This window comes from Xenorhabdus japonica (genome assembly GCF_900115195.1).
Lineage (GTDB): Bacteria > Pseudomonadota > Gammaproteobacteria > Enterobacterales > Enterobacteriaceae > Xenorhabdus > Xenorhabdus japonica.
In genome coordinates, this window is sequence record NZ_FOVO01000025.1 from 1 (window position 1) to 57,648 (window position 57,648).

The 57,648-nt window shown below is 43.8% G+C and carries 56 protein-coding genes and 3 pseudogenes; 36 read left to right on the top strand and 23 right to left on the bottom strand.

Translation table 11 applies throughout. The features are described 5' to 3' along the window. Positions 1-77: 77 nt before the first annotated feature. From BM135_RS17005 to greB, 13 genes and pseudogenes are all read right to left on the bottom strand, one after another. On the bottom strand, positions 78-1,073 hold the full coding sequence (locus BM135_RS17005; RefSeq protein ID WP_092519709.1) for a hypothetical protein: 996 nt from the start codon (positions 1,071-1,073) through the stop codon (positions 78-80). Positions 1,074-1,163: 90 nt separating this feature from the next. Beyond that, positions 1,164-1,853, bottom strand: a complete 690-nt coding sequence (locus tag BM135_RS10655; RefSeq protein WP_092519710.1) for a hypothetical protein — start codon at positions 1,851-1,853, stop codon at positions 1,164-1,166. A 45-nt stretch (positions 1,854-1,898) separates the two neighbouring features. After that, complete coding sequence (ssp4, locus tag BM135_RS10660; RefSeq protein ID WP_092519711.1) at positions 1,899-2,924, bottom strand: Ssp4 family T6SS effector; 1,026 nt, start codon at positions 2,922-2,924, stop codon at positions 1,899-1,901. Positions 2,925-2,980: 56 nt separating this feature from the next. Beyond that, positions 2,981-3,460: an Hcp family type VI secretion system effector gene (locus tag BM135_RS10665; protein WP_092519712.1), complete on the bottom strand. Its 480-nt coding sequence runs from the start codon at positions 3,458-3,460 to the stop codon at positions 2,981-2,983. A gap of 273 nt (positions 3,461-3,733) precedes the next feature. Continuing rightward, positions 3,734-3,874: pseudogene (locus tag BM135_RS10670) on the bottom strand (transporter substrate-binding domain-containing protein); the annotation flags it as partial. A gap of 205 nt (positions 3,875-4,079) precedes the next feature. Continuing rightward, on the bottom strand, positions 4,080-4,796 hold the full coding sequence (gene phoU, locus BM135_RS10675) for a phosphate signaling complex protein PhoU (RefSeq protein WP_092519713.1): 717 nt from the start codon (positions 4,794-4,796) through the stop codon (positions 4,080-4,082). Positions 4,797-4,813: 17 nt separating this feature from the next. Further along, a complete protein-coding gene (pstB, locus tag BM135_RS10680; protein WP_245737381.1) occupies positions 4,814-5,650 on the bottom strand; it encodes a phosphate ABC transporter ATP-binding protein PstB in 837 nt (278 codons plus the stop codon). Between the two features lie 99 nt (positions 5,651-5,749). Next, positions 5,750-6,658: a phosphate ABC transporter permease PstA gene (pstA, locus tag BM135_RS10685; RefSeq protein ID WP_092519714.1), complete on the bottom strand. Its 909-nt coding sequence runs from the start codon at positions 6,656-6,658 to the stop codon at positions 5,750-5,752. A gap of 1 nt (position 6,659) precedes the next feature. Continuing rightward, complete coding sequence (gene pstC, locus BM135_RS10690; RefSeq protein ID WP_092519715.1) at positions 6,660-7,616, bottom strand: phosphate ABC transporter permease PstC; 957 nt, start codon at positions 7,614-7,616, stop codon at positions 6,660-6,662. 85 nt (positions 7,617-7,701) lie between these two features. Then, the gene (gene pstS / locus BM135_RS10695; protein ID WP_092519716.1) at positions 7,702-8,742 is read right to left on the bottom strand and encodes a phosphate ABC transporter substrate-binding protein PstS; all 1,041 of its coding nucleotides are present in this window, start codon (positions 8,740-8,742) and stop codon (positions 7,702-7,704) included. Positions 8,743-8,872: 130 nt separating this feature from the next. Next, the gene (locus tag BM135_RS10700) at positions 8,873-9,997 is read right to left on the bottom strand and encodes an ATP-binding protein (RefSeq protein WP_245737382.1); all 1,125 of its coding nucleotides are present in this window, start codon (positions 9,995-9,997) and stop codon (positions 8,873-8,875) included. Beyond that, a complete protein-coding gene (gene ompR / locus BM135_RS10705; protein WP_092519717.1) occupies positions 9,994-10,713 on the bottom strand; it encodes an osmolarity response regulator transcription factor OmpR in 720 nt (239 codons plus the stop codon). Before ompR ends, BM135_RS10700 begins: the two co-directional genes overlap by 4 nt. Before the next feature lie 168 nt (positions 10,714-10,881). Then, a complete protein-coding gene (gene greB / locus BM135_RS10710; protein ID WP_092519718.1) occupies positions 10,882-11,364 on the bottom strand; it encodes a transcription elongation factor GreB in 483 nt (160 codons plus the stop codon). A gap of 273 nt (positions 11,365-11,637) precedes the next feature. On the opposite strand from greB, the gene BM135_RS10720 reads away from it, so the two are divergent. The 5 genes from BM135_RS10720 (at position 11,638) to BM135_RS10740 (ending at position 18,153) form a co-directional block, all read left to right on the top strand. After that, positions 11,638-13,986 (top strand): Tex family protein, encoded by a 2,349-nt coding sequence (locus BM135_RS10720; protein ID WP_092519720.1) that lies wholly within the window; start codon positions 11,638-11,640, stop codon positions 13,984-13,986. Between the two features lie 411 nt (positions 13,987-14,397). Further along, entirely contained in the window at positions 14,398-14,925 is a 528-nt protein-coding gene (locus BM135_RS10725) for a pyridoxamine 5'-phosphate oxidase family protein (protein WP_092519721.1), read from the top strand. Between the two features lie 286 nt (positions 14,926-15,211). Further along, positions 15,212-15,460 (top strand): ferrous iron transporter A, encoded by a 249-nt coding sequence (gene feoA / locus BM135_RS10730; RefSeq protein ID WP_092519722.1) that lies wholly within the window; start codon positions 15,212-15,214, stop codon positions 15,458-15,460. Between the two features lie 116 nt (positions 15,461-15,576). Continuing rightward, positions 15,577-17,901, top strand: a complete 2,325-nt coding sequence (gene feoB, locus BM135_RS10735) for a Fe(2+) transporter permease subunit FeoB (protein WP_092519723.1) — start codon at positions 15,577-15,579, stop codon at positions 17,899-17,901. A gap of 12 nt (positions 17,902-17,913) precedes the next feature. After that, positions 17,914-18,153: a FeoC-like transcriptional regulator gene (locus BM135_RS10740; RefSeq protein ID WP_092519724.1), complete on the top strand. Its 240-nt coding sequence runs from the start codon at positions 17,914-17,916 to the stop codon at positions 18,151-18,153. Between the two features lie 60 nt (positions 18,154-18,213). Here the strand turns inward: BM135_RS10740 and BM135_RS10745 are convergent, their stop codons facing one another. From BM135_RS10745 to BM135_RS10770, 6 genes are read right to left on the bottom strand one after another with little or no spacing between them, the layout of a single operon-like run. Further along, positions 18,214-19,281, bottom strand: coding sequence for a flavin-containing monooxygenase (locus BM135_RS10745; protein ID WP_092519725.1), 1,068 nt, complete (start codon positions 19,279-19,281; stop codon positions 18,214-18,216). Beyond that, the gene (locus BM135_RS10750; protein ID WP_175486090.1) at positions 19,278-19,523 is read right to left on the bottom strand and encodes an acyl carrier protein; all 246 of its coding nucleotides are present in this window, start codon (positions 19,521-19,523) and stop codon (positions 19,278-19,280) included. Before BM135_RS10750 ends, BM135_RS10745 begins: the two co-directional genes overlap by 4 nt. A gap of 1 nt (position 19,524) precedes the next feature. After that, positions 19,525-21,219 carry a fatty acyl-AMP ligase gene (locus BM135_RS10755; protein WP_175486092.1) on the bottom strand — a complete coding sequence of 565 codons (1,695 nt, stop codon included), beginning with the start codon at positions 21,217-21,219 and terminating at the stop codon, positions 19,525-19,527. Further along, positions 21,216-22,397: a cysteine desulfurase family protein gene (locus tag BM135_RS10760; RefSeq protein WP_092519728.1), complete on the bottom strand. Its 1,182-nt coding sequence runs from the start codon at positions 22,395-22,397 to the stop codon at positions 21,216-21,218. The genes BM135_RS10755 and BM135_RS10760 overlap by 4 nt, the downstream gene beginning before the upstream one ends. Further along, positions 22,394-22,750: an iron-sulfur cluster assembly scaffold protein gene (locus tag BM135_RS10765; RefSeq protein ID WP_092519729.1), complete on the bottom strand. Its 357-nt coding sequence runs from the start codon at positions 22,748-22,750 to the stop codon at positions 22,394-22,396. The genes BM135_RS10760 and BM135_RS10765 overlap by 4 nt, the downstream gene beginning before the upstream one ends. Positions 22,751-22,759: 9 nt before the next feature. Then, positions 22,760-23,941, bottom strand: coding sequence for a LuxE/PaaK family acyltransferase (locus tag BM135_RS10770; RefSeq protein ID WP_092519730.1), 1,182 nt, complete (start codon positions 23,939-23,941; stop codon positions 22,760-22,762). 546 nt (positions 23,942-24,487) lie between these two features. Here BM135_RS10770 and emrA point away from each other — a divergent pair. Both emrA and BM135_RS10780 read left to right on the top strand, forming a co-directional pair. Further along, complete coding sequence (gene emrA / locus BM135_RS10775; RefSeq protein ID WP_175486094.1) at positions 24,488-25,675, top strand: multidrug efflux MFS transporter periplasmic adaptor subunit EmrA; 1,188 nt, start codon at positions 24,488-24,490, stop codon at positions 25,673-25,675. Further along, positions 25,665-27,197 carry a DHA2 family efflux MFS transporter permease subunit gene (locus BM135_RS10780; RefSeq protein ID WP_422646141.1) on the top strand — a complete coding sequence of 511 codons (1,533 nt, stop codon included), beginning with the start codon at positions 25,665-25,667 and terminating at the stop codon, positions 27,195-27,197. Before emrA ends, BM135_RS10780 begins: the two co-directional genes overlap by 11 nt. Here BM135_RS10780 and BM135_RS10785 read toward each other — a convergent pair. After that, a complete protein-coding gene (locus BM135_RS10785; protein WP_092519731.1) occupies positions 27,190-28,071 on the bottom strand; it encodes a helix-turn-helix transcriptional regulator in 882 nt (293 codons plus the stop codon). The two genes, BM135_RS10780 and BM135_RS10785, sit on opposite strands and share 8 nt — an antisense overlap. A 423-nt stretch (positions 28,072-28,494) precedes the next feature. Here BM135_RS10785 and BM135_RS10790 point away from each other — a divergent pair, with 423 nt between their 5' ends. Then, positions 28,495-28,938, top strand: coding sequence for an OsmC family protein (locus BM135_RS10790; RefSeq protein ID WP_092519732.1), 444 nt, complete (start codon positions 28,495-28,497; stop codon positions 28,936-28,938). Between the two features lie 68 nt (positions 28,939-29,006). Here the strand turns inward: BM135_RS10790 and bioH are convergent, their stop codons facing one another. Next, on the bottom strand, positions 29,007-29,783 hold the full coding sequence (gene bioH / locus BM135_RS10795) for a pimeloyl-ACP methyl ester esterase BioH (protein WP_092519733.1): 777 nt from the start codon (positions 29,781-29,783) through the stop codon (positions 29,007-29,009). A 38-nt stretch (positions 29,784-29,821) separates the two neighbouring features. Between bioH and gntX the strand changes: the two genes are divergently transcribed. The 6 genes from gntX to glpD all read left to right on the top strand — a co-directional run bounded on the left by gntX (position 29,822) and on the right by glpD (position 35,168). Then, the gene (gene gntX / locus BM135_RS10800; RefSeq protein ID WP_092519734.1) at positions 29,822-30,505 is read left to right on the top strand and encodes a DNA utilization protein GntX; all 684 of its coding nucleotides are present in this window, start codon (positions 29,822-29,824) and stop codon (positions 30,503-30,505) included. Between the two features lie 59 nt (positions 30,506-30,564). Beyond that, a complete protein-coding gene (nfuA, locus tag BM135_RS10805; RefSeq protein ID WP_092519735.1) occupies positions 30,565-31,140 on the top strand; it encodes a Fe-S biogenesis protein NfuA in 576 nt (191 codons plus the stop codon). 153 nt (positions 31,141-31,293) lie between these two features. Then, the gene (glpE, locus tag BM135_RS10810) at positions 31,294-31,617 is read left to right on the top strand and encodes a thiosulfate sulfurtransferase GlpE (RefSeq protein ID WP_092519736.1); all 324 of its coding nucleotides are present in this window, start codon (positions 31,294-31,296) and stop codon (positions 31,615-31,617) included. A gap of 72 nt (positions 31,618-31,689) precedes the next feature. After that, positions 31,690-32,538 (top strand): rhomboid family intramembrane serine protease GlpG, encoded by an 849-nt coding sequence (gene glpG, locus BM135_RS10815; protein ID WP_092519737.1) that lies wholly within the window; start codon positions 31,690-31,692, stop codon positions 32,536-32,538. Between the two features lie 101 nt (positions 32,539-32,639). Then, entirely contained in the window at positions 32,640-33,398 is a 759-nt protein-coding gene (locus BM135_RS10820) for a DeoR/GlpR family transcriptional regulator (protein ID WP_092519738.1), read from the top strand. Between the two features lie 276 nt (positions 33,399-33,674). Then, positions 33,675-35,168: a glycerol-3-phosphate dehydrogenase gene (glpD, locus tag BM135_RS10825; protein WP_092519739.1), complete on the top strand. Its 1,494-nt coding sequence runs from the start codon at positions 33,675-33,677 to the stop codon at positions 35,166-35,168. 205 nt (positions 35,169-35,373) lie between these two features. Here glpD and BM135_RS10830 read toward each other — a convergent pair whose 3' ends face one another. Beyond that, on the bottom strand, positions 35,374-36,078 hold the full coding sequence (locus BM135_RS10830) for a hypothetical protein (RefSeq protein WP_092519740.1): 705 nt from the start codon (positions 36,076-36,078) through the stop codon (positions 35,374-35,376). Positions 36,079-36,496: 418 nt separating this feature from the next. On the opposite strand from BM135_RS10830, the gene yhfZ reads away from it, so the two are divergent. The 7 genes and pseudogenes from yhfZ (at position 36,497) to BM135_RS10865 (ending at position 42,208) form a co-directional block, all read left to right on the top strand. Continuing rightward, on the top strand, positions 36,497-37,405 hold the full coding sequence (gene yhfZ, locus BM135_RS10835; RefSeq protein ID WP_092519741.1) for a GntR family transcriptional regulator YhfZ: 909 nt from the start codon (positions 36,497-36,499) through the stop codon (positions 37,403-37,405). 54 nt (positions 37,406-37,459) lie between these two features. Beyond that, the gene (locus BM135_RS10840) at positions 37,460-37,822 is read left to right on the top strand and encodes a PRD domain-containing protein (RefSeq protein WP_092519742.1); all 363 of its coding nucleotides are present in this window, start codon (positions 37,460-37,462) and stop codon (positions 37,820-37,822) included. A gap of 103 nt (positions 37,823-37,925) precedes the next feature. Further along, positions 37,926-39,101 (top strand): YhfX family PLP-dependent enzyme, encoded by a 1,176-nt coding sequence (locus tag BM135_RS10845; protein ID WP_092519743.1) that lies wholly within the window; start codon positions 37,926-37,928, stop codon positions 39,099-39,101. 89 nt (positions 39,102-39,190) lie between these two features. Continuing rightward, positions 39,191-39,466: a DUF2620 family protein gene (locus tag BM135_RS10850; protein ID WP_245737383.1), complete on the top strand. Its 276-nt coding sequence runs from the start codon at positions 39,191-39,193 to the stop codon at positions 39,464-39,466. Continuing rightward, a pseudogene (locus tag BM135_RS10855) lies at positions 39,378-40,411 on the top strand (aminotransferase). The gene BM135_RS10850 and the pseudogene BM135_RS10855 overlap by 89 nt, the downstream one beginning before the upstream one ends. Positions 40,412-40,758: 347 nt before the next feature. Beyond that, positions 40,759-41,295, top strand: coding sequence for a type IV toxin-antitoxin system AbiEi family antitoxin (abiEi, locus tag BM135_RS10860; RefSeq protein ID WP_092519744.1), 537 nt, complete (start codon positions 40,759-40,761; stop codon positions 41,293-41,295). Beyond that, on the top strand, positions 41,285-42,208 hold the full coding sequence (locus BM135_RS10865; protein ID WP_092519745.1) for a nucleotidyl transferase AbiEii/AbiGii toxin family protein: 924 nt from the start codon (positions 41,285-41,287) through the stop codon (positions 42,206-42,208). Before abiEi ends, BM135_RS10865 begins: the two co-directional genes overlap by 11 nt. Positions 42,209-42,320: 112 nt before the next feature. Here BM135_RS10865 and paaZ read toward each other — a convergent pair whose 3' ends face one another. Next, the gene (gene paaZ, locus BM135_RS10870) at positions 42,321-44,393 is read right to left on the bottom strand and encodes a phenylacetic acid degradation bifunctional protein PaaZ (RefSeq protein WP_092519746.1); all 2,073 of its coding nucleotides are present in this window, start codon (positions 44,391-44,393) and stop codon (positions 42,321-42,323) included. A gap of 327 nt (positions 44,394-44,720) precedes the next feature. Here paaZ and paaA point away from each other — a divergent pair, with 327 nt between their 5' ends. From paaA to BM135_RS10945, 15 genes and pseudogenes are all read left to right on the top strand, one after another. Beyond that, positions 44,721-45,677, top strand: a complete 957-nt coding sequence (paaA, locus tag BM135_RS10875) for a 1,2-phenylacetyl-CoA epoxidase subunit PaaA (protein ID WP_092519747.1) — start codon at positions 44,721-44,723, stop codon at positions 45,675-45,677. A 166-nt stretch (positions 45,678-45,843) separates the two neighbouring features. After that, positions 45,844-46,131, top strand: coding sequence for a 1,2-phenylacetyl-CoA epoxidase subunit PaaB (gene paaB / locus BM135_RS10885; protein ID WP_092519764.1), 288 nt, complete (start codon positions 45,844-45,846; stop codon positions 46,129-46,131). 11 nt (positions 46,132-46,142) lie between these two features. Next, complete coding sequence (paaC, locus tag BM135_RS10890; RefSeq protein ID WP_092519749.1) at positions 46,143-46,919, top strand: 1,2-phenylacetyl-CoA epoxidase subunit PaaC; 777 nt, start codon at positions 46,143-46,145, stop codon at positions 46,917-46,919. Between the two features lie 66 nt (positions 46,920-46,985). Then, the gene (gene paaD, locus BM135_RS10895) at positions 46,986-47,504 is read left to right on the top strand and encodes a 1,2-phenylacetyl-CoA epoxidase subunit PaaD (RefSeq protein WP_092519750.1); all 519 of its coding nucleotides are present in this window, start codon (positions 46,986-46,988) and stop codon (positions 47,502-47,504) included. 26 nt (positions 47,505-47,530) lie between these two features. Then, positions 47,531-48,613, top strand: coding sequence for a 1,2-phenylacetyl-CoA epoxidase subunit PaaE (gene paaE / locus BM135_RS10900; RefSeq protein ID WP_092519751.1), 1,083 nt, complete (start codon positions 47,531-47,533; stop codon positions 48,611-48,613). Positions 48,614-48,658: 45 nt separating this feature from the next. Continuing rightward, on the top strand, positions 48,659-49,432 hold the full coding sequence (paaF, locus tag BM135_RS10905; RefSeq protein WP_092519752.1) for a 2,3-dehydroadipyl-CoA hydratase PaaF: 774 nt from the start codon (positions 48,659-48,661) through the stop codon (positions 49,430-49,432). A gap of 3 nt (positions 49,433-49,435) precedes the next feature. Then, on the top strand, positions 49,436-50,233 hold the full coding sequence (gene paaG, locus BM135_RS10910) for a 2-(1,2-epoxy-1,2-dihydrophenyl)acetyl-CoA isomerase PaaG (RefSeq protein WP_092519753.1): 798 nt from the start codon (positions 49,436-49,438) through the stop codon (positions 50,231-50,233). A gap of 2 nt (positions 50,234-50,235) precedes the next feature. Then, a complete protein-coding gene (locus BM135_RS10915; protein ID WP_092519754.1) occupies positions 50,236-51,837 on the top strand; it encodes a 3-hydroxyacyl-CoA dehydrogenase in 1,602 nt (533 codons plus the stop codon). Beyond that, positions 51,827-52,258, top strand: coding sequence for a hydroxyphenylacetyl-CoA thioesterase PaaI (paaI, locus tag BM135_RS10920; protein ID WP_092519755.1), 432 nt, complete (start codon positions 51,827-51,829; stop codon positions 52,256-52,258). The genes BM135_RS10915 and paaI overlap by 11 nt, the downstream gene beginning before the upstream one ends. An 11-nt stretch (positions 52,259-52,269) precedes the next feature. Beyond that, positions 52,270-53,484: a 3-oxoadipyl-CoA thiolase gene (pcaF, locus tag BM135_RS10925; protein ID WP_092519756.1), complete on the top strand. Its 1,215-nt coding sequence runs from the start codon at positions 52,270-52,272 to the stop codon at positions 53,482-53,484. A 170-nt stretch (positions 53,485-53,654) separates the two neighbouring features. Beyond that, complete coding sequence (gene paaK, locus BM135_RS10930; RefSeq protein ID WP_092519757.1) at positions 53,655-54,986, top strand: phenylacetate--CoA ligase PaaK; 1,332 nt, start codon at positions 53,655-53,657, stop codon at positions 54,984-54,986. A gap of 93 nt (positions 54,987-55,079) precedes the next feature. Next, complete coding sequence (gene paaX / locus BM135_RS10935) at positions 55,080-56,021, top strand: phenylacetic acid degradation operon negative regulatory protein PaaX (RefSeq protein WP_092519758.1); 942 nt, start codon at positions 55,080-55,082, stop codon at positions 56,019-56,021. Between the two features lie 9 nt (positions 56,022-56,030). Continuing rightward, a complete protein-coding gene (locus tag BM135_RS17500; RefSeq protein ID WP_175486088.1) occupies positions 56,031-56,372 on the top strand; it encodes a hypothetical protein in 342 nt (113 codons plus the stop codon). A gap of 70 nt (positions 56,373-56,442) precedes the next feature. After that, a pseudogene (locus BM135_RS10940) lies at positions 56,443-57,006 on the top strand (IS1 family transposase). A 128-nt stretch (positions 57,007-57,134) separates the two neighbouring features. Then, a complete protein-coding gene (locus BM135_RS10945) occupies positions 57,135-57,527 on the top strand; it encodes a hypothetical protein (protein ID WP_092519759.1) in 393 nt (130 codons plus the stop codon). Positions 57,528-57,648: the final 121 nt, after the last annotated feature.

A 57,648-nucleotide genomic window follows, 5' to 3' on the forward strand; every position in this document is an offset into this window, starting at 1 on the left:
ACACGAGATTACAAAACACCGAATGAGTTATTTAAAGGAATACCCACTCATTTACTTCGTTCATTACGGTGTTGCGCTTAATATGTGAATCCAAGAAACATTAACACCAAAGCTACTAAAAAAAATAAAATAGGAAGGTCACTCTTGTTATCAAGATGAGATAATAATATAAATGTAGTCATTACATAATCCGTTACCAGTAAAACAGTAGACAATAATGTTATCAGTAATGCCTTTTTTTGCACTCCGAAATCTAATAAATTCCGATATTTATTTAATCTATCTTCTGCCAGCAAACTAATATCATTCTTTTTTACTCTTTGGTTAAGATCATAGCTTATTTTAAGCACATCATTCAGGTTTTCATTTAACACACAATATTGCCAAATTTTTTTAAAAAAATTTATTTTTATTTTTATTTTTATTTTTATTTTTATTTTTATTTTTATTTTTATTTTTATTTTTATTTCATGATTTTCAACAGCATCCTCTCCTGCTATTCCATTTATCTTCTTTCTCAAAATATGATTAGTTGTTCTAAACCATAAAATTTCCGTCATTGTTTGGGAAAAAACCTTACTATTAATAATAATTCGGTTAGATAGGAAATTAAAAAACACGACTGTTAATAAATACCATTCGTGATGCATATAATAGACAAAGTAATCAAGCAAAAGAATAGCGATCGCAAATATGATACTTACTGTATTCAGCACATTCAGAATTTTTAAAGCAAAAAGGCTTCCTCTGTAGGCATACAACGTTAATAAACAGGTTATAGAAATAATGAATATACCGGCGGAACGTTGGAAACCAGCAATATCAGAGGAAAAGTAAAAACCATAGAATACAATAACCAACATGATATAGGAAATAGATATCAATATAGTAAATAACATCAGCAGTAGACTTGCTTCTGAAGTTCGGTTAATGACCATTTGATTTTTTAGCCTGGAAATATCTGGTTCACCCAACAGTGAAGAGTCATTTGTTTTGATCCTACTATTTATATTTTCATACTGAATCAAAATATTTCTAAATTGATTGTTAGTTAATATATATCTTATATTCATGTTTATTTTTCCAAAAAATAACTATTTTTATATTTCTTTTTTACTTAAATAATCAACGAGTTTGATACGTGACCGGATTTTTCATTCATCCTATTTTTCCTCAGAATGTCTTGCTCTTTTTTTATCTCTGATTTTTTTACGCTTTTCCAATTTCAACGCTCTGGAATACTCTCTTAATTGTTTTTTATTAAAAACTTTTATTTTATCCAGTTCACTTTTAAAAACAACACGATTAATTCTGAGACACATCCTAGTCCATATAAAATCAGAGTAATACTGACTATTCAATATAAACTTAATCAACAAGCAACATAACGCTATAGAAAAAAAATATAGACCATCAGAATCAAACGCCTCTTTTAAAATAGCAACAAATAAACTAAAAATAAATACAATTGAATTTACAATCTTATGAATAACAGGGCCATAATAATATCCACTCAAAGTAAACCCAATATGAAAAATTGAAATAACACCACTAATTAACAATGACAATAAGAAAGAAAATGCTTTTATTTCGTTACTTGGATTATTTATTAACAAATCAGGTATAGCTACCGCTGCACCTGAAAAAAAAGCCATGAAAACTATCGTAATAAAAAATATAATAAGAGTTATCTTAAACCTACCAGGATAATCGAAGAATTTTTTATAACTCCGTTCATCCACAGTGATATGCTCTATAGTTGGATCAGCCGTCTTTATCTTTGATTCCAGATCTCTAGACTTATCCAATAATTTTTTGAATCCTGCATTTAAAACAAAACTTTTTATATTCATACAATAATTATCACAAACAATGCGCCCATAGAATCAATAAAGTTATTAAAAATGTTCAGATAAATAACTAGCGGGGTTTTCGTAAACAATAGAGTGAATCGTGCCAATAATATATTTACCCGAAGTAAATATATTTTCTGGACTCTTAATTGTTCCTGTCATTCCACTACCTACAAATCCACTACCTGCGACAAGCGAATCCTTCAAATGGTTGCGCAATGCCTTTTGTATCTCTTCATTAGGATAACGCTTAATATATCTTCCCTGCTCTATCGCTTTCTTAATTACTTGATTAGATATTCCAGGATTATTATGTCGCATAATTTCTTCAGTTAACCGTTTTCTCTCATGTCTTGGCATGTTTTTTAGCCATTCTGATGCTCTACGAGGAGAAGTTGCTTTCATTATTTTATAAGTTTTATATGCATCCTTTAGTGCAGCAGCTCCAGAGGTAAGGGATATTACATCTAATATAGTTGTGGTTGTAACATACCAATCTTGCGAATCTAACCAAGCAACATGTTCTACTCCTTCCCTCCCTGCACCTGTAAGTTGATAAACTCTATATCCTCCATTTACACATTGAAGACCAGATGCTGTTAAACCGCCATAAGATAAAATAGCTACGGGTGTACTCATTCCTCCTGTAAATGGTGCTGCTACTCCCGAGCCAAATAATCCGAATGCCGATACCAGTGCTCCACCACAAGAAAGCGCCGTAGAGCCAATCTCCAGCATCAAACTAGGCTCTGATACCGTTTTTTTCAGTTCTACTTTTGGAGTAACTCCTGCCTCAAGATTGAAAATAATAATATGTGTTAACTCAGAAGAGACATTATTCCCACGTCTTTTTGATGGTCTAACTAAATAGCGTTTATAGAAGCCATCGGAATAAATAATTCCAGCACCATAAAAATCACGGTGGCAATCTAATGCATCCGCAATAGCCTGAAAATCTATATTGGGAACGCCGTGATGTATGGAACCAAGCATTCTGGCATACTGTAAGCTCGGTAACTTACTTTCATCAAACTCGTTTCTTAGTTGTGATGTTAGACTTTCAAATTGCATATTATTTACCACCCGTGATTATTATTTTATGTATTGTTCTGGGATAATTTATATAATCAGTAAACCGTCTCTTCCCAAGCACAATACCCTGATGTGCCTGCCACATAATGCTGACAAACAATATCTTTATATCTTACTGCAACAACTTCCTCTGGTTGCCGATCATTATGGTTCACAGAATGTGGATATTGAACATTAACATTTATTAACTTGGCATTTCTTAAATGGACAGAGTAATAACGTTCTTGCCCACCAGCTTGCGAAGTTCGGTAAAAATCAAACATGAGATCAAGTTCTTCATTGTTTGAAATTGCCATCAATAGTAATGGTGATGATTTATCCAGAGGTTTGATAAACTTAACCGGTTGATGAGCAACGTTTTGTGAACGAGAAACTCCATGATTAAATTGTAATACAAAAACTTGATCTTCATGCCCAAACTGAAATTTATTACCAATAGAATCCAGCGTGGAACACCCTTGAGAGATCAACCCTTGAAGCTTCCCTTTTATTGTCACATAAATAGAATTAGCCATATTATCTTAATCCTTCATCATTATTTTTTGCTTTACCTCTTGTTGTTATAGCATAAAAAATCAATCAACAAATACCGATTAGATCCTAAAAAACAAGTTAATCACATAGATAAAAATATTTTGCTTTAATAAGAAAAATATCAAACGAGTAAATTAAATAACTTTAAAATTATCAGCCTAATATAAAAAATCCCCACCTCACGGTAGGGAATGAATACAACAAAAAATATCTGCCAGGTATCAGATATTAAATTTGAGAAAGTGTGTTCAATGTTTTTTTTCGCGTTCGTCAGTGACTGTGAAATTAGCGGCAATTAAGTCAATTTTCTTGGAAGAAAGCAGGGGAATTCGGTTTGCTGGATTCGTTGGACGCAATTCCAACTTTACTCCCAAATCATTGGCAATATCCACATCACAGCAAAGCCGCCACCGCTATGCGAGATTTATTGCTAATCTTCATTGTACACCCCTGTTGGTTATTAATTTTTATATGCCCAACAAAAGCTATCAATTTCGATATAGCACCTAAAATAATATAAAATTCTATATTTATAACCATATAGAATATAAAAAAGAAAACGCCGGAGAAAAAACACCAGCGTTTCAAGCGATTAAAAAATTATTCTTTTTGGGTAAGCAATTTTTCCAACTTATCACCGCCAACATGGCGGAAATCCTGTCCTTTGACGTAATAGAAAATAAATTCACAAATATTCTGGCAACGGTCACCAATGCGCTCAATAGAGCGGGCACAAAAAAGAGCCGTCATAATATTCGGAATCGTTCTGGGATCTTCCATCATGTAAGTCATTAGCTGACGGACAATGCTTTCATATTCCTGATCAACTTTTTTGTCTTCACGATAAATACGGATAGCCTCTTCCAGATCCATGCGGGCAAAGGCATCCAGCACATCGTGCAACATTTGGATAGTATGGCGCCCCAATGATTCCAAATTGACCAGCAAGAATTGATGTTGATGTGAAAACTTTTCAAGCGCAGTCTGACAGATCTTATTGGCAACATCGCCAATACGCTCCAGTTCAGCAATGGTTTTTGAAATAACCATAATCAAACGCAGGTCGCTGGCTGTCGGTTGGCGTTTTGCAATGATGCGAACACAAGCCTCATCAATCGCCACTTCCATCATATTGACCTTCTGGTCATCTTCAATCACTTGCCGTGCCAATACTTCATCTTGGTTGTGCATCGCCAGAATGGCTTTACTAAGCTGTTCTTCCACCAGCCCACCCATTGTCATCAATTCTGTACGAATATATTCCAGTTCAGCAGTGAACTGACCAGAGATGTGTTTGCTGAGATTCAGATTGTCCATCTTATGCTATCCCCATATCAACCGTAGCGGCCAGTAATGTAATCTTCGGTCTGTTTCATCTTCGGTGTGGTGAACAATCTATCGGTATCGCTGAATTCAATCAGTTCACCAAGGTACATAAATGCTGTGTAATCAGAACAACGAGCCGCCTGTTGCATATTGTGAGTAACTATCACTACGGTATATTCTGATTTCAACTCGCTGATCAACTCTTCAATACGCCCCGTAGAGATTGGGTCAAGTGCCGAACAGGGTTCATCCAGCAACAAAACCTCCGGGCGAATGGCAATACCACGGGCGATGCACAGACGTTGTTGCTGACCACCGGAAAGGCTATATCCGCTCTGGTGCAATTTATCTTTGGTTTCATTCCATAGTGCCGCTTTTGTCAACGCCCATTGGACACGTTCATCCATCTCTGCCCGGGGCAGTTTTTCAAATAGGCGCACCCCGAAAGCAATATTGTCATAAATTGACATCGGGAATGGTGTTGGCTTCTGGAAGACCATCCCAACTTTAGCACGCAGCAAAGCAATATCTTGTTTGTCCGTCAGGACATTAGTGCCATCCAGAATAATTTCGCCTTCAGCTCTCTGTTCACCGTACAATTCATACATTTTGTTGAAAGTACGCAGCAAGGTGGACTTACCACAACCCGATGGCCCGATGAATGCCGTTACCTTATTTTTTGCGATATCCAGCGTAATATTTTTCAGCGCGTGAAATTTGCCGTAATAGAAGTTCAGATCACGTACCTGAATTTTGCTTCCTGCTATTTTGTCTACTGCTGTTTTATCTACTGTTATTTTATTTACTGCAACTTTATTGACTGCAACGTCATTAGACTTGTTCATCAGTATTTATCTCTTTAATACCTTTCATGCTTTTATTCCATCGAATATTTCATTAAAGATCGAGGAATGGCATGTTAAAAATGCAGGTTTGAAAAAATATTAGTGCTTTTTCTTCGCAAACAGCGCACGCGCCACAATATTAATCAACAGTACGCACAGAGTGATCAGCAATACTCCCGCCCATGCCAGCTGTTGCCAGTCAGCAAATGGACTCATGGCAAACTTGAAAATCGTGACAGGCAAGTTTGCAATCGGCTGGCTGAGAGCGGTGCTCCAGAACTGGTTGGAAAGCGAGGTGAACAGCAGTGGAGCCGTTTCACCAGCGATACGGGCAATAGCCAGCAATACCCCAGTAATAATGCCTGATACCGACGCCCTCAACGTAATGGCTGAGATCATTTTCCATTTTGGTGTTCCCAGTGCATAAGCAGCTTCGCGCAGGTTATCCGGTACCAGTTTCAGCATGTTCTCCGTCGTGCGAATAACAATGGGAATCTGCAACAACGCCAGAGCAATGACCCCTGCCCAACCGGAAAAGTGTTGCACTTTCGCTACCACAACCGTGTAGACAAATAACCCGACAACAATCGAAGGTGCTGAAAGCAGGATGTCATTTATAAAGCGAATGATTTCTGCCAGCCATGAACGACGGCCATATTCCGCCAGATAAATCCCCGCCATAATCCCCAATGGCGTACCAAATACCGTCGCCCATAAGATCAGCAAGCCACTGCCAACAATAGCGTTTGCCAGCCCACCGCCCTCTGTATTAGGTGGTGGCGTCATCTCAGTAAACAACGCCAGTGACATACCATCAATGCCTTTAGTGACGGTGGAGATTAAAATCCAACTCAGCCAGAATAAACCGAATGCCATCGTCGCCATAGATAACATCAGAGCCAACCGATTTTTCTGACGACGCCATGACTGCATACGGCGGCGGCTTTTCATATCCACTTCGCTGATTACACCAGCTAGACGTGACGGTTGCTTATTGGTGGTTGTCATCTCAGCGCCCCTCATTTTTTGCCAGACGCAGAATCATCAATTTCGACAACGCCAACACAATAAAGGTGATTACAAACAAAATCAGTCCCAGCTCCATCAATGCGGCGGTATGCAAGCCAGATTCAGCCTCAGCAAATTCATTCGCTAATGCAGAGGTAATACTGTTCCCCGGCATATACAGAGACAAACTATCCAGTTGGTAGGTATTACCGATAATAAAGGTGACAGCCATTGTTTCTCCCAATGCCCGACCAAGCCCCAACATTACGCCACCAATCACACCATTCCTGGTATAAGGCAAGACGATATACCAAATCACCTCCCATGTTGTACAACCGATGCCATAGGCCGACTCTTTCATCATCACGGGGGTTTGTTCAAACACATCACGCATTACAGAAGCGATATAGGGAATAATCATGATGGCAAGAATGACACCTGCCGCCAGAATGCCAATGCCAAAGGCTGGGCCGGAGAACAACTCGCCAACGATAGGAAAGCTCAAGAGCACATCACCGACGGGTTGCTGGAAATACGTGGCAAATAATGGAGCAAAAACAAACAGCCCCCACATGCCATAAACGATACTGGGGATCGCTGCCAATAGCTCAATAGCCACGCCCAACGGACGTTTCAACCAATTCGGAGATAATTCCGTCAGAAACAGGGCAATGCCAAAACTCACCGGAACCGCAATAATCAAGGCAATTAATGAAGTCATCAATGTGCCATAAATCGGTACTAATGCGCCAAACACTCCCGCAGGCGCATCCCAATCTTTACGCCACAAGAAAGCAAAACCAAATGTTTGTATACTCGGCCAAGAAGCAATGATCAGCGAAATGATAATGCCTCCCAGCAAGAACAAAGTCAGCAATGCCGCCAATCTAACCAGAGCGCTGAAGATAATGTCGCCATTCTTACTCGGTGCTTTCAGTGCCGTTTTACGTTCGGCCATACGCTTAATTCTCATTTTGGGTTATTTCCCCCTTGATAAAGGGGGAGATTTTATAATCGCAGATTCACAGCGGTGATAGGAAAATTTAATATAGCGGTTTGCCACTGCTGTCTTTGATGTTGCTCTTCCATGCTGCACGTACCTGGCTGATCACTTCTTTCGGCAGAGCGGCATAATCCAGATCTTGTGCCTGTTTTTTGCCTTTGTCATAAGCCCAATCAAAGAATTTCAGAACTTCAGTACCATTTGCAAGATTTGCCTGTTGCTTGTGGATAAGAATGAATGTGGTGGAAGTAATTGGCCACGCATTATCGCCTTTCTGGTTTGTCAGATCCTGAGCAAAGCTGCTGCTCCAATCTGCGCCTTTAGCCGCTGCGCTGAAATTTTCTCCGGTAGGCGCTACTACTGCACCATCCGCTGAGACCAATTTGGTATAAGCAAGGTTATTCTGCTTCGCATAAGCATATTCAACATAACCTATCGAGCCGGGCAAACGCTGAACAAACGCAGCAATCCCATCATTGCCTTTGCCACCTAATCCGGTTGGCCATTTGACGGTCGAGCCTGCCCCGACTTTTTGTTTCCAATCGCTGTTCACTTTAGATAGATAACTCGTGAAAACGTAGGAAGTTCCTGATCCATCAGCACGACGAACCACAGCAATGTTTTGATCCGGCAGCTTGAGATTTGGGTTCAGCTTTGCAATCGCCGGGTCATTCCATTTCTTGATATTACCCAGATAGATGTCACCAAGGGTTTTACCATCCAGAATCAACTGACCAGATTTAATACCGGAAATGTTCACCGCCAGCACAATACCACCAATTACCGTCGGGAACTGGAATAGTCCATCAGCCGCCAATTTTTCATCAGCAAGAGGGGCATCAGATGCGCCAAAATCAACAGTATTGGCAATAATCTGTTTTACACCACCAGAAGAGCCAATGCCTTGATAATTGATTTTATTGCCAGTTGCTTTCTGATAAGAATCTGCCCACTTGGTATATATCGGTGCTGGAAATGTCGCACCTGCCCCCGTCAAGCTGGTGGCAGCAAATGAAGACAGGGATGTCATGGCAAATACAGCGGCCATGATGCTCGCCACGGTGGTACGCATTGATTTCATACTCCCTCCTACTGGGATACGCATCATTAATTAAAAACAAATGCCAAGCATGGCTGACAATTTGATTTTTAGGTTAAAAGATGAATCGTGAAGGAAAGTAAGTGAATTCAATGACAATACAATGTATGAATTATGACATTTTTATGACAGGACGTTTCGGCTGGATCTTATTTTGCGCTTTCAATTTTTGTATTTTCAATGAAGTACTCAATGCTGTGCTCAATGGAATATATACGCGAATGGATAGCCCCTCTTTTTCACTGATTCCCACCTGAATGCTCCCACCGTGGATACAAATGATCCGGTGGATGATCGCAAGCCCCAATCCCACACCACCATTATTCACTCCATCATTATTCACCCCATCATTACTACTGATGCCGCTAGCCCTAACGCCTTGCTTAAAGGGCTGGAACAAAATTGTGGCTTCTTCTTTCGTAATTCCAGTGCCGTTATCCTCAACCTGAAACCAGCCAAATTTTTCTGTTGAGCCGCTACTGATTCGAATCCATCCATTGCCATAACGCCGGGCATTAGTGAACATATTGACTAATACACGCTTGATGGAAAGGGGATGGGCTAAAATAAAAATCGGATCTTTAGATAAGCGATTCTCAATATCTATCATATTGTCTACATTTGACATACCACGTTGTTCTGCCTCGATCACTTCTTCAAGCAGCTCATTCAATTCACAACATGTAAATGGCATATCCTGCCCCGCCCGCTGATAATCAATGAACTGATCAATCATGGCATTGCACTCTTCAATATCCTGATGGATAGATTCTGTCAGAAAATCATCTTTTCCTTCCATCATTTCCATCGCCAGACGAATACGAGTAAGCGGAGTGCGCAAGTCATGACTCACTCCAGCCATCAATACCACCCGATCACTTTCTTGTGATTTCAGTGCTACCGACAATTGGTTAAGTGCTCTAATAACAGAACGGATGGCGGGTGTTCCCTTTTCAGGCAACGGTGATACTTTTCTTCCTTTTCCCATGTCAATGACTGCTTTTTGCATGGCTTTCAATGTACGTTTTGGAATAGCGAAATACCGCCGGAACACCGCGAATAGTGATAGTCCCACCACAAAGACACTTATAAAGAGATAAGGAAATATCGCGCTGAAAGCGAGTTTTTCGAACGTCACCAGCAATAAAGTGATCAGAGAGCTGAACAGCAGGCTGCCCAGCATCAGGTACAGAATATAGGAAAACCAGGCACGCAGAGAAGGACAAGGCTTTTTCATACCTTACTTCCATCAGGGACAAAAACGTATCCCAATCCCCAAACCGTCTGGATATAACGCGGATGGGCAGGATCTTCTTCAATCAGGCGACGCAGGCGGGAAACCTGTACATCAATAGAGCGCTCCATTGCGCCATATTCTCTCCCCCGAGCCAAGTTCATCAATTTGTCCCGTGATAACGGCTCACGAGGATGAGAAACCAACACTTTCAGCACGGAAAACTCCCCACTGGTCAAAGGCAACAATTCATCTTGGTGAAACATTTCACGTGTTCCGAGATCAAGTTTAAATTTCCCGAAATTAATCACCGCATCATCTGACGCCGGCGCTCCCGGCAATTCATGTGTCTGTCGCCGTAAGACAGCACGCATGCGTGCCAACAATTCACGTGGGTTAAAAGGTTTGGCAAGATAATCATCAGCGCCAATTTCAAGACCAACAATCCGATCAACCTCTTCTCCTTTCGCGGACACCATGATGATCGGAATCGAGTTATGCTGACTTCTCAACCTTCGACAGATAGACAACCCATCTTCGCCCGGCAACATTAAATCCAGGACAATCAATTGAATGGATTCTCTGGTCAATAAACGATCCATCTGTTCTGCATTTGCTGCGCTACGCACTTGAAATCCCTGTTCGGATAAATAGCGTTCCAACAACGCCCGCAAGCGCATATCATCATCAACAACAAGGATCTTATAACTCTCTTGCATGTTTCAGCTCCCAAGATGCTCCATGCCCGTAACATCCATTACAGAAAACCCATACTTTAATAGAGACTAACCGCATGTATTTTAAGGCCATTCACGACATTGGCAAACATTGCTTATGTTTCAGTTTTTGATTCTTGTTCTCCCTATTTTTGCTCCGCAATCTGTAACTTATGTCAAATGCTGATAACTAATTTCCAGTATCCAGTAAGTTACCATTCCATTAGGTGTCATCACTGTGACTTCATCATCAACCTGCTTACCAAGCAGCGCCCTTGCCACCGGAGAATCAATGGAAATCCACTTCTTGGCAGGAGCGAATTCATCCGGCCCTACCAAACGAAAAATGTGTTCTTCCTCATTATCATTTTCAACTTTTACCCATGCCCCAAAAAAGACTCTTCCTTCTTGTTGCGGATCAGGATCGACAATTTGCAATACATCCAGCCGCTTGGATAAAAAACGCACACGACGGTCAATTTCTCTTAATCTTTTTTTACCATAAATGTATTCTGCATTCTCTGAACGATCCCCTAACGCAGCAGCATCTGAAACAGCCTGAGTGACTTTAGGACGTTCAATTTTCCAAAGGTATTTCAGTTCCTGATCAAGCGAATGCCAACCTTCTCGGGTAATATAGTTACTCTTGGCCATAAAAAACTCACTTGAGAAAAGATGATTGATAGCGAAGTACTATATCTTAATCCAGCAGACATTCGATCTTAATCCAGAAGATATTCGATGAATTCTGCCGCAATATGACCGAAATATCGCGCTAAACTGGAAATTATCGCGCTCAGCACGTATAAATGGAGCCAGTTTGAACCATGCCGATATTGTTTCAGGTGAAATTTGATTTTATCCGGCTCTGTCTGATGATGTCTCAGGATATCCACAAGCACCAAGAAAATTGAAGAAAAACAGACCATGAATGAATCTTTAAGTCGAATCATTGCCGGTGAGCTACAGGCTCAACCACAGCAAGTCCTAGCCGCCATTGCTCTGCTCGATGAGGGAAATACGGTTCCTTTTATCGCCCGTTACCGTAAAGAAGCCACCGGTGGTCTGGATGACACGCAGCTCCGCCAGCTCGAAAACCGCCTCGGTTATCTGCGCGAACTGTCCAATCGCCGTCAGACTATTCTGAAATCGATTGAGGAGCAGGGAAAGTTAACTGTTGAGCTTGCAGAATCGATTAACGCTACGCAAAGCAAAACCGAATTGGAAGACCTGTACCTACCTTATAAACCTAAACGCCGTACCCGTGGACAAACAGCCATTGAAGCCGGATTGGAACCTCTGGCCGATCTGCTGTGGCAAGATCCGCAACAAGAGCCAGAACTGACGGCGGCTGCCTATGTTGATGCAGATAAAGGTGTTACTGATACCAAAGCAGCATTAGATGGCGCACGTTATATCCTGATGGAGCGTTTTGCCGAAGATGCAGCTTTGCTGGCAAAAGTGCGTGAATATCTATGGAAAAATGCCCATTTGGTCGCCAAAGTTGTCGAAGGCAAAGAGGAAGACGGTGCCAAGTTCAGCGATTATTTCGATCACCACGAAGCTATCGCGACTGTTCCCTCCCACCGTGCTCTTGCCATGTTCCGTGGACGCAATGAAGGTATCCTGCAACTGTCTTTGAATGCCGACCCTCAATTTGAGGAAGCCCCGAAAGAGAGCTACTGCGAGCAAATTATTACCGATCACCTTAACCTGCGCCTGAATAATGCACCTGCTGACAACTGGCGCAAGGCCGTGGTGAACTGGACATGGCGCATCAAAGTGCTGCTGCATCTGGAAACCGAACTGATGGGCACACTGCGCGAGAAAGCCGAAGATGAAGCCATCAATGTATTCGCCCGTAACCTGCATGATCTGCTGATGGCTGCGCCTGCGGGTATGCGCGCAACAATGGGACTGGACCCGGGCTTACGTACTGGGGTAAAAGTCGCCGTTGTTGATGCGACAGGCAAACTGATTGCCACCGATACCATTTATCCGCACACCGGACAAGAAAACAAAGCCGCTGCCACCGTCGCAGCTCTGTGCACCAAACATCAGGTGGAATTAGTCGCCATTGGTAATGGTACTGCATCCCGTGAAACAGAACGTTTCTTCGCTAATATCCAGAAACAATATCCTGATGTCACGGCACAGAAAGTCATCGTCAGCGAAGCAGGAGCTTCTGTTTACTCCGCTTCTGAGTTGGCTGCACAAGAATTCCCTGATCTGGATGTTTCCCTGCGTGGGGCTGTTTCCATCGCCCGCCGCCTGCAAGATCCGCTGGCTGAGCTGGTGAAAATTGAACCAAAATCTATCGGTGTTGGCCAATACCAGCATGATGTTAGCCAGATCCAACTGGCCAAAAAACTGGACAACGTGGTTGAAGACTGTGTAAACGGCGTCGGCGTTGACCTGAACACAGCTTCTGTCGCCTTGTTGACCCGCGTTGCAGGCCTGAGCCGTGCCGTTGCCCAAAATGTTGTTAACTGGCGTGATGAAAACGGCCGTTTCAATAATCGTGACGAACTGCTGAAAGTCCATCGTTTGGGGCCGAAAGCCTTCCTGCAATGTGCTGGCTTCCTGCGCATCAATCAAGGTGATAACCCGCTGGATGCTTCAACGGTTCACCCGGAAACCTATCCTGTGGTTGAGAAAATCCTGACAGCAATTGAACAGACCCTGCCTGACTTGATGGGCAATCCTGCCGCCCTGCGTAATTTGAATGCTCAGGATTTCACAACAGAAAAATTCGGTATCCTGACCGTCACCGATATTCTGAAAGAGCTGGAAAAGCCGGGTCGCGATCCTCGCCCTGAATTCAAGACAGCCACATTTGCCGATGGTGTTGAAACCATGAAAGACCTGCAAATTGGTATGATTTTGGAAGGCACCGTGACTAATGTGACTAATTTCGGTGCATTTGTGGATATCGGTGTCCATCAGGATGGTTTGGTTCATATCTCCTCACTATCCGATCGCTTTGTGGAAAATACCCACACTGTGGTCAAAACAGGCGACATCGTGAAAGTGAAAGTGATGGATGTTGACCTCAACCGCAAGCGTATTGCACTGACTATGCGTCTTGATGAGCAACCGGGTGAGACTCAGGCACGCCGGCCTCAAGGTGACAACCGTCAGGATCGCAATGATCAGAACCGCAATAATCACAACGGTAATGGCAGAAACCGACATAATTCGCGTTCAGGTTCTGCATCCTTAACCAACAGCGCCATGAGTGATGCACTGGCTGCTGCTTTTAATAAAAAACGTTAATTCGTAAAACCGTTTGTTTACGTAAATGATTTCCTGAGCTGGCGCAATTGCGCCAGCTCAGGATCTTTTCTATATTCTTTCAAAACACGTGAAGCTCTGACTGGTTAATATCACTAAATATATTTTTAATTTAAATAAATTGTTACATGAAGATAATAAAACTTCTTCAATATCCACTCTAAAAACCCCATTGTTTTCATAGTAATAATTCTATTTATTGCTGACGTGATAAATTTGAATAAGTGATGACACCTGCATCTTTACATAAATAATTCGTATACTTCGTTTCGCAATAAATCTCATAACAATGGGAACTTATTGAATAATATAAAAAACTTCCTGATGTTCTTATACCCAATGGGCTTCGGGTTTTAGGTATAAAGAACTCATTCACACTGTTGAGGAAAAAACATGAACAAACACGTCCAAAGCAGTTTTGATCTACTCAGCAATATCCGTTTTTTCAGTCTTTCCACTCATGATCCAGATGCAGATACAGTCTGGTCATCAACAATGTTTTATATTCCGAAATACAATCCACTGACACTGATCTGGTACTCCAAACAAGATACCCGACATTCGCAAGAATTGTGTATCAATCCCAGTGTAAGCGGTACAATCTACAGTAGTCGGGTTATGCCTGATTCATCGCTGGATCTGGCTGGTGCTCAATTTGTTGGTAGTGCCCGCCAAGTCCCCGATGATCAAATAGAAGAAACCTATGACTACTTTTTCTTAAAAACTTATCCTGATCCCGCTATCAGAAAGAAAAAATCCCGTCCTATCAGTGACTATCAAGGCCATGCCGTACGCCGTTTTTATGAGTTGGAAATTGAAAAATGGTGGGTGTACGACTCAAATGCCTGGAGCCAACATCAAGATGATGAGCGTGTACAAGTATCATTGAGTGAACTAAGTTACCCTCCTAAAGGTCAATGAAAACCAACGAGCCCTGTTTATTGACAGGGCTTATCAGTTCAAGAAAATTTCCCGAATATTAAACAATTCCAATAGCGATTTATTTCCAATAAAGCCACCATTAATTTGATTAATATCAATTTATTCCTGCGTTATTCAGTATAAATAATCTGTATCGCAGTTACGTATTATTATCATTAACAATTAGAGTTCAGATCAATTACCGAATTTTTTTCTTGTGAATTTCCCTTTATTGAGGATAATAATTCTCATAATCACTTATTTTTCAGTCAGAATGGAGAGTTATATGGTTCTTATTCCAGAACATAGATATAAAATTCTGGGATTTTCTCCAGAGATTAGTCCCGCTTATCGGCAAAAATTATTGTCACTCGGCATGTTACCCGGCTCAACATTTCAGGTTATTCGCTTTGCTCCGTTAGGCGATCCAATACAAATCGAAACACGCAGAGTTAACCTTACCCTTCGTAAGCAAGACCTGGCATTTCTCATGTTGCATGAAGATCTGAATCCACAAAGCACTGAGTCGATGTAGTTCAGAACAACCATTGTCTATACCGTTTTATAACCAGCTTAATAACCAGAGTACGAAGGTATAACCAAATTTATAACCAGAGTATGAAAGTCGCTTCCTGATTGGCAGAAAGTATAATGAAACAATTAACTATAGGCCTGATTGGTAACCCCAATGCCGGCAAAACGACGCTTTTTAACCAGCTTACTGGCTCCCGACAACGAGTAGGAAACTGGGCTGGCGTTACGGTAGAACGCAAAACAGGCCACTTTACCACCCATGACCATCAAGTCGAGCTTGTCGACCTCCCTGGTACTTATTCGCTCACCACTATTTCTGAGCAAACCTCCATTGATGAACAGATTGCCTGCCACTACATTCTGGGGGGTGAAGCCGATATGTTGATCAATGTTGTTGATGCATCGAATCTGGAGCGTAATCTTTATCTCTCACTGCAATTGATTGAACTGGGCATTCCCTGCATCATTGCACTGAATATGCTGGATATAGCCCAAAGCCAACGCATCAATATTGATATTCCAGCACTGGAGAAACGCCTCGGCTGTCCGGTCATCCCGCTGGTTTCAACCCGCGCCACAGGAATAGATGCACTAAAAAACATCATTGATAATTACCCACAAAATACCTCACAGAAGTTCCGCCCTGTTCAGGTTGATTATCCTGATGCGTTATTGCAGGAAATTTTCCACCTTTCCAGCCAGATTACAGAGAAATTCACGCCACAACAGTGTCGCTGGCTGACTTTGCAAGTGTTGGAAGGAGATATTTACAGCCGTGAGGTATCCGGCCTGACTCACGCGCAACTGGCAGAAAGCAACGGGCGCTTGCAAAAACAACAAATTGAAGAACCCGACCTCATCATTGCAGGTTCACGCTACCAGACAATCAGTGAAATTTGTCTGTCTGTCATTGATACCCGCGCGGCAACACCAAATAAACTAACCCAAGCGTTAGATACCGTTATTCTGAACCGCTGGTTAGGGGTACCTATTTTCCTGTTTGCCATGTACCTGATGTTTGTGCTGGCCATCAATATTGGGGGAGCTTTACAGCCAATCTTCGACGGCGCTTCCACCGCCATTTTTATTGATGGGATGCAATGGCTTGGTCATACTCTCCATTTCCAGAATTGGTTGACGGTGTTCCTTGCTCAGGGAATTGGTGGAGGCATCAACACGGTACTGCCGCTGGTTCCCCAAATTGGCATGATGTATCTGTTCCTCTCCTTTCTGGAGGACTCCGGCTATATGGCACGAGCGGCGTTTGTCATGGACAGGATGATGCAGGCAATGGGATTGCCGGGTAAATCTTTTGTGCCCTTGATTGTTGGCTTTGGTTGTAACGTGCCTGCCGTGATGGGAGCAAGAACACTGGACGCCCCTCGCGAACGTTTGATTACCATCATGATGGCACCATTTATGTCCTGCGGGGCAAGATTGGCGATCTTTGCCGTCTTTGCAGCGGCTTTCTTTGGAAAAAGTGGGGCAAGTATCGTTTTCTCCCTGTATATACTGGGGATTGTCGTCGCCATCCTGACAGGGCTGCTGCTCAAATACACGCTGATGCGTGGTGAAGCATCGCCATTTGTGATGGAGCTGCCGGTCTATCACGTTCCTCATGCCAAAACTCTGCTGCTCCAGACATGGCAGAGGCTGAAAGGTTTTGTGATACGCGCGGGTAAAGTGATTGTCGCGGCGAGTATGCTGATTGGTGCCCTGAACAGTTTCTCCTTCTCCGGTAAGACCGTGGATAATATCAATGAATCAGCATTAGCTTCCGTCAGTAAAGTGCTTACGCCTGTATTGCACCCCATTGGTGTGGATTCTGATAACTGGCAAGCCACTGTCGGGCTTATCACCGGAGCGATGGCAAAAGAAGTGGTTGTAGGAACCCTGAATACCCTATATACCGCAGAAAACATTACTCAAGAGCCATTCAATCCAGATGCATTTAATTTATTGGATGAACTAAAGGGCTCCGTAGCAAAAACGTGGGATAGCCTGAAAGAAACCTTCACGCTGAATGCACTTTCTAACCCGATTGAAGCCAGCAAAGGTGACGGCGATATGGATCGCGGTTCAATGGGAACCATGAGCGCCAAATTCGGCTCTGCTATTTCCGCTTACAGCTACCTGATTTTCGTGCTGCTGTATGTGCCTTGCGTTTCCGTCATGGGAGCCATTGCCCGCGAAACCAGCCGTGGCTGGATGACATTCTCCATTCTGTGGGGATTGAACGTCGCTTATTCTCTGTCAGCGCTGTTTTATCAAATCACAACGTTTTCGGCTCATCCACAAAGTAGCTTGATAACAATCTCGACCGTGATTCTGTTTAACATATTAGTCTTTATTGGCTTACGCCGCGCACGCAGCAGAGTTACCGTTATGTTCAATAACACGACTGACCGTAGTTGCGAATGTTCAAAGGGCAGTTGCCACTAGTCGGAGCCATAAATGATTAATCTGCTGAAAATCAGAGATGCTGTTGCCCTCAACGGGCGTACCGATGCAAGGTCATTGAGCCATCAGTTTTCAGCACCGCTGCCAATGGTAGAAGCCATGCTCAAGCAGCTTGTCATTATGGGTAAACTGGAGGAAGTGGACACTTCCTCCTGCCTCAGCGGGGGCTGCAAACAGTGCCCGGAAACGCAAAAATGTGACACTAAGGCGTATCAGATTGCCGTAAAAAAATAAGGAGTTGCCCCGTTGTCTAAATTAAACATCAACGACGAACCAGGTGAGAGCCACATATAGCTAAGCCCTCAGCTTTTGTTCTACCCATTGTGCGACTCGTTGTGCATCTCTGGCAGCACCCAGTAATAACTCAGAGCTGCGACTACTAAGCCATTTTCTGCCCACGATAAACAGCCCCGAATAGGCTGTTTTTCCTCCGTTTATATTACCACTTTCGCAGACAAAACCTTGTGAATCACTAATATCAGGTAAGGTCAACCAATCAGTTGCGTCCTTATATCCCACACACCAAATCAGTCCATCAATCTGGTATTTTTTTCCTTGTTGGTCATATAGTGTTTCATGTTCAGTTTTTACCAATTTTTGTGCTATCTGCACATTAAGCCCAGATAGATGTTGATTAGTAAGTTCACCACATGGAAGTGGATTACGTCGTTGCACTATTTTACCGAGCAGGCTTGAAGTATCTGCATACAGTATCTTTGATTTATGTAGCCACCAGAATAGATCCTTCCCCAGAACTCTATTTGACACGAGAGGACGAGGAGAGCCGCAAAATAGAGTAACCTGCATAGAGGAGGAAAGTTCTTTTGATATCTGTCGGCCACTAGCACCATCACCTATGACAGCAATCCGAGACCCAGCCTGAAATTGCTCTGGGTTCTGATAACGGTCAGCCGTCAGTTGTTGGACTGAAGGGGACAGATCGCTCGCCATCTCAGGAATAATTGGTACTTGATTAGCACCAGTGGCGTTAATTAAACAAGGAGCAGAAAACTGCTCCTTTTTTTCTGTAGTCAGCGTAAACAACCCATCTTGATGCTTAACACTGATCACCTGTGTTCCCGTTAATACATTTAGATTATGATGATGTGCATAACGTTCTAGGTAATCTGCTATCTCATCCTTGCCCGGATAGCCATCAGGAGCGCCCTGCAAAGGAAAATCAGGTAACTGGCTCATCATCCGGGAAGTAAATAATAACATATTGTCGGGACGCCTACGCCAAACATCGCCAATATGCTGGTCTCGCTCCAGAATCAAAGTATTAATTTTTTTTTTGTTAAGGGTAACTGCCAGCGTTAGCCCCGCTTGCCCAGCACCAACGATCAAGCAATCGATTTTCATGGCATTGGCTCCAATTGCAGTATGTGTTCAGCCAAAGCGTGAATAGTGGGGTATTCATAGCCAAGGATAGGATCCAATTTTCGCTGCAATACTTTTTCTAACTGACCAATCAGGGTAACCCTGCTTGCAGAATCCAGGCCAAGACTATCGAAAGAAACGTGTTCACCGATAGGAAGGTCATAGCGTTGGAAATAAGGTGTTAAATATTCAATCAGCCAGCCTTTTAACTCCAGCTCAGTCATATTATGCTCCTTGAGTTTCGGTGGTAGACAGTACATCGGCTAGTTGTAATTTGCCTTGCAAGTAGAGCGAACGGCAGAGTTTTCGTTGTACTTTTCCACTGCTGGTTGTAGGCAATTTATTAGTTTGAATAAACACTAAATCAGCGATATCGATATCGAACGCTGCATTAAGTGTCTGGATTACATTTCGTCTCAATTCTCTGAACTTGTTGTTTTCCCGTTTCACATTTTTTTGCAGCTCTATGGCGACAACAACCTGCTGTCCCAGTTCAAAAGCTATTGCTTTTCCTGAACGAAAGGCTATGGATTGCATAGTGGCCGTATATTCAATGTCCTGTGGATAGATATTCCTCCCCCGGATAATAATCAGATCTTTCAAACGGCCTGTAATCAACAAATGGTGTTGATACAAACAACCGAGATCACCGGTACGGAGAAAAGGCCCTTCGCCAGTGGTCGTATAGGCCATGAAGTTTTGCTGGGTTTGTTGTGGATTATTCCAATATCCTACGGCTATACTTGGTCCCTGAACCCAGATTTCACCGATTTCATCAGGCTCACACAATACTTTTGTATCCGGATTAACAATAACAACTCGGTGACCAGGTGCAACCTGACCACAGGCTTGCATTATAATCCCATCGGGTTTTAAGACCAGTTTCCCTTTTTCCAGACTGCTGCTGCAAAGTGTTAAACTCAATGGAGGATCTTCACTCGTGGATGAACTGATAACCAGAGTCGCTTCAGCCATGCCGTAACAAGGTATTTGGCTTTGATAAATAAACCCATATTCTTTAACTGCCTGATAAAAACGCATCAATGTTTCATTTCTAACGGGTTCGGCACCATTACCAGCCCAACGCCAGCGGGACAGATCCAAATTAAGCCCAGAGCAATCTTGGTCAGCACATAAGTCATAAGCAAAATTGGGGGCACAACAGAATTCTGCCTTATAATCATGCATCAACTGTAACCAACGTAATGGCTGCTGGATAAATGATAATGGTGACATGAAGTTATATTGTCCACCCAAGGCCATAGTCATTAAAATATGTCCCACCAATCCCATATCGTGAAACTGAGGTATCCAGCCTCCAATAACTAACCCTTCATGCAAGCCAAAAGTATTATTCATTGCCCGCAAGTTATGGATTAAATTATCGTGAGTGACCATCACTCCTTTAGGGGTATCAGTGGAACCAGAGGTATATTGCAAGAAAGCCAATTGCTCTGGACTGATTGAGGGAAGTTCGGTTATTTCATCTATTGGCTGATTTTCCGAGTAATATATGATCCCCAACTCAGGAAATTCATTTGATAAAACCCTGCCTAACCCTGAAGTGGTGAGAATCACTTTAGCTTCGGAGTCATTCAAGATTTGAGTTAACCTTTGTAGATGGCGACTTCCGCGAACTACATTGGATGGAACAGCAATAACCCCAGCCTTAAAACAGGCTAATAACCCGACAATAAACTCCAGACCTGCAGGGTACATCAAAATAACCGTTTTCCCTTGCTGCCCAGCAGTAACGAGTGCACAAGCCAGTTGATGAGAACGTTGTTCGAGTTCTTGCCAAGACAGGGTAACAGTATCTGAATCTCCTGAAGGTAAAAAACGATATACAATTTGATTTGGCCGCTGTGAAGCATAATGTTTAAAACAGCATAATAGTGTTTGTGCATGCTCCAACATCATATTCTTTGTTCTCCTGCAATAGCTAATAGATGCCATGTTTCCTGTTGTAAAGCATTAGCCAGAACACTAACTTCATGCTGCTCAGTAACATGTCCAAAGCTTATCCTTAATGCACTATCGATATAGTCATGGGGAGATTGCATCGCAAGTAAAACATGTGAACGTTGGGGTGACTGTGAGTTATTGCTACAAGCAGATCCCAATGAAACAGAAATACCGTGGCATAAATCCAATCGGCTTGCTAACGCTTCGGCTCTAATACCAGGGAAACTGATATTTAATGTCCATGGAGCCTGATACTCAGGATTTGTCTCACCGTTGACGTGATAATTCACACCGAACTCATCTAATTGAGTGAGCAGGTAAGTTCTCATTTCACGGCAGTAATTAATGCGTTGCATCAATTCTTCATGAGCTTCTTTTGCAGCAGCAGCTAATCCGGCTATTCCTAATGTATTTTCTGTGCCACTACGTAAACCGTGTTCTTGTCCACCGCCATGTAGTAAGGGATTAATTTTCACTTGCTGGCTGTAATACAGCCCACCTATCCCTTTAGGGGCATAAAACTTATGCCCGGAAAAGGAGATAGTTAATGGGATATCATCAAAACTGCTCATCGGCCATTTTCCTACTGCTTGTATGGCATCGAAATGCAGATGGATACCTTTTCCTTTCAGTCTGGAAGCCAGCTTATCGTAGGGTTGAATGACACCAGTTTCATTGTTGATCGCCATCAATGCGATGAAACAAGTTTGGGGTGTGATGGCATTACACAAGGTATCCGGATCTATTCTTCCTGTTTTACTCGGTTCAATGACTGTGAGTTTCAGGCCTTGCGCTTGATACCAACGCAGAGGTTCCAGAATTGAAGAATGTTCAATTGCAGAACAGATAGCGTGATAGCGTGATAATTGACCAACTGGAAGCTGGCTGAATACACTGTGCAGCGCCAAGTTATTGCTCTCTGTTCCCCCAGAAGTAAAAATGATCCTTTCTGACGAACCTCCCACTAATTGAGCTATTGACTCTTTTGCCTGATGAATCAACGTCACCAAATTTTGGCTCAAACGATATCTACTGGAAGGATTGCCAAATTGATCCAACATACCCTGAATTGCCATCTTTGCCTTATGACTCAGTGGTGTTGTCGCATTGAAATCAAAGTACAACATTGTCATATATGCACCCTTACCTGCTGAAAAAGAGCATGCAACATAGCCAAACAATGCTGCTGTGAAGGTTGCAACTTACCTAACATACTATCGATATCTTGTGTGCTGAATTGGGCAATCTCTGTCAGCGTTTTTCCTTGAACCTGACGACAAAACTGATTGGACATGGCTAAAGAAGTCGTACATCCCCAGGCTTGAAAACGAGCCTCATTGATATGCCCTCCTTCACTCAATGACAAATCAATATTCACTGTATCCCCACACACAGGGTTACCCAACTTCAGTTGAATATCCGGATTTGTTAGGCTTCCCTGAAAATCAGGATTACAGAAGTTATCAGTGATAATTTCATTAAACATGATTAAACCTCACTGAGTCACAGGGCACGCATCCCTTTGTTCATCAGCAGACATTTTACCTTCGAGATTAACGGCACAGCAGCCGAATTCTGTTGCAGAAGGTGCCCGCATAACATATTGCATACGTTGGGAGTTACGCCCTGATGGATCATAATCAGTACGCAGATAAATCATGTCTTCAGTCAACAACATACCCGGTGTTGAGCGTGCTATGGGATCAAAAATAACAAGCTGTCCCATCTCACCATCAGCAACTTCCTGGGACAAATTTTCCGGATCACGCACAGAGAAATGAATATAAGGTGGTATGTGTTTTTGATTAAACTCATCCTCTATAGCCAAAAAGTTAGCTTCAACAAGTCCATACATATCACGAATCTGGTTAGCAGGAATACCCAACCAAGTTTCCAGCTCCTGATTAAATTCGGTGCGGGAGATCATGGCACCAGTGAAACGCTTCCAGCCACCGAGCGTAATGACCATACTTCCACTATCCAATTCCAACTTAGTGTTTGTAGCTTTTAAGAAGCTGATAAAACGATGAATAAGAAATGGAGGCCCAATCAGATGGCGAGTAAATTTTCCTTGCCATTCTTTTAATTGACTGACAGCTTCTTCCGGAACAAAACGTTCTTCCTTAACCATAAAGCGATTTGTATCCAGTAACCCAGCCAGCCAATTGAAGGCTTTTATCATGCCCATTTCAGGGATTTCCTCTGTGGAAGGACATAAACAGAGTCCCGCACCACTGGAGAGTTTAAGCATATCGCGAAATGAGTTATAGAGACCCAGAGTCGTATAATCCATTGTTTCATCACATCGACGGGCAACACTCGGAATACCACTAGTGCCTGTCGAACGCATTTCATGTTCGATGCTGGAAAGAGGTTTACTTAAAAGACGATGACTATTTGCAGATTTAAACGTAGATACGGGAATAACCGGGATATTTACTAAATCTGTGTAATTTTGAATATCACTAGGTTGTACCCCTTTATTTTGACATTGTTCACGGTAGTAAGCATTATTTTCAAAATGATATTTAAAGGCATCTCTAATAATATGGGTTTTTAATTCTTGTTGTTCTTCAATTGGAAGACTATAGAGAAAGTTACTATTTGTGATTAACCATTTTATAGAGTCACCATTTACTTCCTTTATTTTTTCATACAACTCTATCGATTTGAACATATAAACCATCCTTATAGTTATTATATATTTTTTTACCATCGTTTAACGAATATCTTTACCAAATATGCATAAGAAATAAGTAATTCGTATAAGTAATTTCTTGCAAACGCAAATCTAACGATGGTGCTTTAATTTTGCTTGAATAAACTGGCTAATTTTGTCCCTCTGTAAATAATTTGTATGGAATACATGACTGCCTGTCATAATTACATAAATTTTTTCTTAACATTACCTTCCATCTTCCTCAGTTCCACCCACCTCAGCCAGATTATTCAATTCAATCACTTCAATAAGTTATAAAGTGAATATTCCGAGTATCTTAAAGTGTTAGCAGGCAGAATTTCTAAGTATGAAATTCACTCTATGAACAGTATTTTCATTTGAGTCATATGAAACGATAAAGCTAAGAGGGTGATATATAGTTAAGTTGGTTTCTCATTTGAGGAGAGTGGTAAACCTGTGATAGGGCAAATACGGATGTCTGGAGATAGCATATCAATATAAGTTTTTGGATATGCCTATTCATTCAATGAATCGGAGTTGAGTATGGGAAATAACCAAATTGAAACAATGCCTGAACAACCACAAGAAGAAAATAATAAGAAAAAACGTAAAATAATACTTTCTTTTGTTGTATTACTTTTTTTGTTTGTTGGTTTAGCTTATCTGTTTTACTGGTACACAGTATTACGTTTCTACCAATCAACAGATAACGCCTATGTTGTCGGTAATCAGATCCAAGTCATGTCTCAAACCCATGGCAGTGTGAAAAATATTTATGTTGATAATACCGATTTTGTTCAGCAAGGTGACCTTTTACTAACGTTGGATAGTGCTGACGCTAAGAATATCTTCGAGAAAAGTAAGCATGCATTAGCCCAGGCAGTGCGTGAAACACGAGAAACTATCCTCAGTAATCCCAAGCTCCTGGCCAATGTGGAATTAAAACAACTTACCTTAGACAAGTTAAAAAGTAATCTAGCACGACGGGAAAAGTTGGGTAAGGTCAATGTCATCGCTGTTGAAGAACTGGATCACTCTCGTAAAGCTGTTGATATTGCTAAGGCAGATTTAAAAGTCGCCATGCAGCAGTATAAAATCAATCAAGCTTTGGTGATGGGAACGCCACTAAACAAGCTGCCAAATATAGAAAAAGCAGCATCCAATTTACGTGAAGCTTGGTTGTCTTTACAACGTACTAAAATCTACGCTCCGGTAAGTGGGTATGTATCACGCCGCAGTGTTCAAGTTGGAGCGCAAATCAATCAATCCACGCCATTGATGATTATCGTTCCTCCTGACCAGATATGGGTTGAGGCAAATTTTAAAGAAGTACAGTTCACTGATATGCGTCTGGGGCAGCCCGTCAAGTTAATCAGCGATTTTTATGGCGATAGTGTTACTTATCAGGGACGTATTACGGGTATGGATATAGGAACCGGCAGCGCTTTTTCTATCCTCCCTGCTCAGAATGCAACAGGTAATTGGATTAAAGTGGTTCAGCGCCTCCCTGTACGCATTGAATTAGATCCGAAACAAATTGCCTCCAATCCATTACGAATCGGTTTATCCATGCATGCGACAGTTGATACCAGAGAAACAGCAGGCACAACTCTGACTAATAAAACTCCACAACGGGTTATTTATCAGACTGATGTCCTTTCATTCAATAATAATGAGATAGATGAAATCATTGAGCAAATCATAAAAAGCAACGCAAGTGATGAAAATTGAGGATCACACAGCTATGGAACCTTTATCAGCCAGCCAACGCTGGTGGCTAATCCTGTCTCTGGCGGTTATCGCTTTTCTGCAAATATTGGATTTGACAATTGCTAACGTGGCATTGTCAACCATTGCAGGTGATCTTGGATCATCCGTGTCACAAGGAACTTGGGTTATCACGTCATTTGGTGTTGCTAATGCAATCTCTATTCCTTTGACTGGCTGGTTGGCAAAACGGGTAGGGGAAGTACGGCTGTTTATCATTTCGACTCTGCTTTTTATCATTTCTTCCTGGCTATGTGGCATATCCAATAGCCTTGAAATGCTAATTATTACAAGGATTATGCAAGGTGCTGTTGCAGGCCCTATTATACCTTTATCACAAAGCTTGCTTTTAGCGAATTTTCCTAAGAACCAACACAGTATGGCTTTGGCCATCTGGTCTATGACCGTCATTATTGCCCCGGTTTGTGGTCCAATCCTCGGTGGATGGATTAGCGATAACTATCACTGGGGCTGGATTTTCTTGATCAATGTTCCCATCGGCCTGGCTGCTATTTTTATCACTTACTTGTTATTGAATAAGCGTGAAACAAAAACTGAGGTTATCCCAGTTGATAAGGTGGGGTTGGTTCTACTCATTATCGGTGTTGGTTGCCTACAACTCATGTTAGACAGAGGAAAAGAACTCGACTGGTTTAATTCCAATGAGATCATCTTGCTGGCTATTATTGCAACGATAGGGATTATCCTATTTATCATTTGGGAACTGACTGATGATAACCCGATTGTTGATTTATCGTTGTTTAAATCACGCAATTTTACAGTTGGTACGATTTGTATTAGTTTGGCATTTTTATTACACATCGGTGTCCTAGTCTTACAACCTCAGTTGTTACAGACAGTTTTTGGTTATACCGCCACTTGGGCTGGACTAGCATTAGCTCCTCTTGGCATTCTTCCTGTTTTTCTAGCCCCAGTCATTGGCCGATTTGGTGCTAAAATTGATATGCGCTATTTGGTTACTCTTAGCTTTGTTGTCTTCTCTTTCTGCTTTTTTTGGCGAGCGTATACTTTTGAGTCTGGAATGGATTTTTCCAGCGCAGCATGGCCACAGTTTGTGCAGGGGATAGCGATCGCCTGTTTTATTATGCCACTCAATGTGATTATTTTATCTGATATTCCTCAGGAGAAAGTTGCCTCAGCTGGAAGTTTGTTTAACTTCTTTAGAACATTAGCCATATCTATAGGTACATCGTTAACCAATACGTTATGGGTTCAACGTGAAGCGGTTCATCATTCTCAGCTCACTGAGCACATCACACAAAATAACGTTCTTGTCGATTTAGCTTATCAGGATATCAAGCTCTTAGGATTATCTGACTTGCAAGCAACCGTTTTTTTGGCAAAGAGGATCACCAACCAGAGTTTAATTCTGGCCGCTAACGAAATTTTCTGGCTCTTTGGTTTTATTTTTCTGGCACTAATCTTGATTCTGTGGTTTTCCAGATCGAATTTGTCGTCTACATAATTTGGAGATGAGCCTCTTCTTCATGATGCTCTTGTTCCTCGGAAATACTATGTATTACCTGTTTATTGATGTTATAAAGGCATTGAGCTGTGTGACAGTTGAGCTGTGAATTTTGTTGAATTATCTGCTTAAGATCGGAGGGGCGCATTCCATAAGCCATTTTGCATGTCCGGCTAAAATGAGCAGTATCAGAAAAACCACAGTTATTCGCAATCAAGGTTAAGGAATCAGCCATATGAATCTCCTCAATAGCATCACTTAAGCGTAACCATAGTAAGTAAGCCCGAAAGTTAATTCCCACTTGATCACGGAAAAGATGTAAAAAACGGCTTTCAGAAAGGTAAATTTTATCAGCCACTTGACGGGATGAAATCCGCTTTACTGATAGCGATTCGATAAACGAAACAGCTTTCAAAATACGTTTATCAAATTGACAATGACATGACAAGTATGGGCTAAGTAACAAGTAAACAGTGAATGTGTCTGGTTTTTCACCACAAAGAAACGACTTAACCAGATAATCTGTTACTGCCACAATATTATCATGCTCTAGCAAAATTACTGCCACATTCTCTGTGAGATGGCTAAATAAATGGTAATGTTCATCAATCGGTTCAATAAGCAATGTAATGCTACAGGTATTGGAGGAGTCCATCTTATGCATTACGTTTGAGCGAATCAGAAAACCATGAGTGGAGTGAGTCTCATCCTGTATTGATAAGGCTAACGATTCATCTGTATGTAAAGATAGGCTGAGTTGAATACAGGGATGTTGATGCCACTCAGTTGATACATTGTAAAGAAAGTTTAATTCACTAGTAGCATATTTATATTGCTGGATAAACCTAGGGGCAGCCGGAATATTTGATAGCATAACCTCAATCCTTATCAACAAAGCAGTGAGTGAATGTAGTCGATCTTAATTTGCAATCTTCTCTACATTAATCTTGTAGCCGATATGCAGTCAACCATATACAGTCAACCAATAATAACAAGGCTAATAGCACAATTCACATAGGATTATTATGTTTGTTTAGAAATCGCAATATTATCACACTGATAACCTGTCAAAGATAATATGTAAAGAAATATTTACATGAAAAATGAGGATAAAAAATTCATTTTTTAACTCTGATAATGTTTTTTACCAGAACAAGTTTACTCACTGTTTTAATGTAATTTATGTTATTACTTGGGAACTAAATTTTATTAGTTTCATTAAAATTGAAAAATAAAAAACAGTCCCTTATTATCTGATTTGCATTTCTATCATTATTAATAACCTAAGGATACCAATATGTCTAAAGAGTTATTTACTGCAACTATAGAGCCTGTAGGGCCTCTGAAAATGAAATGTTCCTCACGAAACTTTTCCTTCTATGTAGACGAACCAAAAAGCTTAGGAGGGGAAGATGAAGCAATGACTCCGGTAGAAGCATTACTTTCCGCTTTCGGAGCCTGTCAGGCTATGGTGGCGAAAGTCTTTGCTAATGCACAGAAGATAAATCTGATTGATATCAAGATAACACTAGAAGGTGAATTAGACCTCGACCGAATCAAAGGCATAAATAAAAACGCCAAACTGGGTTTTTCAAAAATTACCTCAAAATTTTATGTTAAAGCAGATAATACCGAACAAGAGATCCGAGATTTTATTACTTTTGTCGAAAATCATTGCCCTGTTCTCGATACTATCGTTAATACACCCGAAATTGTGACTGAAGTTTATCCTGTCAAATAATATGGTTTATTACCCATAACTTTTCATGTTATGGGTAATTTTTAGCATAAATTACTATTCCATACTGATTACCATTCCATACTGGAAGTAAAGTTCATTAATATTTCGACAAACTCATCAGGATGGGAAATAAAAGGTGCATGAGCCGCATTACGCATAATAATGGAATGCGTATGTGGCAATGCACTATCAAGCTGCGAAGCAATTTTACGTGGCACCAAGCCATCAAGGTAACCATAAAGACGCAGGAAAGGTAATTGAAGCCGAGACAACTCTTCTCTTAAATCGTCAGTGCGCAGGATTTTCAAACCAGCATTCAATACATCGACTGTCGGCATCGGCTGGTTCAGTACCACTGATTTCAGTATACGGGCATCCTGACGTGCGCTGTCTGTTCCCAGTGTCTGCAAAGCCAGAAAACGTTCGACTGTCTTCTGAAAGTCCGAACTCAATTGACGTTCAAATGCACGCAAAACCTCTGGCTTAATGCCTGGCCAATCTCCATCAGCACTAAATTTTGGTGAGGAAGCCACAGTGACCAAACCCGCAACTTGTGTCGGATGATCTAAAGTAATCCGACTGGCCACTAATCCCCCCAAAGACCAGCCGAGCCACAAAGCATTTTCTGGCGCTTGCTGCCATACCGTATCTGCAATATCTGCCAATGACATTGCCGGATACAATTGGCTACGGCCATATCCCGGTAAATCCACCAGATGCAAACGAAAATGCGAAGCCAATCGCGTTTCCACTGAACGCCAAACCTCAGCGTTTAATCCCCATCCGTGCAGCATCACAAGATCACGTGGTGCATCTCCGATTATCTGCCAAGACAACTGATTCATTGTTATTCTCACTTTATTTGTCACCAAGGAAGGAAACTATGCTAACAATGGTTGGATACTGTTGGCTATGCCATCAAAATTTGTATCTTGCCCATCATGGAATCTGCTGCATCTGCCATTATTACTTAAAGCGGCAGCAACAGGTCTGCCCCCGCTGTGCACTGCCTTCTGAATCCAGCGATCTTCCCTGTGGGCGATGCGTGAGAAATCCCCCTCTGTGGCAACATCTGATCGCCATTACAGATTATACTCCGCCGTTAAGCCAGCTTATTAAGCGGTATAAGTATCACGGTACTCCGCAACTCGCGCCAGTGCTGGCACGCTTGTTCCTGCTGCATTGGTTACAAGGCTATCGAGAAGGCCGCTGGCATAAGCCGGATCGTATACTGGGTATTCCTCTGCACAACAGAAAACGCTGGCAACGTGGGTTCGATCAGATTGAACTCATTGCCCGCCCCCTCTCACGCTGGCTGCAATGCCCGTATCACCCCGGTTTTTTGCAACGCTCACGTGCTACACTCACACAGCGGGGCTTATCTGCTGCCCAAAGGAGAACCAATCTTAAGCGAGCCTTTCAATTACAGGGCGATTTTGCCGATCAACATGTCGCTATTTTCGATGATGTGATCACCACAGGCACCACGCTGCATGAAGCTTCACAGTTGTTAATTCGTGCGGGAGCTCGCTCTGTACAGGCTTGGGCAATATGCCGAACCTTGTAGTTCCTTTATAAATGGGCGTATTATAACCAACTAGAACAGTCAACTATTGAGCAAATGACATGATTAATATTACTGAAGCAGCGCAAGCGCATTTTGCCAAACTACTGGCAAATCAAGAACCGGACACACAGATCCGCGTTTTTGTCATTAATCCCGGAACTCCGACGGCTGAATGCGGCGTTTCCTATTGCCCACCGGATGCTGTTGAAGCTACTGACACCGAACTGAAGTTCGACCAACTCTCCGCCTATGTTGATGAAATCAGCGCACCTTTCCTGGAAGAAGCCGTCATTGATTTTGTAACCGATCAACTAGGTTCTCAACTGACCCTGAAAGCCCCGAACGCCAAAATGCGTAAAGTGGCTGATGATGCCCCACTTATTGAACGTGTTGAATATGTCCTACAGTCACAGATTAATCCACAGTTGGCGGGGCATGGTGGCCGTGTCAGCCTGATGGAAATCACCGATGAAGGTTACGCCATTCTGCAATTCGGTGGTGGGTGTAACGGCTGTTCAATGGTCGATGTCACCCTGAAAGAAGGGATTGAAAAACAGTTATTGCAGATGTTCCCTGAATTGAAAGGCGTGAAAGATCTGACTGAACACCAGCGCGGTGAACATTCATATTACTGATTTTTCATTCTTGTTTTGATGTTTCTATATTTTCTATCTACATTTCCACGCCTTTCCAATGTAAATATTGGGAAGGCGGTAAGGTCATACTAGACGACTATTAAGAAATTAATATATTGAAAATGAATATTTGAGAAACTATGTTGAGTATTTATGGACCATTTTCAAACGATAAACCCTGAACAGGCTTACCAACACTGGCTCGACAAAACCGCAGTCTTGGTAGATATCCGCGATCCACAAAGCTTCCGTTCTGGACACGCAACAGGTGCGTTTCACCTGACAAATGAAACAATTAATAGCCTTCTACAGGAAGCAAATTTTGACCAACCGATCATGGTGATGTGCTACCACGGCAATAGCAGCCAGGGTGCAGCACAATACCTGATCAATATAGGGTTTGAGACCGTTTATAGTGTCAATGGAGGCTTTGAAGTATGGCAAAGAGAATATCCTCACGCTGTCCATACTCAATGAATCTTTAACGCACTAATACACGATTAATCCCTGTGCAATTAACTTCAACTTAAGGCAGAGATAAGACGAGCAATGATCCATGTAACCTCAATATCCAACCCTCGACTGGCTCAGGCCTTTATTGATTATATGGCGACGCAGGACATTCATTTGATCATGCGGCCCAACAATGAATCGTCACTCGTTGAACTCTGGTTAGAAGATGACAACCAACTAAACCGGGTTGAACAGGAACTTCACCACTTTACCCGCGATCCATTCCATGAACGCTATCAGGCTGCCAGTTGGCAAACTGGCAAACCAGCCAGCTCCTTCAAGTACCACAACAGCCTGAACTTGAAGACACTAAAAAGTCAGTCTGGGCCGCTGACAATTACTATAACGATGCTCTGTATCCTTGTTTATCTTTGGATAACAATGACAAGCATTCCCGATGTCATGAACTGGCTGGCGTGGCCGACTAACAGTGATCAATATCTGGAATTATGGCGCTGGATCAGCCCAGCCCTGCTACATTTCTCTCTAACACATATCCTCTTTAATCTTGCATTATGGTGGTATTTCGGCAGTCAGGTAGAACAAAAAATTGGCAGCAGCAAACTTTTTGAAATCACAATAGTCTCAGCATTTTTCAGTGGCTGGGCACAATCATTGTTCAGCGGAGCTAATTTCGGGGGGCTGTCTGGTGTGGTTTACGCACTGATCGGATATGTCTGGCTAACAGGTGAAATGTCACCTAAACGTGGAATAAGTGCTCCCAGAGGGTTAATCGCTATTTCTATCATTTGGTTATTGGTTGGCTATCTCAATCTATTTTCACTCAACATCGCCAATACCGCCCATATTTCAGGGTTAATTATCGGGTTATTGATGGGGCTATGGGATAATTTGAATAATTTGCGTAAACAAAAAAACCAATAAAATTCCAAAAAACACCCGATATATTTCATGTTGCAATAACGACTTGAAATAGAGAGGTAATTTTGGGCAACTATAATCTATGCAAACATTAGGGGAATGTTGTGAAGCAAACTCAGCGACATGATGCAATAATCGAGTTAGTGCGCTTTCAAGGTTATGTCAGCACTGAAGAGCTGGTTGCACATTTTGATGTCAGCCCGCAAACTATCCGGCGTGATTTAAATGATCTGGCTGATAAAAATAAAATCCAGCGTCATCACGGCGGTGCCGCGCTGCCATCCAGCTCCGTCAACACCGCCTATCATGACCGCAAGATAATGTGGTCGGATGAAAAAGCTCGCATTGCACAACACGTTGCTACCCAAATTCCAAACGGTGCAACCCTGTTCATCGATATTGGAACAACCCCAGAAGCCGTGGCGCATGCCCTGCTAAACCACCGCGATTTACGGATTGTCACCAACAACCTCAATGTCGCAACACTGTTTATGGGCAAAGAAGATTTCCGGCTAATTTTGGCGGGTGGTGAAGTGCGTTCCCGTGATGGTGGCATTATTGGTGAAGCAACGCTGGATTTTATTTCCCAGTTCCGCCTTGATTTCGGCATTCTTGGGATCAGTGGTATTGATAGTGATGGCTCATTACTGGAATTCGATTACCACGAAGTCCGTACCAAACGCGCTATTATCGAAAACTCCCGCTGTGTCATGCTGGTTGCCGACCATTCAAAATTTGGCCGCAGTGCCATGGTTAATCTCGGTAACATGAACCTGATTGATTTCTTGTTCACGGATAAAACACCGCCTCCCAACGTCCAGAAAGTCATTGATCAATATAACGTTAAGTTGGAACTGTGCTAATCACTTTTTACGCAATAATCTCATCGTAATATTCCCCCACCTGAAATTCTGGTGGGGCTTCTTTTCAAATGGGACTCCTTCCATAAATATTTCCTCTCAAAATTTGTATCCCACAAGATCCTTATTAATCTTATGAATATGATCAAGATTTGTTACCTGTATCACGTGGATATGTTTTTTCTGAGTTAATAGTTGGCGGCTGATGAATTTTTGATTACAATCTTTGAGCGAAAACGAACATTAAAGAACTGTTTCGAACATTTCAAAGGGGATGCAATGGAAACCAAAGACTTGATTGTAATCGGCGGCGGAATTAACGGCGCTGGTATTGCGGCAGATGCTGCTGGCCGGGGACTTTCTGTCCTGCTGTTGGAAGGTCAAGACTTGGCCAGCGCAACTTCATCTGCCAGTTCCAAGCTAATCCACGGTGGCTTGCGCTATCTGGAACATTATGAATTCCGTTTGGTCAGTGAAGCACTGGCAGAACGGGAAGTGCTTTTAAAACTGGCTCCCCATATTGCATTCCCGATGCGTTTTCGTCTACCACATCAACCACACCTGCGCCCAGCTTGGATGATCCGCATTGGCCTGTTCCTGTACGATAACTTAGGCAAACGCGTTAGCTTACCGGGCAGTAAAGGGTTGAGATTTGGTGCAAGCTCAGTATTGAACCCTTCTATCACTCGTGGCTTTGAATACTCAGACTGTTGGGTTGATGATGCGCGTCTGGTTGTTCTGAACGCACAGGAAGCTCAAAAACACGGTGGCGAAGTACGTACTCGTACCCAAGTGACCCGCGCATGGCGTGAGGACGGTTACTGGATAGTTGAAGCCAAAGATCTCAAGACTGGCGAAACCAACACATGGCGCGCAAAAGGTTTAGTCAACGCAACAGGCCCTTGGGTGAAAAATTTCTTCGATAACGGCCTGCAATTGAAATCGCCTTATGGCATCCGCTTGATCAAAGGCAGCCATATTGTTGTTCCCCGCGTTCACGATGAACCACAGGCTTATATTCTGCAAAATGAAGACCATCGCATCGTGTTTGTTATTCCATGGAATGACGAATTCTCGATCATCGGTACGACGGATGTTGAATACAAAGGCGATCCAAAAGAAGTCAAAATTGACGATAAAGAGATCGACTATTTGCTGAAAGTCTATAACGACCACTTCAAGAAACAACTTGTTCGCGATGATATTGTCTGGACTTACTCTGGCGTCCGCCCTTTGTGTGATGATGAATCCGATTCACCACAAGCGATTACCCGTGATTACACTCTGGATGTGCGGGATGAGCAAGGTCAGATGCCATTACTATCCGTATTCGGTGGCAAGCTGACAACTTATCGTAAATTGGCTGAACACGCTGTAGATAAACTGGCACAGTACTACCCCAACGCGGGTCAGGCATGGACGAAAAATTGCAAATTACCGGGTGGTGAGCTGGAAGGCTGCGATCGCGATGGTTATGCGCGTCTTCTGCGTCAACGTCACAACTGGTTACCAGAAGGTGTGGCACAGCGTTATGCCCGTACTTACGGCAGCAACAGCCAAATCATCCTGAAAAGCGCTGAAGCACTGACTGATCTTGGCGAATTTTTCGGTCATGGTTTGTATGAAGCTGAATTGCGTTATTTAGTTGAGCACGAATGGGTAACACAGTTAGATGATGCTATCTGGCGCCGTACTAAACTGGGTATGTGGCTCACCAATGAACAGAAGCAACGTGTAGCTGATTGGCTGGCACAAAACGTCAAAGCCGCTTAATTGCAAGTTTGATTCAGCGTGAAAAATGGCGATAGAAATTATCGCCATTTTTCGTTTCGATTTATTCCTATCATAATTTATTCCTATCATATGAGTTTTCCCCCGCTCATTAACATCCCCCAAACTGACCGTAAATTTTCGAAAACAATCATCCCTATTAATCCAATAAAATACTTTTTTACTAACGGGATATAAAATCAAGAGATTAGGGACTCCAATTATGTGGTAATCCAGTAAAAACTTCTGCAACAAATTCATTCGAATTATTTTTCTGTATAGCATAATCACTCACCTGTTCAACAATCATTGCTGGGATAGTATATTCCCCTTGCTCATCCGTCCTTCTAGCACACCAAAATTTTCTTTCTGATTCAATGCGCTGTGCATGAAGTATATGCCCAATTTCATGTACGATAGAAGCAATAACCCTAGTTGAACATTCGGGATTAGATTCCAATAATTTCCTTTTCCCTGATATGGACTCCTGATGAAGTTGATCGGAGACACCAGACACATTCACTCCAACTTGACCCGAGTGACTTGTATTTCTAAGCCCACTGCTTCCCCAGAAAGAATGTGGGAGAGACTTAACTTTATTCACTTGCGTAATTTGCTTATCATTTATATGAAGACATGGACTTTCAACCCATACTCTTTTCGAAATCAATTCATTATAAGTCTTTTTGTCTTCTATTTTCAGCCATCTAACTTCAGTTCTTTCTGTTTCCTCCGCTACATAAATGTTAATATTTTTCACCACTCCAGATAAATTTCTCACTTTTTTGTTAATCTTATTAAGAGCGTAAATAATAGAATTAAGACTGGGGTGAGCGAGCGTAGCCAACAAAGAGGCAACTTGAAAGATGAAGGGTATAATCTCTATTCCTTTACTTCTGAGATCACTCGTCAATATTTCTCCGCGATTTGGTTATTTTTTCCACCTAAACAAAATGTTCTCCTATATAACACGAGAGAATTAGGGTTATTAATCCTACTCCCTTCATTAAAGAAAACATAAAATAACAAAAGTTATAATCGCACATGAAACTAACATGTTTTTATCTATTGGTTATATATAAATGGCTGAAAATATAGATATAAATCAGAAATAATTCCTCTATATTCCCTATATTTTTCCATAATGGCGGTTTTTATATCTTCAATGAAAAATCAAAATATATCTTCAAGATATTGATAATATTAGACTTTATTATTTTTTAAATTTTCATTTTTTTCGCAATTGTGATACTAATCCCCTTTCTTTAATTCGCTTATTGCGATTTATGTTCAAATTTATGAAGATAAAAGAGAATAGATAAAAACTTGCAATGATGAGTCAAACATTCATTAAGAAAGAGGGGATCGCACAGTCATTTTTGGCTCGCTATCTCCTCTCTGAGAAATGCGGCAATCGCCTGAAAACCATAGAATTACTGTCTAAAGAATGTGGATTGTCCGTGGGTTTGATGCAAGCCGCATTAAAATCTCTCGAGCAGGCACAAGCGGTTGGAATTAAGCGTCGTGGTCGTAATGGTAGCTTGCTTGCACAGATAAACCACAAATTGCTCCTGGAGTATGCCGATATTGGCAATGTGGTTTGTGCGATGCCGCTCCCCTACACCCGTGCTTATGAAGGGCTGGCAAGTGGTTTAAAAACATTGTGTGCAGGTGTTCCTTTTTACTTTGCACATATGCGTGGCTCGGATATCCGCATTGAGTGTTTGCTGAACGGCGTCTACGATTTAGCAGTAACGTCAAGGCTTGCTGCAGAGCAACCCCCAGAAAACAAAGATCTATATATTGCGCTTTCACTAGAGACACAAAGTTATACCGACAGGCATAGGTTAATCTTTCGTCATGGCGAAATGGAATCCATTCGCCGCGTTGGATTAGATAGCACCTCAGCAGACCAAAAAATAATGACAAATCAATACGTTGCTGGAAAAGATATTGAATTGGTCGAGGTTTCCTATCATGAGTGCCTAAATCAAATCATAAAAGGCCACATTGATGCGGCCATCTGGAATGTTGGGCAAGGCCATAAACTGATAGCACAAGGCCTGATGACACAACTCCCCGACGACAGCGAATGTTTTATCAAGGCTTCTGAAGCCGTTATTCTTGCCCGCAAGGATAATATCCCCATCCAGCAACTCCTGCATACTATGGTTGACCGGGATCTATTGCTGACCCATCAACAAAATGTAGTAGCAGGTACCATCGAACCCGTTTATTGAAACTCGATCAGCCAAAATAAACGGTTTATTAACACCTACGTATATCAAAAAGCAATGATAGAACAACGGCTAACTATCCTGCTACAGGGTGGCGTTATAGATCAAGATATCTACGATAACATGCAAAACTTCCAGCATGTTATCGTAGATATCTGGCTTATTCCTGTCTGTCATCCACAAGGTGAAATGGTACTTACCCATATGGCAAGTGCTTTCATGCGCTCACGCCGGGGCGAAAGAGTTTCCCCGCTGGATAAAGACATATTGGTAAAACTCGAGCAATCTGAATATTACAATCAATTAATTACAGTTCATCGCTCTCTAATCAGAAAATTTACAGTGGCACTACATCCCAATGAAGAAGGCTATCTGTTAGCAAATTTATATGGTTTAATGCTTTCATTCGAAAGAGATTAGCTTTTGATTCCTATATGAATATTTAAAAAAATGAAGATTTACCTGTGTAAAAAATTTCGATTTTCACACAGCTTTGCTGCTTTGCAGACATAAAGAGCACCCTATGTTTATTGAGGCATTAACAAAACAGAACCCCAAATTGATTGAAGTTGCAAAAAATCTTTGGCATCAAGGTGCAATCTTGCCAGATACTTACGTCATTGATGTAGATCAGGTTTTAGACAATGGCCGTCTCTTGCTGCAAGTTGCAGAGCAATATGGCATTGAACTCTATTTGATGACCAAACAAATTGGGCGTAATCCCTGGCTGACCAAGAAACTAATTGAACTCGGTTATCGCGGCGTTGTGGCTGTCGATTTCAGGGAAGCCTATAGCCTGAGTCAGCATGATATACCGCTGTGCCACATAGGCCACTTGGTGCAGACACCAACCCATTTAATAGAAACTATGCTCAAGCATAATCCGAGTATCATTACTGTATTCTCCCTTGAAAAAGCACAAGCCATTTCGGATATGGCGGAGAAATTGGGGCGAATTCAGCCCATCATGCTGAAAGTATTTGATAAACGAGATATTACCTTTCCCGGCCAAGAAGCAGGAATCACCTTTAGTGAACTCGATACCGTCGTGGATGCTTTAAAGCTCATGCCTGGTATCAAATTGAGCGGACTGACTCATTTTCCCTGCCTATCATGGGACTCTCGGTATCAGACAACCTTACCCACGACCAATTTACTAACTCTCATTCGTGCGCGGAACCGGCTTGAACAACTCGGTATTAAACTTTCACAAATCAATGCGCCGGCAGCCTCAAGTTGTAGCACCATACCATTACTGGCCAAATATGGTGCCACCCACTTAGAACCGGGTCATGCCTTGACCGGTACCGTCCCTGCCAATGTCAGTGGTCAGGAGCCGGAATGTATTGCGATGGCCTATCTCACCGAGGTTTCTCATCACCATGATGGCAACAGTTACTGCTATGGTGGCGGCTCCTATAAACGCGGACATATGAAACATGCGTTGGTTTTTCCTGAACGCGCCATCTCTCCTAAAAAAGTGCGCATACTGCGTTTGGGTGAACCCTGTATTGATTACCACCTCCCGCTATCAGGCACCCATCCTATTGGCAGCCCAGTGCTTATGTGCTTCCGGCCTCAGATTTTCATAACACGCAGTGATGTTGCCCTCGTTTCAGGTATTCAGTCTGGCTCGCCAAAACTTGAAGGCATTTATGACAGTCAAGGAAATTGGAAAAATAGTGGCTATTCTAAATAGTCCCTCAGAAGAGGTATCACAGATAATATTATTCCATCATTAAATAATGTTATTTTCGCTATAGTGGATTTACCGCATGATCCGGCCGTTTGGCAATAAAAAATGGCGAAGCAGATTACTATCTTGGCGCATGCAATACCGGTGGGGGAGGTGCTTTGGCAATCGCAATTGCTCTTATCGGATTAGATCAATGTGCCACTATCAGCATGCCGGGGAAAATCCTGTCTGATGAAGAGATTATTACCCATGTAAAAGCAGGTAAAAAGGCTTTTGGTCATGCTCACCGCACTGATCGGCTATCTGGCGACCAAGGCGATTGGCCCGATGAGCTTCGGAGGCATGATCGAAAAACCCGTCAGCATTGACCCTAACGGTGCCGCGCTATTGCTGTCGATGATTGCGGAGTTTTTTGGCGCTGAAAATGCGGCCTTTGTCAATGGAGCGGGAACAGGTGCATTGCGCGCGGGACTGGCTGCCTTAGTCAATCCCAATTCAATATTGCTTGTGCATAACGCGCCAATTTACCCCACGACCAAAGCATCAATTGAACAAATGGGGCTTCGTATCGTTCAGGCGGATTTCAACCACACAGAACAAATTGTGGCTGCCATCCAGCAATACCAACCAACCGCCAGCCTTGTTCAGCATACACGCCAGAAGATATCTGACCGTTATTCCTTGCAAGAAGTTATCGATACACTAAATCAACATGACATCCCTTCGTTGATAGACGACAACTATGCCGCTATGAAAGTGGCACAAATTGGTTGTCAGTACGGTGCAACACTTTCCACATTCTCTTGCTTCAAATTATTGGGACCACAAGACGTTGGGATAATAGTCGGAAAACAGGCAATCATTGATAACCTACGCCACAACATGTATTCCGGTGGCTGCCAGATACAAGGTTATCAGGCAATGGATGCCTTGCGTGGTATGGTATTCGCACCAGTTATGCACGCAGTACAAGCAGAAGTGAATGACGAACTGGTCACTCGTTTGAATCAGGGAGAGGTGCCACAGGTAAAACACGCCTTTCTCGCCAATGCCCAATCAAAAGTATTATTAGTAGAATTTCACGAACCTATCGCAGAGAAAGTACTCACCGCAGCCCATAAATTCGGCGCACTACCTTATCCGGTAGGTGCAGAGTCAAAGTTTGAAATCCCGCCGTTGTTTTACCGCATTTCCGGTACATTCCGTCAAACAGATCCCCCGCTGGAACAACGTATGATCCGCATTAACCCCAATCGCAGCGGAGCAGATACCGTATAATGCGCATTTTACGAGAAAGTTGCCAGTTGAAATAAAAGAGCGCAGCTTAAATGGTAAATAACATGCATTCAGAAAATATTAGGGTCATGAATTCAAGGTCTTGTTCTTCATCTATAATGTCTATTTTTGCGAGATAACATTCAGCCTGAATTTAAACTTTAGAAAAAAGCCTGAGGCGCTTCATTATCATTGACAAATCCCCTCAGGCTCATCCATTCGCTTGGTTTAATGAATCAGATTAACTCATTTCCTGTATTCTTACTTTTAAGATAGACAGCAAGTGAACATATACCCCATTTTTCTATGTGGTTTACGTCTACTTAATGTGACGCTATTATGTATACATAAACAACATTTAAAAGTGATATAAGCGCCCACTTAAATGAATCAGATTACAGCCATTCAACGTTTAAATAAGTTCGATCAACAAGGTCGCTACGTTTTTACTAGTAAAGATCTCGCCAAACTGTTTTCAGAAGACAGCAAGCGCGCTTTTGAAGCCGGATTAAGCCGTCTTATTAAACAAGGGGTACTGTTACGTGCCTGTAAAGGAATTTACGTGTTTGCCTTGTCCCACCATAAAGGACTCTACACATTGGAATTGATTGCCAAAGCGATGCGGCGTGGTGAATACAATTACGTCAGTTTAGAATCCGCGCTATCTGAATATGGTGCCATCTCACAAATCCCAATTGATCGATTAACAGTGATGACCACTGGCCGCAAAGGCGAATATCAAACTCCTTTTGGTATGATTGAATTTACCCACACCAAAAGATCAGTATCAGACATTATTAACCATATTCATATTGTCGGCAGACCACTCCGTTTGGCGAACAAACAGGCTGCTTACCGTGATCTAAAAAGAGTTGGTAGAAACACACATTTAGTCGAAGAGAATATTATCTATGAAGATTGAAAGATCTGATTTTGTGCAGCTCGTTAAACAGGCTATGCAAAAAAATACTCATATTTCACACATGCAGCCAGTTATTGAAAAAGAGCTTCTCCACTATGATATTTTATTCTGTCTTGACCAAGCTGGTTTACTGGACACCCTTGTATTTCAAGGGGGAACCTCCTTACGTCTATGCTATGGCGGCAATCGTTTTAGCGAAGACCTAGATTTTGCTGGTGGGAAAGATTTTTCGTCCAGCCAATTGTCCGCAATGAAACAATGTATCGAAGATTACATCGGTACGCGATATGACCTGAAAGTAACAGTAAAAGAGCCAGAAATACTCAAACAAGAGCCTGAATATGCTGCACTTAAAATCAGTAAGTGGCAAATTTCCATTATCACCTTCCCCGGTCGCAAGGACTTACCCAAGCAACGGATTAAAATTGAAGTTGCCAATATTCCTGCCTATACCCGAAATATTCTACCACTACACCATAACTATGATTTTCTGCCTGATGGTTATGATGACACGTTAATCTATACAGAAACTCTTGATGAAATCATGGCAGACAAATTAATTTCTCTACCTGCTACAGAAAAGCGTGTACGCCATCGTGACATTTGGGATCTCGTCTGGTTGCAGCAACAAGGTGCGAAACTCAATGTTGATTTGGTGAAGAAAAAAGTTGCTGACTACAAACTGACAGATTTTGCAAACTTATTGGATAAACGTCTCCAATCCTTACCTGATATCATTGCCAGCGATGCGTTTATTGAGGAAATGAAACGCTTTTTGCCAAATGATGTATTTGTACGTACTTTGGCAAAAGAGAAATTCAGCATGTATTTGATAGCAACATTGACAGAATTATTTCAAAAATTACAACTCACATATGCTGCCGATCACATTCAGCCTGAATTTAAACTTTAGAAAAAAGCCTGAGGCGCTTCATTATCATTGACAAATCCCCTCAGGCTCTTCCATTCGCTTGGTTTAATGAATCAGATTAACTTATTTCCTGCGTTCTTATTTTCAAATATTCCTACACAGAAGCCGAAAAATCGCCCAACTGCCGTTCAACCAGTGTCAGAATGCTATAAAGCGCCACAGGCTGTTGCTCCTGATTCAATACCTGCACATCCCACATTACGACACCATGTGGCTTATCTTCCGGGGTTTTCTGGACTTTCTTGATCTTCTTCTTGCAGGTCAAACGAACCTGAATAGTATCGCCGATTTTGACCGGCTCAATGAAACGCAGATTTTCCATACCGTAGTTGGCAAGCACTGGTCCCACCGCATCATCAACAAACAAGCCCGCAGCAGCCGATACAACAAAATAGCCGTGTGCCACACACTCACCAAACAGGGACTCAGCCGCACCAATTTTATCCATGTGGGCATAAAAATGATCTCCGCTCAGGCAAGCGAAATTCACAATATCCGCTTCCGTCACTGTCCGGCGAGCGGTCAGCAAACTTTCACCAATTTCGAGCTGCTCAAAATACTTGCGGAATGGATGTATCGCCTCTTCCTTCACTTTCGCACCACGAACCCACTCACGACCAATCGCTGCCAGCATACTTGGGCTGCCTTGAATCGCGGTGCGCTGCATATAATGTTTCACGGCACGTAAACCACCCAACTCTTCTCCACCACCAGCACGCCCCGGTCCACCATGTACCAGCATGGGCAGCGGAGAACCGTGTCCTGTGGATTCCGCAGAAGCCACGTCATCCAACACCAACATACGCCCGTGTGCACACGCTGTCGCACGGATCACCTGTACAGCAATCTGCTCATCTGCCGTCACCAATGAGCCCACCAAACTACCTTGCCCCATCAGCGCCAATGCCATCGCCTGCTCGGTATCCTGATACGCCATTAACGTAGAAACCGGCCCAAAAGCCTCCGTGTTGTGTGCTACCTGATTTGTCATTGGATCAGTACAATAGAGCAACGTCGGTGGGTAGAATGCCCCATTACTGTTGCTACTACCTGTCAGCACTAATTTATCCAATGAACCGCCACACAAAACCTCACAACCGCTATTGCGCAATTCGTTGACTCTCGCCTGTACCTCATCTCGCTGCTCCAGATTAATCAACGCTCCCATACGCACTTCCGGCAACATGGGATCACCGACTGTCACACCAGCCAACCGTTTGAGCAGCGCTTGTTTGACTGTTTCCATCTGACTAGCAGGTACAATAATACGCCGGATAGCCGTACATTTCTGACCAGCCTTTACCGTCATTTCGCGGACAACTTCCTTGATGAATACTCCAAATTCCGGCATATCAGGCGTAACATCCTCACCTAAAATGCAGCAGTTGAGGGAATCCGCTTCCATCGTGAAGGGAATGGATTTTTCTATCAGTCGGGGATGAGCACGCAATGTCTGCCCCGTTTGTGCCGAGCCAGTGAACGTCACGGCATCCTGATAATCGAGATGATCAAACAGATCGCCAATGCCACCGCAGATCAATTGCAATGCCCCTTCCGGCACCAAACCACTGTCGATGATCATTTTCACCATCGCCTGTGTCAATTGGGCGGATGCCGTAGCAGGTTTGATAATCGCCGGCATACCTGCCATCCACGTTGGTGCCAATTTTTCCAACATCCCCCAACAAGGAAAATTAAACGCATTGATATGCAGAGCAACACTAGGACGGGAAGTCAGTACATGACGAGCCACAAACTGAGACTGTTTAGACAGCGGGATCATCTCATCTTCCGGCCACAGGGTATCATCCGGCAATTCACGCCCGGCCAATCCAGCATAAGAGAAAAGTGTCGCCACTCCTCCCTCAATATCCACCCAACCATCGGCACGGGTTGCGCCAGTTTCTGTGGAAATGGCATACAGTGCTTCTTTGTTGGCAAGCAGGTGTTTTGCAACCGCTTTCATCATTTGTGCACGTTGCTGGAACGTCATCGCAGCCAGCGCCTTTCCGCCTTTTTCACGGGCATACTCTAAACTTTCTGTTAACGGCAAACCTTCCGAAGATACCTGATACAAAGCTTCACCGCTTACTGCATGATGGATGGTTCTGGTGTTGCCTTGCCCATAAACCCAAGCACCACAAATGTAACTCATTAAATATTGCATTTTTTTCTCCACCGATTTAACTAATGAAACAATCATTAAGTAACAGCATACTATTTTTGTATCACATACATGATTGACAAAACCACTCATGAAATTAACAAAATAAAAACATTTGTACTAAGTCACTTATTAATATTTTTACCGCCATACAATAAAAATAATTAATCTTTTGTTTTATAAGAAATAAAAATCAATACTGTGATATGAACAACAAATATACAAATTTTATGTTTGATATTTTTGTTACTGGTTTGTAGATTTGTAGTTACAAAAGTGATTCGCTTTTATGCTTCATATCAAAAAATAAGAATCACAACGGAGTCGCATATGACAACAGATCCACTTCAGGCGAGCTTTGAGGCAAAAAGCTTTGAAGCAAAAATAGCAGCAGACCTTTCGATTGAGGCCAAAGACTGGATGCCTGAAGCCTATCGCCAAAATCTGATACGCCAGATCGGTCAACACGCACACTCAGAAGTCGTCGGCATGTTACCGGAAGCCAATTGGATCACCCGCGCCCCGACATTGCGCCGTAAAGCCGTATTGCTGGCGAAAGTACAAGATGAGGCAGGGCACGGGCTGTATCTCTATAGCGCCGCCGAAACTCTGGGCTGTTCCCGTCAGGACATCTACCAAAAACTGTTGGATGGCAAGATGAAATATTCTTCGATCTTTAACTATCCCACCCTCAGTTGGGCAGATGTTGGTGTGATTGGCTGGTTGGTGGATGGCGCGGCAATTGTCAATCAGGTGGCTTTGTGCCGCGCTTCTTATGGCCCTTACGCCCGCGCAATGGTGAAAATCTGCAAGGAAGAAAGTTTCCACCAGCGGCAAGGTTATGAGGCAGTCACAGTGCTGGCGAATGGCAGCGAAGCCCAACGAGCTATGTTACAAGATGCCATTAATCGTTTTTGGTGGCCGACATTGATGATGTTTGGCCCCAATGACAGTGATTCTCCCAACAGCGCCCAGAGCATGGCATGGAAAATCAAGCGATTCAGCAATGATGAACTGCGGCAAAAATTCATCGACAACACCGTGCCTCAGTTGGAAGCCCTGGGCATGACAGCTCCCGATCCTGATCTGGCTTGGGATGAAGCAACAGGGCATTACCGTTTTAGTGAAATCAACTGGGACGAATTCTATCAAGTGCTGAAAGGACAGGGGATATGCAATCACGAACGTCTGGAAGCCAAACGCCGGGCTTGGGAAAACGGGAGTTGGGTACGTGAAGCGGCTTCTGTTCACGCCAAGAAAATAGCCGCTAAAAATCGTGTTGCTTAATTTCTTGCTTTATCTATACCCAATGGATTTCAAGATGCATCGCGGCGGCAAGGGAACGAATCCCCGGGAGCATAGATAACTATGTGACCGGGGTGAGTGAGCGCAGCCAACAAAGAGGCAACTTGAAAGACGAAGGGTATAAACAGTATCGAAGGGAGTGAATCTAATGAACGATACCGATTGGCCTTTGTATGAAGTCTTCGTCCGCAGTAAACAGGGATTGGCGCACCGCCATGTTGGCAGCCTCCACGCGGCAGATGATCAAATGGCATTGGAGAACGCACGCGATGCCTACACCCGGCGCAATGAAGGCTGCTCGATCTGGGTCGTACAATCCATCCATCTGGTGGCTTCACAACCGGAAGAACGCGGTGCTTTTTTCGAACCCTCAGAAGACAAAATTTACCGCCATCCGACTTTCTACGCCATTCCTGATGGCATCAAGAATATGTAGGAGACGGGAATATGAATATACACAGCGTCTCATCACCCAAGCATGCTCTATTCAAATACGTACTTCGTCAGGGAGATACCCCACTGATTCTGGCACAACGCCTGTGCGAGTGGTGTGGACATGCACCAGAGCTGGAAATAGATCTCGCCCTGTCCAATATTGGCCTCGATCTACTGGGACAAGCACGCCATTTCCTCAGTTATGCAGCTACCCTTTCAGGAAACGGGCTGAATGAAGATCATTTGGCATTTGAGCGCGATGAGCGTGAATTCTTCAATCTGCTGCTGGTGGAACAACCCAATGGCGGCTTTAACGACACATTGGTACGCCAGTTTTTTATCGATGCCTATCACGTCCTGCTGCATCAAGTTCTGGGACAAAGCCGTGATCCCCAATTGGCAGCCATCAGTGCCAAATCATTAAAAGAAGTGGAATATCACCTGCGATTCAGCCGGGGTTGGATGATTAGATTGGGAGATGGAACAGAACTGAGCCATGAAAAAATCCAGCAGTCCATCAACCAACTGTGGCGCTTTACCGGCGAACTATTCCATTACGACGAAATAGAGCAGCAACTGGCAGAAGAAGGTATTGCCGTTGATCCCAGTACCTTGCATGAACCGTGGCAGCAAATCATCAAGGAAACGTTCGCCGAAGCCACGTTAGAAATGCCACAGGAGACACCTTATCGACAAGGCGGAAAGCAAGGACTGCATACAGAACATTTAGGATACATATTGGCAGAAATGCAGTACCTGCAACACACCTATCCCGACTGTAACTGGTAGTAAAAATGGATAGTAAAAATAAATAGCAAAAACGGATGGCAGAACGGATAGCAACGGGAGGAAATCATGGAACAGCAATGCAATACACACTTTTATTCAGAGATTCAGCCGCCGGAAATTCACCAAATCTGGCAATGCCTGCACCAAATTGCCGATCCAGAACTTCCTGCGCTCTCCATTACCGATCTTGGCATGATACGGGCTGTCACACCGTTACAAAATGGTTGGCGGGTGACATTTACCCCGACATATTCCGGCTGTCCTGCAACGGAATATCTAATCGAAGCCATTCAGGAAACACTGGCACAAGCAGGTTTTTCTCCGGTGTATATCGAAGTGAGTCTGGCTCCTGCGTGGACAACCGACTGGATAAAGACCGATGCCAGACAACGCCTGCGAGAATCCGGTATTGCACCACCTCAGGGGTTGATTTGTGAAAAAATGGCGAACATGGAACCCATCACCTGCCCGTATTGTGGCAGTCATGAAACAGAAAAAATCAGCGAATTTGGTTCCACTGCCTGTAAAGCCCTTTATCGCTGTCGAGATTGTTTGGAACCATTTGATTATTTCAAATGCATTTAACGAGGGATTTAACAAGGGAGTAGAAGATGTTTCACCGCCATAGCTTTCACCATCTAAGCATTGCCGCCATCGAACGGGAAACACCTGATGCCGTCACCGTTACCCTGCATATTCCCAATGAGCTGAAAAAATATTTCTGCTATCACCCGGGCCAGCACCTGACACTCAAGGCAAAAGTGGGTAATGAAGAACTACGCCGCTGCTACTCCATCTGTAGCTCACCGCTGGATGGCGTATTACAAATTGGCGTCAAAGCCATTTATCAAGGCCGTTTTTCGACCTTCATCAACCAGCAATTAAAAGTCGGGGATAAGCTGGAAGTCATGCAGCCACAAGGCAGTTTTGGCCATCGCCCCAATACAGACCAACAGGGACATTATTTGTCCATTGCCGCCGGTTCGGGTATCACCCCCATTCTATCTATCATCAAAAGTACGCTGGCATTGGAACCGAATAGTACCTTCACCCTGATCTATGGTAATCGCACCAGCCGCTCCGTCATGTTCAAAGAGGCGTTAGCCGATCTCAAAAATCGCTACCTGACCCGTTTTCAGGTGCTGTACCTGTTCAGTCAGGAAACCACCGATAGCCCACTGTTTAACGGACGCATTGATACTGAACACCTGCACCGCATCGGCAAAACTCTGCTTAATTTTTCTCAGTTTGACCATGCTTTTCTCTGTGGCCCTGAAACTATGTTGGATGATGCCCATTCTGCGCTGGAGCAGGCGGGAATACCTACTGAGCGCATCCATAGTGAACGTTTCAATACCGGACGCACCCACAAAGCTACGACGAATTCCCGCCCTGCCAATCTCGCAGAGCGCAGTGAAACCCGCGTAGAGATCCATTTGGATGGCCGCACCCTCCACATTGTCATGAACGCCAAAGACGACAGCATCCTAGATGCCGCATTACGTCAGGGCGCAGATTTGCCCTACGCCTGCAAAGGAGGAGTGTGCGCTACCTGCAAATGCCAACTTAAATCCGGCGAAGTGGACATGAGAGTAAACTACAGCCTCGAACCCGATCAATTGGCTGCTGGTTATATTTTAAGTTGCCAATCATGGCCGAAAGGCGATGGCGTGATTGTCGATTTTGATGTCTAGCAGCGATATCTAACAGGAATCCAACACAGATAGCGAGGAGCCGCCATGAATCAGGAGTGGATTTTATGCCACCAGCAGCAAAGAGTGCGCACACTGACCCTCAACCGACCAGAAGTACGCAACGCTCTCAGCAATGACTGCCTCGAACAACTTGTACAGCAATTGGAACTGGCAGATGCAGATAACGGCACAGGAGCGATTGTTATTACGGGATCAATGCGCTGTTTTGCTGCCGGCGCAGACCTGAAAGAACTACAGAAACAAAGCGTTGCTACAGCTATCACTGATCTCCGTCCGCAACTCTGGCAACGTTTACACCATATCAGCAAGCCTTTGATCTCTGCCGTCAATGGCTACGCGCTTGGGGCTGGCTGCGAACTGGCATTGGCTTGTGATTTAGTGATTTGTGGAGAAAACGCCCGTTTCGGTCTGCCAGAAATTACCTTAGGGCTGATACCGGGGGCGGGGGGAACACAACGACTCATTCGCAGTGTTGGCAAAGCGCTTGCTTACCAGATGGTACTAACCGGAGAAGCTATCGGTTCCCATCAAGCCCAAGAAGCGGGGCTGGTCAGCGAAGTGTGCACTGATGCCCTGACGTTAGAACGTGCAGAGCAGATCGCACAACGCATCAGTGAGTTTTCCCCTCTGGCACTGCGGGCAGCCAAAGCCTCCCTCAAAGTCGCACAAGAAACGAGCCTGTCACAAGGGTTGCTCGCCGAACGCCAACACTTTGTTGCTTTGGCGGGAACAACCGATCGGCAGGAAGGCATCACTGCCTTTCTGGAAAAACGTCAACCAATTTTCAAAGGATATTGATAGATGGAAAACATGCCAATAGTACTCACTGATATAAACACAGGTGTCCTGAGTATTACTCTCAACCGTCCAGAATGCCTCAATAGCTTTAACGAGGAACTACATCAACAACTAAGCAAGGCAATGGACATTGCTGAACAGGATGAATCCGTGCGCTGTGTCCTGCTCACAGGAACCGGACGCGGCTTCTGTTCCGGGCAAGATTTAAGTGATCGCAATTCCATCATCTCTAATGGTGATATCCCCGACCTCGGTCAATCCGTTGAACGCTACTATAATCCGCTGATCCGGCGCATGACTTCCCTGCCCAAACCCATTATCTGCGCCATCAACGGTGTAGCCGCAGGTGCTGGTGTCTCCCTTGCCCTGGCTTGTGACATTGTCATCGCATCCCGCACAGCCAGCTTCATTCAGGCTTTCTGCCGCATTGGCCTGACACCAGATTCCGGCGGTAGCTGGTTCCTGCCCCATAAAATTGGGCAAGCACGCGCCATGGGAATGGCATTATTGGGAGAAAAAATCAGCGCTGAGCAAGCACTGGATTGGGGCATGATCTGGCAAGTCGTCAAACCCGAAGAGTTGGAAGATAAAACACAGGAACTCGCCCGACACCTTGCCACCCAACCCACCGTAGCACTTGGCTGCACCAAGCAAGCGACTTATGCCGCAGTATCCAATACGCTGGATCAACAGCTTGATCTCGAACGTGATTTACAACGTCGTTGCGGACACAGTGAAGATTTCCGTGAGGGTATCAGTACATTCATGGAAAAACGCCAGCCAACGTTCAAGGGGAAATAATCATGACCACGCCTCTGCTCTACGGTCCCATAGCCGTTATTGGGGCGGGAACAATGGGTATCGGCATTGCTCAGGTCGCGGCTCAAGCAGGACATTCCGTCCTGCTGTTTGATGTCAATAGCGAAGCCGTAAGTCAGGCACTGGATAATCTACGCACCCGCCTGCATCAACGTGTGAAAGCAGGCAAAGCAGAAGCCGGCACAACAGAAGCCCTGTTACAGCGCATCACCCAAGTCAATTCATTACATGCACTGGCATCGTGTGGGCTGGTAATTGAGGCGATTGTTGAGCAATTGGAAGCTAAACAAAATCTCTTCCAGCAACTGGAATCCATTTGTTCAAACCAAACCCTGTTTGCCAGCAACACCTCATCATTGTCGATTACTGCCATTGCCCGTGTCCTGTCTATGCCACAGCGCATGGTTGGACTACATTTTTTCAATCCAGCTCCCCTGATGAGGCTGGTGGAAATCGTACAAGGTCTGGAAACATCCCCCCGAACGGTGGCAACGCTAAAAACCCTCGTGACCGACTGGAAAAAACAGCCGGTGATTTGCCGTTCTACACCGGGATTTATCGTCAATCGCATCGCCCGTCCATTCTATGCAGAAGCCTTGCGTGCACTGGAAGAGCAGATTGCAACTCCCGCCACGCTGGATGCAATCCTCAAAGAATCTGGTGGTTTTGCGATGGGTCCATTACAACTGATGGATTTGATCGGCCATGACGTTAACTACACCGTGACTGAATCCCTGTTCCATGCTTTCCACGGCGATCCTCGCTTTCAGCCTTCATTGCAGCAGAAAGAGCTGGTGGATGCCGATCATCTCGGACGCAAACGTGGTCGCGGTTTCTACGTCTATGACGTAAAGAAAAAAGATACTCAGCCACAACCCAAAATAGAACCGAAACAGAGCAAAACCCAAAAACAGCCGATGCGGATCAAAGCAACAGGGAATTGGGCAGCCTTACCTCATTTCGTTGCCTTGCTACAGAAACCAGAATTGCAGCAATACGGAATCATCTTCGAAGAAAGCAAAAATGACCGATTCCACTCCCCGACTTTACAGATTGATGACGTACTCTTGGTGCTGACCAAGGGAAGAACCTGCTCCCAGATTGCTGACGAAGTCAGAGCACCCGTAATGCAATTTGATCTTTCTGCCAATCACCAATCGGCTTCCATTATTACACTCAGTGCTGCTTGCCAGAATACGCCGCAACAAACCGCAAAAGTGATAGGCTTTCTGCAATCTCTTGGCAAGCAAGTGATTTACCTGCCGGATTACCCTGCCCTGCTAACGATGCGTACCGTCGTCATGCTGTGTAACGAAGCACTGGATGCCATCAACAAAGGGATCGCCTGTGCTGAAGATATCGATCTGGCGATGTGCCACGGGGTGAATTATCCCATCGGCCCACTGGCATGGGGTGGGCAACTGGGTTGGAAACATATTCTCAGCACACTGGAAAATTTGCAGAAATTCTATGGGGAACCCCGTTACCGTCCAGCTCCCTTGCTGCGCCAGCTGGCGGCGGGGCATACCCAATTACTCTTCCCACTGGCCAAGAACCACAAAAAAGGGGATACCCATGCAAAATAATGCCGCAAGTCAATTGGCTCGCCACCACGTTGAAATCATGTACGCTCAAGATGCCTGCGCCCAAACAATGGGAATGCATATTGAGCATATTGATGTCGGATTCGCCCGACTCAGCATGAAAATCATGCCCAACATGCTCAATGGTCATCAAAGTTGTCACGGTGGCATTCTGTTCAGTCTGGCGGATACCGCTTTCGCCTACGCCTGCAATAGTGAAGGATTGGCAGCAGTCGCTTCTGGCGGCAACATTGACTTCATCTGTCCGGCATTGGTTGGTGATCAACTGACCGCCACCGCTTCTGTTCGGCATCAAGGCAAAAAAACCGGCCTGTACGACGTGGAAATCATCAACCAGAACGGCAAAGTCGTGGCTATTTTCCGCGGTCACTCCCATCGCATCAGCCAGCCTATTTTGGATTAGAGAGAGCAATCATGACCCATGCATTTATCTGTGATGGAATCCGAACCCCCATAGGACGTTATGGCGGTACGCTATCCAGCCTGCGGGCTGACGATCTAGCCGCCCTGCCACTACGGGCATTAATGGCCCGTTATCCGGCACTGGATTGGGGACAAATTGATGATGTCATCCTCGGCTGCGCCAATCAGGCAGGGGAAGATAACCGCAATGTCGCACGCATGGCCGTACTGCTGGCGGGACTGCCAGATACAATCTCTGGTACAACAGTTAATCGATTGTGTGGCTCCGGTCTGGATGCGCTGGCCTTCGCCGCTCGCAGCATTAAATCTGATGACGCCCAACTGATTTTAACCGGTGGGGTTGAATCCATGACCCGTGCTCCTTTTGTGATGGGCAAAGCAGACAGTGCATTCAGCCGACAGGCTCAAGTCTTTGATACCACACTCGGCTGGCGTTTTATCAACCCCTTGATGCAACAACAGTTCGGCACAGACTCCATGCCAGAAACGGCAGAAAATGTTGCAGAACAGTTTCAAATCAGCCGTGATGACCAAGATGCCTTCGCCTTACGCAGCCAGCAACGTGCTGCCAGCGCGCAACAACGCGGTGTACTGGCCGAAGAAATCCTCCCTGTCACTCTGCCCCCAATCAATAAAAAAGGCGTAGCAACCGTTGTTTCACAGGATGAACATCTCCGACCAGAAACGACATTCGAACAGTTGCAACGGCTCAAAACCCCATTTCGTACTGGCGGCACGATTACCGCAGGTAACGCCTCCGGCGTCAACGATGGCGCAGCAGCGCTTATCATCGCCTCAGAAACGGCAGCATTACACCAAGGGCTTACACCACGGGCACTTATCATCGCAACAGCAACATGTGGCGTTGAGCCTCGCATTATGGGAATTGGGCCATTGCCGGCAACCCGCAAAATACTGGCACTGACAGGCTTAAACCTAAACCAAATGGATGTTATTGAACTGAATGAGGCTTTCGCCGCCCAGTCACTGGCTGTTATGCGCCAACTGGGATTACCGGATGATGCAGAACACGTAAACCCGAATGGAGGAGCCATTGCACTGGGGCACCCTCTTGGCATGAGCGGGGCTCGCCTTGCACTGACAGCCACCCTTGAACTGGAGCGACGCGCTGGTCGTTATGCCTTGTGCACCATGTGCATTGGCGTGGGACAGGGCATCGCCATGATTATTGAACGTATTTCATAGCAACGATTTAAGCAATAACGATTTATGCAGTAATGATTTATATAGAAACGCTTTTTTCAGTACCGATTTTCTTAGCAGCAATTGATACGCGATTACCTGATTTAACCAGCACCTGCACATAACAATAAACACAACCTGTTACAAACAAGTCAACAAAAGGACAGGCAACTATGAGCAACAGCGTACAAAACCTAAAAAAATCCCCTGAACAACCTCTGGACTCCATTGAGTTTGCTTCACGTGATGAAATTCAGGCGTGGCAATTTAAACAGATAAAATGGACTCTCAATCACGCCTACAATAACGTTCCCATGTATCGCCACAAATTTGATGCGGCAGGTGTCCATCCAAGTGATTTCAAGCAACTCGATGACATCACCAAATTTCCTTACACCACCAAACAAGATCTGCGGGAACACTATCCTTTTGGCACCTTCGCCGTACCAATGGAGCAGGTTGTGCGCATTCATGCTTCATCCGGCACAACGGGACGCCCAACCGTAGTGGGTTATACCCGACGGGACATCGACATTTGGTCGGAGCTGGTCGCCCGTAGCCTGCGATTTGCGGGAGCGAGTACCAAAGACAAAGTCCACGTCGCCTACGGTTATGGCCTGTTCACAGGCGGACTGGGAGCGCACTATGGTGCCGAACGACTGGGAGCAGCGGTCATTCCCATGTCTGGCGGCAACACCGAAAAACAGGCGCAACTGATTATGGATTTCAAGCCTGACATTATCATGATGACACCTTCTTACTGCCTGACTTTACTGGATGAACTGGAACATCAAATGGGTGGGGATGCCAGCACATGCTCCTTGCGTATTGGCATCTTTGGTGCAGAACCTTGGACGGCCGCTTTGCGTGCGGAGATTGAAACACGCATGGGCATCAAAGCATTGGATATCTACGGCCTGTCCGAAGTGATGGGGCCGGGCGTTGCGATGGAATCATTGGAATACGCTGACGGCTCCACCATTTGGGAGGATCATTTTTATCCTGAAGTGATTGATCCTGACAATCTGAATAATCTGGCCGATGGCAAAACCGGCGAACTGCTCCTCACTACCCTGACCAAAGAAGCCATGCCCGTGATCCGTTACCGCACCCGCGACCTGACACGTTTATTACCCGGTACAACACGTAATATGCGTCGTATGCACAGGATCACCGGACGTTCGGATGACATGCTGATTATCCGTGGCATCAACGTGTTCCCATCACAGGTAGAAGAACAGATTATCCGCTTTAAGGAACTCTCTCCTCACTATCAGCTGGAAATACATCGCAAGGGCAACCATGACTGCCTGTCAGTCAAAGTTGAACTGAAAGAGCCAAACCTGCTAAACCATGAACAGAGTTGCAACCTCTGTCATCAGTTGCGCCATCACATAAAATCAATGGTAGGACTTAGCACAGATGTCAGCATCGTCAACTGTGGTGTCATTCCTCGCTCAGAAGGCAAGGCGGTGCGGGTCATCGACAATCGGCCACGCAAATAACCTTTTGCCACCGCAAGTTAAATAATGTGAAACGACGGTGGTCTTATAGTTATGCTAATGTCATGACACACTTTTGAGTAGATCACAAAAAATATGGCACACAAACTCGACGACTTTATTCAGCACGCCCTCAATGCACAGCCTATCAGCGGAACATCGCTGATCATCTCCTTATACGGAGATGCGCTCAGTCACCGTGGCGGTGAAGTCTGGCTTGGTAGTTTGAGTCTCTTGCTGGAACCGATGGGCTTCAGTGACCGTTTCGTGAGAACATCCGTATTCAGGCTACAAAAAGAGGGATGGCTTGCGGTAGAAAAGCTGGGACGACGCAGTTATTACCGCATCGCTGAACGAGGCATGAATCAGTTTCGTTATGCAGAGAGCAAAATCTATCTCAGTGAGCAACCGGAATGGGATGGCAAATGGGATCTACTACTACTCGAAAGCGTCGCCAAAAACGAGCGTAATCGCCTGAAAAAAGAGCTGGACTGGCTTGGATTTGCGCAACTCAACACAACACTGATGGCCGCACCAAGCAGCGCACAAAGAGATATCCCCGCCCTGCTGGGGGAACTGAACGCCAGCGATTCCGTCATCTACTTCCGTGCTGATTATCCTTACCCGCGTTCGGAGCAGAGCCTGAAAGAACTTGTCTCTATCAATTGGTCACTGGAACAGATATCGCAGCACTATCACGAATTTATCGTTTCCTTCCGCCCGTTAATGGCCCTGCTGCGGGATTGCCATGAAGCCGACCTGACACCAGAACGTTGTTTCCAATTGCGCCTGTTGTTAATTCATTTTTACCGCCGCATAGTACTGCGTGATCCAATGCTACCGGACGCGCTTCTGCCCACACAATGGGAAGGGCTGATTGCCCGTAACTTGTGTATAAATATTTATCAGCACATTGACCTTGCAGCGACGCGTTACGTCAGTGAACGTTGTGAAACAACCATCGGTCAACTACCTCAACCCACCGCAGCGTATTACCGACGGTTTGGTAGTTCACACAGTGAAATGCTTGCACAGTGAAATTGATGAATGTGCAAATTACTGGTCATTCTCAATGCAATGGTAAAGTCTCGTTTTTATCCTGCTGTTGTCCCGCTACTGGCTTTTGCTGGTTTATCTGTCGGCGGTCAGTTGGAAGAGCTGAAAAAGATATCTTGGAAAGTTATCGTCATTTTCATGGTCGTTTCCACCTGCTGCTGCTTCTATCATTGCTCAAATTGGATTCAGCATAAAAGGGGTAATCTAGTGGATAAGAATCAATATAACATCAGTGAAAAACTGTTTGAATTGAACTCATTCAGCAAAAAGACACGTCAGGATTTACATAAAATCCCTGAATTATCCGGTCAGGAATTTAAAACATCCCAATAGTGCCGTGATTTGGTCATGCATTCAATCTGTTGATTTTTATGTATAATCAGCATTTTCTCGGAGAAATGAAATGGTGACGGTAGAAGTAAAATGTCGATTTTGTCAGCAAGTTGAATACGTCAAAAACATGGCAAAGGCGAGGCAGGACATCAACGCTATCGCTGTTTCTCCTGCCAACGAACCTTTCAACTCGAGTACGCCTATCGGGCGTGCCAAGCCAGTATAAAAGAACAAGTCATTGACCTTACCATGAACAATGCCGGTATCCGTAGTTGATGAAGTGTGGTCATTTGTCGGCAATAAAAAATGCCGGCGCTGGTTATGGTCTGCTTGGGAGCCTCGTCTGAAACGTATCCTTGCTCATACGTTTGGAACGAGAAGCAAAAAAACACTCAAAAAGCTCGCTTCGTTCAATATTGTTTTCTGGGGTACAGATAATTTCAAGGCTTACAATCTATTGCCTAAAAATCAGCACCTTGTTGGAAAAACCTTCACTCAACGTATTGAGCGGGAGAATTTGACATTGCGCAACCGACTTAAACGGCTCAATCGAAAGACCCTGGGTTATTCTAAATCGCCGGAAATGCATGATAAAGTCATCAGAACTTTCATTGAACGTGAATACTATATTTAACACATATCAACAGGTTAAATACACGCCCCAGGGGATTGATAAAATCACTAATGTACTGTCAGTCGGGCATGATAGTGATAAGTTCAAAATCCTAAAGAGGTGAAAATAGTGCATTTGTAGGTGCACAATTGGATCTAATTTTAACAGGAGAATTGAATGTTAAATTTGGCTGGGCATCTGATGAAAAAGGAGATTGGTCTTTTAAAAAAGATGGCGTACTCGAGGCTGGATTTGGCATTAAAGCTGAAACTAATATTCGCGGAGGGGTGAGTTATTATGCCATTTATGGTTATGTGGACGCGACGACCAAGGCTGATGCAAAATTACTGGTAGCACTGGAATCAAAACCCAAAAATTTAGATTTGGTTCTTTATCATGATGGAATTAAGGCATCGGTGGATTTTGCTTTTGGTGTGGGAAAAGATAAGTCTCGTGATGGTAAATTTAAATCAACTGTAAATATAGAAAAAAAAGAAGGAATAGGGAATGAATGGGTATTTCAAAAACCACTGTCTACGTGATAAATCATCCTATTGAGTTTCTTTGAGCTAAATAAGCTTTCAAAATAGTAGATCACTTGAAGGGAACTCAGTCCAATTTTTGCGATCTGATTAATCGCCAAATCAAAAAAATCCCAAAATG

Bases quoted from the DNA above. Each gene is read 5' to 3' on its own strand.
- BM135_RS17005 (WP_092519709.1), bottom strand. From the start codon at position 1,073: ATGAATATAAGATATATATTAACTAACAATCAATTTAGAAATATTTTG.
- BM135_RS10655 (WP_092519710.1), bottom strand. From the start codon at position 1,853: ATGAATATAAAAAGTTTTGTTTTAAATGCAGGATTCAAAAAATTATTG.
- ssp4 (WP_092519711.1), bottom strand. From the start codon at position 2,924: ATGCAATTTGAAAGTCTAACATCACAACTAAGAAACGAGTTTGATGAA.
- BM135_RS10665 (WP_092519712.1), bottom strand. From the start codon at position 3,460: ATGGCTAATTCTATTTATGTGACAATAAAAGGGAAGCTTCAAGGGTTG.
- phoU (WP_092519713.1), bottom strand. From the start codon at position 4,796: ATGGACAATCTGAATCTCAGCAAACACATCTCTGGTCAGTTCACTGCT.
- pstB (WP_245737381.1), bottom strand. From the start codon at position 5,650: ATGAACAAGTCTAATGACGTTGCAGTCAATAAAGTTGCAGTAAATAAA.
- pstA (WP_092519714.1), bottom strand. From the start codon at position 6,658: ATGACAACCACCAATAAGCAACCGTCACGTCTAGCTGGTGTAATCAGC.
- pstC (WP_092519715.1), bottom strand. From the start codon at position 7,616: ATGGCCGAACGTAAAACGGCACTGAAAGCACCGAGTAAGAATGGCGAC.
- pstS (WP_092519716.1), bottom strand. From the start codon at position 8,742: ATGAAATCAATGCGTACCACCGTGGCGAGCATCATGGCCGCTGTATTT.
- BM135_RS10700 (WP_245737382.1), bottom strand. From the start codon at position 9,997: ATGAAAAAGCCTTGTCCTTCTCTGCGTGCCTGGTTTTCCTATATTCTG.
- ompR (WP_092519717.1), bottom strand. From the start codon at position 10,713: ATGCAAGAGAGTTATAAGATCCTTGTTGTTGATGATGATATGCGCTTG.
- greB (WP_092519718.1), bottom strand. From the start codon at position 11,364: ATGGCCAAGAGTAACTATATTACCCGAGAAGGTTGGCATTCGCTTGAT.
- BM135_RS10720 (WP_092519720.1), top strand. From the start codon at position 11,638: ATGAATGAATCTTTAAGTCGAATCATTGCCGGTGAGCTACAGGCTCAA.
- BM135_RS10725 (WP_092519721.1), top strand. From the start codon at position 14,398: ATGAACAAACACGTCCAAAGCAGTTTTGATCTACTCAGCAATATCCGT.
- feoA (WP_092519722.1), top strand. From the start codon at position 15,212: ATGGTTCTTATTCCAGAACATAGATATAAAATTCTGGGATTTTCTCCA.
- feoB (WP_092519723.1), top strand. From the start codon at position 15,577: ATGAAACAATTAACTATAGGCCTGATTGGTAACCCCAATGCCGGCAAA.
- BM135_RS10740 (WP_092519724.1), top strand. From the start codon at position 17,914: ATGATTAATCTGCTGAAAATCAGAGATGCTGTTGCCCTCAACGGGCGT.
- BM135_RS10745 (WP_092519725.1), bottom strand. From the start codon at position 19,281: ATGAAAATCGATTGCTTGATCGTTGGTGCTGGGCAAGCGGGGCTAACG.
- BM135_RS10750 (WP_175486090.1), bottom strand. From the start codon at position 19,523: ATGACTGAGCTGGAGTTAAAAGGCTGGCTGATTGAATATTTAACACCT.
- BM135_RS10755 (WP_175486092.1), bottom strand. From the start codon at position 21,219: ATGATGTTGGAGCATGCACAAACACTATTATGCTGTTTTAAACATTAT.
- BM135_RS10760 (WP_092519728.1), bottom strand. From the start codon at position 22,397: ATGACAATGTTGTACTTTGATTTCAATGCGACAACACCACTGAGTCAT.
- BM135_RS10765 (WP_092519729.1), bottom strand. From the start codon at position 22,750: ATGTTTAATGAAATTATCACTGATAACTTCTGTAATCCTGATTTTCAG.
- BM135_RS10770 (WP_092519730.1), bottom strand. From the start codon at position 23,941: ATGTTCAAATCGATAGAGTTGTATGAAAAAATAAAGGAAGTAAATGGT.
- emrA (WP_175486094.1), top strand. From the start codon at position 24,488: ATGGGAAATAACCAAATTGAAACAATGCCTGAACAACCACAAGAAGAA.
- BM135_RS10780 (WP_422646141.1), top strand. From the start codon at position 25,665: ATGAAAATTGAGGATCACACAGCTATGGAACCTTTATCAGCCAGCCAA.
- BM135_RS10785 (WP_092519731.1), bottom strand. From the start codon at position 28,071: ATGCTATCAAATATTCCGGCTGCCCCTAGGTTTATCCAGCAATATAAA.
- BM135_RS10790 (WP_092519732.1), top strand. From the start codon at position 28,495: ATGTCTAAAGAGTTATTTACTGCAACTATAGAGCCTGTAGGGCCTCTG.
- bioH (WP_092519733.1), bottom strand. From the start codon at position 29,783: ATGAATCAGTTGTCTTGGCAGATAATCGGAGATGCACCACGTGATCTT.
- gntX (WP_092519734.1), top strand. From the start codon at position 29,822: ATGCTAACAATGGTTGGATACTGTTGGCTATGCCATCAAAATTTGTAT.
- nfuA (WP_092519735.1), top strand. From the start codon at position 30,565: ATGATTAATATTACTGAAGCAGCGCAAGCGCATTTTGCCAAACTACTG.
- glpE (WP_092519736.1), top strand. From the start codon at position 31,294: ATGGACCATTTTCAAACGATAAACCCTGAACAGGCTTACCAACACTGG.
- glpG (WP_092519737.1), top strand. From the start codon at position 31,690: ATGATCCATGTAACCTCAATATCCAACCCTCGACTGGCTCAGGCCTTT.
- glpD (WP_092519739.1), top strand. From the start codon at position 33,675: ATGGAAACCAAAGACTTGATTGTAATCGGCGGCGGAATTAACGGCGCT.
- yhfZ (WP_092519741.1), top strand. From the start codon at position 36,497: ATGATGAGTCAAACATTCATTAAGAAAGAGGGGATCGCACAGTCATTT.
- BM135_RS10840 (WP_092519742.1), top strand. From the start codon at position 37,460: ATGATAGAACAACGGCTAACTATCCTGCTACAGGGTGGCGTTATAGAT.
- BM135_RS10845 (WP_092519743.1), top strand. From the start codon at position 37,926: ATGTTTATTGAGGCATTAACAAAACAGAACCCCAAATTGATTGAAGTT.
- abiEi (WP_092519744.1), top strand. From the start codon at position 40,759: ATGAATCAGATTACAGCCATTCAACGTTTAAATAAGTTCGATCAACAA.
- BM135_RS10865 (WP_092519745.1), top strand. From the start codon at position 41,285: ATGAAGATTGAAAGATCTGATTTTGTGCAGCTCGTTAAACAGGCTATG.
- paaZ (WP_092519746.1), bottom strand. From the start codon at position 44,393: ATGCAATATTTAATGAGTTACATTTGTGGTGCTTGGGTTTATGGGCAA.
- paaA (WP_092519747.1), top strand. From the start codon at position 44,721: ATGACAACAGATCCACTTCAGGCGAGCTTTGAGGCAAAAAGCTTTGAA.
- paaB (WP_092519764.1), top strand. From the start codon at position 45,844: ATGAACGATACCGATTGGCCTTTGTATGAAGTCTTCGTCCGCAGTAAA.
- paaC (WP_092519749.1), top strand. From the start codon at position 46,143: ATGAATATACACAGCGTCTCATCACCCAAGCATGCTCTATTCAAATAC.
- paaD (WP_092519750.1), top strand. From the start codon at position 46,986: ATGGAACAGCAATGCAATACACACTTTTATTCAGAGATTCAGCCGCCG.
- paaE (WP_092519751.1), top strand. From the start codon at position 47,531: ATGTTTCACCGCCATAGCTTTCACCATCTAAGCATTGCCGCCATCGAA.
- paaF (WP_092519752.1), top strand. From the start codon at position 48,659: ATGAATCAGGAGTGGATTTTATGCCACCAGCAGCAAAGAGTGCGCACA.
- paaG (WP_092519753.1), top strand. From the start codon at position 49,436: ATGGAAAACATGCCAATAGTACTCACTGATATAAACACAGGTGTCCTG.
- BM135_RS10915 (WP_092519754.1), top strand. From the start codon at position 50,236: ATGACCACGCCTCTGCTCTACGGTCCCATAGCCGTTATTGGGGCGGGA.
- paaI (WP_092519755.1), top strand. From the start codon at position 51,827: ATGCAAAATAATGCCGCAAGTCAATTGGCTCGCCACCACGTTGAAATC.
- pcaF (WP_092519756.1), top strand. From the start codon at position 52,270: ATGACCCATGCATTTATCTGTGATGGAATCCGAACCCCCATAGGACGT.
- paaK (WP_092519757.1), top strand. From the start codon at position 53,655: ATGAGCAACAGCGTACAAAACCTAAAAAAATCCCCTGAACAACCTCTG.
- paaX (WP_092519758.1), top strand. From the start codon at position 55,080: ATGGCACACAAACTCGACGACTTTATTCAGCACGCCCTCAATGCACAG.
- BM135_RS17500 (WP_175486088.1), top strand. From the start codon at position 56,031: ATGTGCAAATTACTGGTCATTCTCAATGCAATGGTAAAGTCTCGTTTT.